Here is a 57,285-nt window from a genome sequence, read left to right as displayed (position 1 = left end):
CTCCCACGGCCACACCGCAGTACAGAGCCAAACCGCCGCCGTAGTGCTTCTGCCACGATGTGCGGACGGCGGCGGTGAGCCGTTCCACCCGCTCTCGCAGAACCGCTTTGTCCGTATCTTCCATCAGAATATAGAACAGGTCCGCCGCATCACGACAGAAAAATTCTCCCGGACGCATCTGCTCTTCAATGGCAGTCTTCAAATCCCGCAGGACCTGATCGCCGCCGGCGGAGCCGTGGAGCTCATTGATAAACTTGAACCGGTGGATATTGACGGCCACAATGCCATAAGGCAAATGCTGGGCCTTGCGGGCTTCCAGACGCTGCTCAAACCGGACGGCGTTCTCTGCGCCGGTGACCGGGTCATAATACGCCAGCTTCATCAGCGCCGCACTGTTGCGCCGGAATGCCATATAGCCCAGGTACAGGATGGCTACCGCCACCAGCACCACCAGAGACAGCGCCACCGCCGCCACCAGCAGAATATGGCCCATATACTGGGAGGTACTCATATCCGTATCGGCGCAGTAGAGATACCAGTTGTTGATGCCCACCGGTTCAATATAAAACTGATACCGGTTGCCCTCATAGACAAAGGACGAGGAGGCACTCTCCTGATTGGCAAATGCCCTTCGCGCCGCCTCCTGGGCCTCTTCCGGCATAAAGGAGTCATCAAGCAGCGTCTCCGGCTGTTCCTTAATGACGGAATACGCCGAGCGGATGAGAAACTCTCCCTGGTCATTGAGCAAATGGAGATATCGCTTACTGCCCAGTACCGTATCGCCGCTGAGTATTTCCTCAAAAATACCGATGTTGTCGCAGGCCGCCAGAACGCCTGCCACCGATCCGCCTTTATACACCGGCACACTGTACACACACAGCTTTTCATTGTTGGCTGCTGTCCTGAAGTCGGCGCTGGAAAAAAGCCGTGAAATGCTCTCCTTTCCCTCAAACGCCGATTCCACCGTGTCGATCACATCCGTCTGGCACTGCACCAGTGGGAACGATTGCGGATTATCCACATCGCTCCGCGTCATCACCCCCATACGGTCCTGGGTGAACAACGCCATGTTTACAAAATCATTGCTGCCGTTGGCCGCCTGCAATACCGTATGCAGCCGCTCCCGGTCCTCCAGATCCTCATAGGACAGAATGGAGGCCGCCGTCCGCAAACACTGGAAGTTGTAATCGATCTGCTTGAGAATTCGTTTTTTATACTCCTGCGTCTCTGCCTGCAGCTGCATCTGGGTCGACTCCTGCATAGACTGATACAGATAGTACAGCACGCCGCCCGACGCCACGCAGAGCGCCAAAACCACGATTATAACGCCCAGGGTCAGTCTGTGGAGCTTGTGCTTCATAGCTGTCTCCGTCACTGTGTCCACCTCCCGACGCCCATGGAAGTTTTATGCAATCTCTTTTACCATCATACGTTTTTTTAAGAGATTCGTCAAGCAATTATACACAGAAAGCGGACTTCTATGCACTTTTACCGAAAATGGCATACGGAATCCCTGTCCTTTCCATTTCTTTTTGCAAGTCCCTGTCTATGCTGTGCGCACAGTGTTGCCGAAAAAGCGGGCGTACCGCCGATTCCTGCGGTACGCCCGTTCCGTTATGCCATTGGTGCGTTGTTTAGGATGCCAGCGTCCGGCCCAGCGCCTGGCAGGCGGTCACGGCCTCATCGTCGGGGGCCTCGTTGCAGATGACGCCGTCGGACACCAAGTCGGCGCCGTCTGCGCGGACCTGCTCCTGCCAGTTGCGCATCCACTCGCCGTCGCCCCAGCCGTAGGAGCCGAAGAGCCCCAACCGCTTCCCCCGGATGCCGCCGCGGCAGCGTTCAAACATGGGCGCGAACTCCGTCTCCTCCAATTCCTCGGCGCCCATGGACGGGCAGCCGAAGGCGACTGCGTCGAACTGGTCCAGCGTTTCCGCCGTAAACTCCGCCGCGGTCTTCACCACGGCTTCGCCGCCGGCATCGCTGACACCCTGGGCCACCGCCGCCGCCATGGCTTCCGTATTGCCTGTTCCACTCCAATAAACCACTGCGATCTTGCTCATTTGTATTCCAACCTTTCTATCATCATATGGATGGGATGACACGTTTATGATCCGGCCACAGCCAGACGTTCAATTGATTTGCCGCCGGCCAACTGGCGGCAGTACACCTGGGTACACTTCCGGTAGCGGTCAAAAAGCTTCTCCGCCGCCCGGGCATCGCCGTAAACCTTCCAGCAGCCGACACAGGTGCAGTCGGTGCGGCCATCAAGAAATCCCCGGACGTCCTCCGGGGGATATCCCAGAAACAACCCAATTTCATGGGGGAATTCCACGCTGCCTGCCAGCCGCCGCCGGAGATGGGTCAGGCACGCTTCGGCACTGTCGCTGTCATAGCCCCGGGGCCGCAGCAGCGCCGCCGCCGCATCCCGGCACAAGTCCCGCTGGAGCCGCTCGGGCCGAAACAGATACAGGAGCGCCCGTCCGTTTCGACGGCGCAGCAGCGTCAACCGCAGTCCCTTCCCTGCCAGCCGTCGGTTCCATCGGGCCACCGTCTCCCCCATCGCCTCGCCGTCGCCGCAGACACAGGTAAAGAGACTGCCCGTTTTCAATCCCGCCAGCGTTGGCGAACAGTGCTGCACCAGCAGTTGTTCCGACATAGATGCCTCCTTTTCTAGTTAGTTTATTCTAACTACATCCCTTTAAAAATACCTCCACATTGGAGGTTAGTTGTTTCTAACCGCATAATACCATAGCCGTTCTGCTTTGTCAAGGGAGATTTTCCGTTGTGCAGTTTTTCGCACAGCGCAGTGATACATGTCTCTCAGCTGCTCCCACTCGTAGCCATCGCCGTCCAGACATCGTAATATTCAGCATAGTCGTAAATCAACTCGGATTCCATGCCCCAATCTGCTCCTGATAATATGCAATGTGGTATGGACAAAGAACCGCCGTCCTTAGCCGGACAGCGGTTCTTTCTATGGATTTTCATTCAATCCAGCAGGCTTTCTCCCCAGTAAATCCGGGTTTCCCAGCCCTGTTCGGTATTGCGGAAAAATTCCTGAGGCAGGGTGACGTTCTCCGGAAGCAGAAGCACAATCGTGGAGCCGCCGAACTGGAAATAGCCCTTTTCCTGTCCCCGTCGTACCGTCCCTGTGACCGGATGGTTCACGATGCGGCCCACCAGCAGCGCCCCAACCTCCACCATGGCCAGGTCTCCCAGCTTCTCACTGTGGAGCACCATATACTGGCGGGCATTCTCCTTATAGATGGGATACTGGTCATTGGCTACGGGCTGGACCGTATGGAATCGGCCTGGAATGGTCCCCGTCTCCCCCACCGTGCCGTCCACCGGAAAGCAATAACGGTGGTAATCGTCCACAGCCAATCGGAGAATCAGCGCCGTTCCGCCTGCAAACCGCCGGGCCAACGCTTCATCCCGCAGCAGCGTCGAAACGGTATAGACGGTATGCTTTACCGTAAAGCGGAGGTCCCCGGTGATGGGATAGGCCGAGGCGCGGCCATCGCAAGGGCTGACCAGGGCCGCATCGCTCAGGGGCCGCAGTTCCGGACGGATGCGACGGCAGAAAAATTCGTTGTAGCTGCCGTACTCCTCGGGCAGATAGTCTCCCAGTTCGATGCCGCTGCGCCGGACAAAGGGGTCGATCAGACAGCGGGAAACCCGTTGAGACAGCAGCCATCCGGCGGCCCGCGACAGGCCCGGCTGCACCAGGGGCTTCAGCAGCAGCCGCCCCACAGCGGTACCGTAGAGGAACCGCAGACTCCGGGACGGCTCAGGTGTGCTCCTGGATCTCATCGATGATCTCCTCCACCACGGGGTTGGACTCGTCGGCTGGATGGGGCAGGCGGAACCGGGTTCGGGCATAGATGATGCTTACGGTAACGGCCACCACCGCCACCAGGGCCAGGATGGTTTTCAGGCCCGGCTTTTTCAGCGGAAAGTCCAGAATGAACAGCAGGCCCACCACGCCCAGCAGCACATGAAGCAGCACGAGAAACGTCAGTTGTGACACGACAAATTGCAGCCAGAAGGTCATGGGCAGCAGAAACGCCATGGAGGTGACGGGCAGACCGTGGTACGTCTTGTTGCAGACGCCCTCGGACTGCTGCCGCTCTGTTTCCAGCACATTGAAGAAGGACAGGCGGATCACGGCGCAGAGGCAGTAAAAGCACACCAGAATCAAGCCCAAAACACCGCGGACCCCCAGCAGATAGCAGATAAACGCCGGGAACAATCCAAAGCACACCACATCGCAGAGGGAATCCAGCTGGATACCGAAGTTCTTCTCCCGATTGGTCCGGTCCTTTTTGGTCCGGGCAATGCGGCCGTCGAAGGCGTCGCAGACGCCGGAAAAGGCCAGACAGAACACGGCGGCCTTGTAATCGCCGTGGATGGCCTGGGTCATGCCGATCACCGACGACACCAGCCCCACATAGGTCAGAATGACCGTGTAATCATAGACGCCCAGAAACTTCATGGATCACGTTCCTTTCTCTTGGGGCTCCCGCAGCAGGAACGAGGCGGCCAGGGTCATGACCGCGCTGAGGAGCAGTTGGGTGTAATAGCTGATGCCCCGGCTGATGACCATGGCCGGCAGCACCAGGTCCGGCCCGAACACCGGTTCAAACAGGGTGAGAAACAGGTTTTCACTGACGCCCATGCCGCCGGGCAGGGGCAGCATATCGGCGGCCACGGAGATCATGGCCTGGAGCGTCGTCACCACCGACAGAGGCTGCTGAGACAGGGCAAAGGCCCGGTATGTAAACCATGTAACAAGGAACAGCAGGCACCGCTGCACAAAGGTGATGGCAAACACCCGAACAATGACGCCCCGGTGGGTCCGGTAAAAGGATGCCGCGCCCCGGTACTGTTCCACCATCTGGTGGAGCTGTTCCTGACGCTGTTCCAACGAGCGAAAGGGCCGGATGCGGTGGACCAGGGCCAGGGCCCGGCGGGCCAGCCCCTCCGCCGCCGTTGGATGGAACACCAGCAGCAGCAAGACGGTGATGCAGACCACATTGAGACCCATACCCAGGTAAATCACCGGTTCCGCCGGCGCCAGAAACGCCATGAACCGTGGGGGCCGCAGCAGCATGACAGCGCCGCCGAGAATCACCAGTACCAATTTATAGGTGATGGTGACAATGGCCAGAACCACCGCCGACACAGCCACAGGAATCCGGTCCTTCCGCATGGCCACAATCTGCATGGGCTGGCCGCCGGAGGCCGACGGGGTGATGCAGCTGTAAAAAAAGCCGATAAAGGAGTAAAGGCAGCAGTGGCTCGGTTTGACCGTCACACCCAGCTGGCGGAGCAGGTAGCCGATGACGAGGGATTCTCCCAGGATAAACCCCACCACACAGAGGACGCCCGCCGCCACACAGCGCCAATCGGCCCGGGCTAAATCCTGGAGCACCGCCCGTAAGTTTTGACCGTGGAAAACGCTCCAAAGGGTCAGCAGGAACACCGCCGCCAGAAAGAGCAGATTTCCGGTTTTCTTCTTCACTGCTTCCACCTCCCGGATACCGGTCTTTTATGGTTCAATGGCTACCTCCTGCCACCGCCCCCCCAGCAGCACCCGGTGGGTCCGGAACCCACAGTGGAGGGCCAACTGGGCTGCCTGATCGAAATAGGCCGTGATGGCGTCGGCGCTGTGGGCATCGCTGGAAATCACAATGGCACCGCCAAACGCTTGAATGGCCCGCAGCAGCGGTTCCGACGGATAGGGCGCTGTCCGGTATCCCCGGCTCATAGCCCCGGTGTTGATCTCAAACACACCGCCCTGACGGCACAGGTGCTCCAGGACTTCCAGGGCTGTGTCCCGGTACCGGCGGTCGCTTTCGTCAAAACACCGTCCCGCCTCATTGAATTTGGTGGGCAAGTCATAGTGACCGATGAAGTCGCAGCCGGTCACGTCCAAAATCCGTGCCATCTCTGTGAAGTAGCGGCGGGTCATGGCGTACCAGTCGCCTCCGAAGTGCTCCGCCACGCCACGCCGGAGAATTTCTTCTGTGTGGTCCACGCTGAGATATCCCCCGTCCACAGGAACCTCATGGGCCGAGCCGATGGTGTAGTCCCGGTCGAAGGTCGGCGCTTCTCCATGAAGCTCCGCCTCCACACCCAGATAAATCTCCATGCGGCCCCGGTAGTTCTCCTGCAAGGTATGGACGGCGGCCACGTACTGCCGGGTACTCTCCGGCGTCATGCAGAAGTCCAGATTGTGCTGCGCATAACAGTGTCCGGAAAAGCCGTAGGCCAGCAGCCCCGCGTTCCAGGCAGCTGCCGCCATTTCTTCCGCGGTATTTCTGCCGTCGCAGCAGGTGGTATGACTGTGATAGTTGGTTCGGATCAACGCAATCCCTCCTTATGACAGGGTGGAAAACCGCTTGGCCCCCTTGGTTCGGAGCCACCGGTACAGCAGCCCGTCGGCTGCGGCCAGCAGCAGGAGGTAGACGGTGAGGACAGACTGCACACCGCAGAAGTCCCAGAGGAAGTAGGTCAGGAAGCCCAGGCACAGAATCAGGGCCATCTCTCCGAAGCCGGCGGCCATGACGCTGCCGCTGTTTTTGATGGCGTAGGCCTCGCTCTCCCAGTCCAAACGGGGCATCAGCAGATTGAGCACCAGGCCCAGCAGGTTGTGGAACAGGCAGTAGGCCAGGCACAAAGCAAAAAGTAGGACAGCATCCCACAGGCCGGGGCTGATGGCCCAGGTCAGGACGACGCAGGCCAGGAGCACAGGGGGCATGGTAATCCAGCAGCCCATGCGCAGTTTGGCCCGGAGGCCCTGCCAGGGGGTGATGGGCAGGGACTGGGCCAGCCAGAGGGTCTTGCCGTCCAGCGAGACGGCGGAACAGGTCAGATAATCGACGGTCACCAGGAAGGCCACGGCGGCGACGCCCACGGCCACGCCCACAGGGCGCATCTGGGGCAGGTAGTCCAACAGGTCCGCCACCACGGGCTGCTGCACCGCCAGATAGATGGAGCCAGCCACCAGGAGCAGCGAGCCCAGACAGCCGTTGAGGAGATAGCTGGGGGTGTTCCACAGCCGTTTCAGCTCCCGCCGCAGCAGCGCCCGGTCGACGGAGGACACCTTGAGGGGCTTTTCCCGGTAGCGAATTTTCTTTCCGCTCCGGTGCGTGATGACGATAGATGCAAAGCTGCGGCTCAGGAGTGCGTAGACGACGGCAAAGGACGCCAGGGCACAGAGGGCAAAGAGCAGGAAGCCCAATGGGCTGCCCAAACAGCCCAGTCCCAGCTGATAGAAGGGATAAAGGGCCTTCTGGACTGTTCCTGCCACGGATTCACCGTTGGCCAGCAGCATCTGAAGCAGCTCATTGATCTGGGTATAGCCGTAGAAATAGGCGGCCATAAATGCCAGGGACAGAAGCACCGTGGCAATATTTTTCTTTGCCATGCGGGCCGTCAGCAATGCCACCAGCCATCCCAGGAGACAGGACAGCACCAGAGAGAGCAAGGGCAGCAACGGCAGGGTCAAAAGCAGGAACACCAAACCCAGCGGGGCTAGGCCGATCTGCACCTGCCAAATAACAGCGGCCGGGACCATGACCACCAGCACCAGGAACAACGCCTGGACGTAGAGCACCACCATACGGCTCAGTAAAATCCACTTGGGCGGGATGGGCATGGCCAGAAGCATTTCGTTGTCCTTGGCCTCAAAGAGCTGGCTTTTGGTGGAAAAGATGCTGCCCACTACGCCCAGCGCCACAGCGGTGATGGCCATAAGCGCAAAGTAGAGCCAGTCCAGCTCCAGCTGGTACAGGGGCATGCAGAGGGTGTCGGCCATGGAGCCGAACAACCAGCAGAAGACGCCCAGCACATAGAGCATCAGGAGGGCGTATAAGATGAGACTGCCGCCGGTCCGCTGCTTACCCTTGCGTCCGCTGCGGAGCAAGGTGCGGAACAGCTGTAAAAACCGGGCGCGGAGAAGCGCTTTAACCATGGCTCTCCCCCTCCAATTCCAGGAACACCGTCTCCAGGGAGTCATCACCCTTGACCTCCTCCATGGTGCCGGAACGCAGGAGTTTTCCCTTGTGGATGATGGCAACCTTATCACAGAGCCGCTCCGCCACATCCAGGACATGGGTAGAGAAGAAAATGGCGCCGCCCCGGCGGCAGATGTCACGCATCAGCTCTTTGACCTGGTGGGTCGCCTTGGGGTCCAGCCCCACAAAGGGTTCGTCCAGAATCACCAGCTGAGGCTCGTGGATCAGGGCCGAGATGATGGCCAATTTCTGTTTCATGCCATGGGAATACGCGCTGATGGGCTGGGCCAGATCGCCGGTGAGCTCGAAGGCGTCGGCGTAGCGGCGGACACGCTCCTGTCGCTCCTTCTGCGGCACGCCGAAAATATCGGCAATGAAATTGAGAAATTGGATACCGCTCATATAGTCGTACAGGTCCGGATTGTCGGGGATGTAGGCAATTTTCTGCTTGCAGGCCAGGGGATTTTCTTTCACGGACACGCCGTCCACATAGATTTCGCCCCGGTCAAACTGCAAAATGCCGCAGCAGGACTTGATGGTGGTGGTTTTTCCCGCGCCGTTGTGGCCGATGAAGCCGTAGATTTCGCCGCGCCGGATGTGGAGGGACAGATCATCCACGGCGGTTTTATCGCCGTAGGTTTTGGTCAGATGCTCGATTCTCAGCATGGATTCGACTCCTTTCCCCGGAGGGTTTTTCCCATGGTATCACACAACGGCTCCGTTGTAAATATTCCGTGTTATTTATTCTATTTCGGTAAATCGCTAATTGACTAAGAGCGTTTCCTGTGATATGATACCCTCACTGAACTACCCCCACCACAGTGCAAGGAGGAATCCCCATGGAATCCCTGGAATCGGCCCTGCGGCCCGACGAACGCACCAGTCTGGCGCTGCGCCGTCTCTACGGCCAGCACGGCTACCGGCAGTACAAGGTCAGCAAATTTGAAGAATACGACCTGTATGCCCGCAACAAGCGCTTTCTCGTCAGCGACTCTGTGCTGACGTTCACCGACACCGACGGACGGCTCATGGCCCTCAAGCCCGACGTGACCCTGTCCATCATCAAAAACGCCAAGGACGGCGACGCCTGCCTCCAAAAACTCTGCTACCATGAGACGGTCTACCGCCCCGGCGGCAGCGGGACCTTCCGGGAAATCCAGCAGGCCGGCCTGGAGTGTCTGGGCCGTCTGGACCTCTACACGGTCTGCGAAGTCCTGATGCTGGCGGTCCGCAGCCTGGAGACTATCTCCGACCACTGCGTCCTGAACCTGACCCACTTGGGGCTTCTGGAAACGGTGCTGGACGGTCTGACGGCGGACGAAACCACCCGGGCCGCCATTCTGCGGTGCATGGCCCGCAAGAGCCGCCATGAGCTGGCTCAGGCCTGCGCCGAGGGCGGCGTATCCGACGAGGGGACCCGCCGCCTGCTGGAGCTGACGGAGCTCCACGGCCAGTTTGAAACCGTCCTGCCCCGGCTGCGGGCCTTCCCCGGCGTGGAACCCTACGTCCGGGAGCTGGAGGCCATGGCCGACCTGCTGGCCGACTGGGGCGTGGCGGGCCGCGTGGCCCTGGACTTCTCCCTCACGGGGGACCTGGACTACTACAGCGGCGTGGTGTTCCAGGGCTATGTGGACGGGGCCCCGGGCCGGGTGCTGTCCGGCGGCCGGTACGATAAGCTCATGGAGCGGCTGGGCAAGCACAGCGGGGCCATCGGCTTTGCCGTGTATCTGGACCAGCTGGAGCGGCTGGGAAAACCCGCCGCCCGCACCGTGGACGCCCTGCTCCTCTATGACGAGGACGAGGACCCCCGGCAGGTATTGCAGGCCGTGAAGCTGCTGCGCTCCAATGGAAAGACGGTCCGGGCCCAGCGGTGCCGGGACGACGCCCTGGCCTGCGGCCAGGTGCTGCAATTGAAGAACGGGAGGTTGGAGATTCTTGCAACCGATGATTAACGTGGCCCTGCCCAAGGGCCGTTTGGGCGAAAAAGTCCTTGCCATCCTGGAGTCGGCCGGGTATCCCTGCCCCGCCATCCACGACCCGGGGCGGCGGCTGATTTTTGAGAACGAGGAATCCGGCGTCCGCTACTTCTGGGTCAAGCCCAGCGATGTGGCCATCTATGTGGAGCGGGGCGCGGCGGACGTGGGCGTCGTGGGCAAGGACATTCTGCTGGAGTACCGGCCCGACGTCTATGAACTGCTTGATTTGCACATGGGCAAGTGCCGCATGTGCGTGGCAGGCCCCAAGACCTTCCGGGACGACCCGGAGAAAACCCTGCGGGTGGCCACGAAATTCCCCCACATCGCCCGGGATTACTACGCCGGACGCAGCCGGGAAATTGATATCATCAAGCTCAACGGCTCCATTGAGCTGGCCCCGATTCTGGGCCTGTCCGACGTGATTGTGGACATTGTGGAGACGGGCGCCACCCTGCGGGAAAACGATCTGGACGCGTTGGAAACGATTGTGCCCATCAGCGCCCGGCTCATCGCCAACAAATCCAGCTACCAGTTTCAGACAGAGGCCATCCGCGCCATGGGCGACGCCGTGGCCCAGCGGGTGGCTCAGCGGGAGGAAGAACAGAAATGATGCGCATTTATGAATACGGCCAGGTCTCCAACGAGGAGATCTTCGCCCGGGTGGAGCCGGAGGTGGACGTGACCGCCGTGGTGCGGGACATTCTGGCCGACGTGCGGAACCGGGGCGACGCGGCCCTCTACGACTACTGCCGCCGCTTTGACCGGGCCGACCTCACGGCCCTGGAAGTGACGCCCGAGGAATGGGACGCGGCAATCAGCAAAGTGGACAAAAAACTGCTGGCTGTTTTGGAGCAGTCCGCCAAAAATATCGAGGCGTTCCACCGCCGCCAGGTCCGCACGGACTTTGTCCTCACGGACCGGCCCGGCATGGTCCTGGGCCAGAAGATCACGCCGCTACAGCGGGTGGGCCTCTACATCCCCGGCGGCACGGCCTGCTATCCCTCGTCGGTGCTGATGAACGCCATCCCCGCCAAGATCGCCGGGGTGCCCGAGCGCATTATGGTGACGCCTGCCAACGGCGGCAGTCTGAACCCGGCCATTCTGGCCGCGGCGAAAATCGCCGGGGTCAACCGGATTTTCAAGCTGGGCGGCGCCCAGGCCGTGGCGGCCCTGGCCTACGGCACCGAGTCGGTGCCCCGGGTCGATAAGATCGTCGGCCCCGGCAACGCCTATGTGGCCGAGGCGAAACGCCAGGTCTTCGGCCAGGTGTCCATCGACATGATCGCCGGGCCCAGCGAGATTCTGGTGGTGGCCGACGGCACCAACAACCCCGCCCACCTGGCCGCCGACCTGTTGTCCCAGGCCGAGCACGACAAGCTGGCCTCGGCGGTGCTGGTCACCGACAGCCGCCCCCTGGCCGAGGCCGTGGCGGCGGAGGTGGAGCGGCAGCTGAAGCTGCTGCCCCGGGAGGAAATCGCCCGGGCCTCCATCGAGAACAACGGCAAACTCATCGTGGCCCAGTCCCTGGACCAGGCCATCGACATCGCCAACGAGATCGCCCCGGAGCACCTGGAGCTGGCCGTGGACAACCCCTTTGACCACCTGTCTAAGGTCCGCAACGCCGGGTCCATCTTCCTGGGCAAGTACTGCCCCGAAGCCCTGGGCGACTACTGGGCCGGACCCAATCACACCCTGCCCACCATGGGCACCGCCCGGTTCTCCAGTCCCCTGTCCGTGGACTATTTCATCAAGAAATCCTCCTTTACCTACTATACCGCCGACGCCCTGGAGGCCGTGGCCGGGGACATTGCCGCCTTTGCCGAGAGCGAGGGCCTGCGGGGCCATGGCCGGTCGGTGCAGATTCGCTTTGCCGGGGAGGGATTTTAAGAGATGAGCCGGTTCCTTTCGTCCCGCTACGCGGGCCTTACCGAGTACGTCCCCGGCGAACAGCCCCAGGACAAGCAGTACATCAAACTGAACACCAACGAATCCCCCTATCCCCCCTCCCCCGCCGTCCTGGCCGCCGTCGATACGGCGGCGGTGTCCCAGTTGAATCTCTATTCCGACCCGGACGCCAAGGCGTTGACCAACGCCCTGGCCGCCCAGTACGGCGTGGGCCCGGAAAATGTGTTCCTCTCCAACGGTTCCGACGACATCTTAAACTTTGCCTTCATGGCCTTCTGCGACGGCGGTGTGAAATTCCCCGAGGTCACCTACGGGTTTTACCAGGTCTATGCCGCCCTCCACGGCGTCGCCTACGAGACGCCCGCCCTGCGGCCCGACTTCTCCATCGACCCCGGCGACTACTACAACGCCGGGTGTGCCGTGGTCCTGGCCAACCCCAACGCCCAGACCGGCATCGCCCTGCCCCTGACGGAAATCGAGCGCATCGTCCGCTCCAACCCCGACCAGGTGGTGGTCATCGACGAGGCCTATGTGGATTTCGGCGGCGAATCCGCCGTCCCCCTGACGCAAAAATACGACAATCTCCTGGTGGTGCAGACCTTCTCGAAGTCCCGCTCCATGGCGGGCGCCCGCCTGGGCTTCGCCATCGGCCCCAAAGGGCTGATTGCCGACCTGAACAAGCTGAAATACTCCACCAACCCCTATAACCTGAACCGCCTGACCCAGCTGGCCGGCGTGGCCGCCCTGTCGGAACAGTCCTACTACGACGACAACTGCCGCCGCGTCATGGACACCCGTCAATATACCCGCGACGCCCTGACGGCCCTGGGCTTCACCTGCACCGACTCCCGCGCCAATTTCCTGCTGGCCCGGACCGACGCCATGGACGGCGAAACCCTGTACCGGAAGCTGAAGGACCGTGGCATCCTGGTGCGCCACTTCTCCGACCCCCTGATTGCCGACTGGGTCCGCATCACCATCGGCTCGAAAGAGCAGATGGAAAAACTGGTGGCCGTGGTGAAAGAACTGGTGCGGTAAGAGCGTTTCGCCCGTTGCGACGGGCGACCGGGGGCGCTGCCCCCTGGACCCCTGCGATTTTTGAAAAAATCGAGTAAACTTTTATCGTTTAGATTTTTGATCGTGGTTTGGTGCGGTGCCACAGAATTTGTGCCGTAAGGCTCTGAATCCATGCTTCGCATTGTTGCGCCATGGGACCAAAGGCCCGTACATCACAAGGAGACTTAAACCATATGAGACAAGCATCTTTGGCCCGTAAGACGGGCGAAACCGATATCACTCTGACTTTGAATCTGGACGGCGTTGGCGACAGCCGCCTTCAGCTGGGCGTGGGCTTTCTGGAGCACATGCTGACGCTGTTTGCCAAGCATGGACGCTTTGATCTGGACATCGTCTGCAACGGCGACACCCAGGTGGACGACCACCACAGCGTCGAGGACATCGGCATCACTCTGGGCATGGCGTTCCGGCAGGCCCTGGGCGACCGCCGGGGCATCTACCGCTATGCCGACATCGTACTGCCCATGGACGAGGCGCTGATTCAATGCGCTGTGGACGTTTCGGGCCGGGCCATGCTCTGCTGCGAGTTGGACATTCCCGCAGAGAAGATCGGGACCTTTGACACGGAGCTGGCGGAGGAATTTCTGCTGGCCTTCGTCCGGGAAGCGGGAATCACTCTCCATGTCCGGCAGCTGGCCGGGAAAAACAGCCACCACATCGTCGAGGGCGTCTTCAAGGCGTTGGCCCGCGTATTACGGCGGGCCGTGGCCATTGACCCGGACTGCGCCGACGAAATCCCCTCCACCAAAGGAGTGTTGTAAATGATCGCCATTGTGGATTACGGCGTGGGCAATCTCTTTTCCCTGCGCAGTTCCCTGGCCGCCGTAGGGGCCGAGGCCGTCGTCACCGGCGACGGCGACCAACTGCGCCGGGCCGATAAAATCATCCTCCCCGGCGTGGGCGCTTTCGGAGATGCCGCCGCCAAGCTGCGGGCCACAGGACTGGATACCGTGGTGGTGGAGGAGGCCAAAGCCGGAAAACCGCTGCTGGGCATCTGCCTGGGGATGCAGCTTCTGCTGGAGCGGGGCTTTGAGTACGGCGAGCACTTAGGGCTGGGGCTGATTCCCGGCGACGTGGTGCCCCTGTCTCCCCCCGACGGATTGAAGGTGCCCCACATGGGTTGGAACGCCCTCCAGTTTTCCGAGCCCCGCTCCCCCATTTTCCGGGATCTTCGTCCCGGCGACTATGTGTATTTTGTCCACAGCTTCCACGCCTCCAACTGTCCCTGTGTGACGGCCACCGCCGACTACGGCGTCACAGTCACCGCCGCCGTGGGCAAGGACAACGTCTACGGCTGCCAGTTCCACCCGGAGAAAAGCGGCCCGGTGGGCCTGACCATTTTAAAATCCTTCTGCGAATTGTGAGGAAACGACTATGAATCTGTTCCCTGCCATCGACCTGTATACGGGCTGGGCCGTCCGGCTCTATCAGGGCGATTACAACCAGATGACCGTCTACGACAAGGAGCCCCTGTCCGTGGCGAAGCGGTTCCGGGACGCCGGGGCTGAATACCTCCATATGGTAGATCTGGAGGGGGCCAAGACCGGCGAGACGCCCAACCTCGACACCGTCCGCACCGTGGCGGCCCAGTCGGGCCTAAAAGTGGAGATCGGCGGCGGCATCCGCTCGGAAGACGTCATTAAAAAATACCTGGACGCCGGCGTCCTCCGGGTGATCCTCGGCACCGCCGCCATCACCCAGCCCGGCTTTGTCGGGGAGATGGTGGCCAGGTACGGCGACAAAATCGCCGTGGGCGTGGACGTCCGGGACGGCTTTGTCGCCATCAAGGGATGGACGGAGCTGTCCGACCGGACGTGCTTCGACTTCTGCCGGGACATGGAAAACCTGGGTGTCAAAACCATCATCTGCACCGACATTTCCAAGGACGGCGTCCTGGGCGGCACCAACCTGGAATTGTACAAACAGCTTTCCGAGACGCTGTCCCTGAACATTGTGGCCTCCGGCGGCGTCAGCTCTCTCGACGATATCACCGCCCTCCAGAAGATGGGCCTCTACGGGGCCATTCTGGGCAAGGCCGTCTACACCGGGGCCATCGACTTGGCCAAAGCCGTGGCCCTGACAAAGGGGGCGGCGGTGTGATTACAAAACGCATCATCCCCTGCCTGGACGTCCGGGATGGCCGGGTGGTGAAAGGCACCAATTTCCAGGGCCTCCGGGACGTGAACTCCCCGGTGGAGCTGGCCCGGTACTACTCCGACCACGGGGCCGACGAGCTGGTATTCTACGATATCACAGCCTCCGCCGAAGGCCGGGCGCTGTTCACCGACATTTTGACGGAGGTGGCCTCCACCATCTTCATCCCCCTGACCGTAGGCGGCGGCATCAACGAAGTGGCCGACTTCGAGCGGGTCTTACAGTGCGGCGCCGACAAGGTCAGCGTCAACTCCGGGGCCATCCGCAGCCCCCAGCTCATCGAGGACGCCGCCAAACGCTACGGCGACCAGTGCGTGGTGCTGTCGGTGGACGCCAAGCGGGTGGACGGCAAGTATACAGTCTTCGCCAAGGGCGGCCGGGAGTCCACGGGTATGGACGCGTTGGAGTGGATTCGCTTCGGCGTAGACCACGGGGCCGGGGAAATCGTCCTGAACTCCATCGACACCGACGGCGTCAAGGCAGGCTTTGACCTGGAGATGCTGCGGGCCGTCAGTGAGATTGTCTCGGTGCCTGTCATCGCCTCCGGCGGCGCGGGCAAGGCGGAGGATTTCATCACCCTCTTTGAAACGCTCCCCCAGGTGGACGCAGGCCTGGCCGCCTCGATTTTCCACTTTGGAGAGGTCAAAATTCCAGAATTAAAGGCCCTTTTGGCCCAACACAACATTCCTGTCAGATTGTGAGGAACTGAACATGGTAACCATCGATCAACTGAAATTCGACAAAAAGGGCTTGATTCCCGCCGTTGTCGTGGACGCCGTCACCAAGGACGTGCTGACCGTGGCCTATATGAACCGCGAGAGCCTGGAGATCTCCATGAAAGAGGGCCGCACCTGTTTCTGGAGCCGCTCCCGGCAGGAGCTGTGGCGCAAGGGCGAGACGTCGGGCAACGTCCAGCACATTGTATCCATCACCGCCGACTGCGACTATGACGCCCTGACGGTGCTGGTCAACAAGGAGGGCCCCGCCTGCCACACCGGCGCGGAATCCTGCTTCCACAACGCCCTGTATGTCAGCCCCGATCAGACGGCTTTCAGCCTGCAAGAGCTGTACGAACTGCTCCAGGGCCGGAAACGCGACCTGCCCGAGGGCTCCTACACGACGTACCTGTTCCAGAAAGGCATCGACAAGATTCTCAAGAAGGTGGGCGAGGAGTGTACGGAAGTCATCATCGCCGCCAAGGCCGACGACAAGCCGGAGACCATCTATGAGATTGCCGACCTCTGCTACCATATCATGGTGCTGATGGTGCAGATGGGCATTTCCGTGGAGGACATCCACAAGGAGCTGGCCTCCCGCCACGTCATCGACCACAAGGTCAAGCAGGAAAAAATGACTTAATTGATTGGAACTCCCCCCATGGAGCCGGACGGGTTCCATGGGGGATTGCCGTTTTTTTCGCGGATCGCCCTCCTCTATCTGGTACTTTTTCCGGACGCGTGCTATACTGAGGGTGCATTGAAACAGCAATTCCACAGCGTCATTGGAAAGGATGTGTTTTCATGAACATTCGCAAACTGCCTCTGTTGATGGCCGCGCTTCTGGCCTGTACCATCCCTGCCGCCGCCTGCCAGGTGCCCAATCAGGACCCGCAGGCGGGGCCGCTGTTCGATCAGATGAACACCGATCCCCAGGACCAGGCGGACTTTCTCCACGCCCTGGGACTGTTTCGCGGCACCGCAGAGGGCTATGCCCTGGACCGGTCCATGACCCGCAGCGAGGCCGCCGTCATGCTGGTGCGGCTCCTGGGAAAAGAGGACGAAGCCCTGGCCCAGTCCCCTTCCCATCCCTTCACCGACGTTCCCCAGTGGGCCAGTCCCTATGTGGGCTGGCTGTGGACCAACGGCCTGGCCCGGGGCGTCTCCGCCACAGCCTACGGCGCGGACCATGTCGTTACGGCGGAACAGTATTTGATTTTCCTGACCCGGGCTCTGTACGGTCCGAACGTACCGGATGACGCATGGTACACCGGCTGGGCCGTCTCTCTGCGTCCCCTCCAGCAATCCCTGGACCAGACCGGATTTTTGCGGCGGGACGCCGTCACCTTTTCCGTTCTGGCGTTGAACAATACCACCAGCAGCAACCAGACCCTGGCCTCCCGCCTGATTCAGGACAACGTCTTTACGGCGGAACAGTTCCAGACCCCCTCCCTGTCCATATTCCATTCTGTCTACACCATGGCTGAGGGCAACGCCGTGTGCCGCACCACCGCCGGTGTGACGTATACCAGTTCTGAAACCGGGCTGGAGTTTCTTTACGGCTCCGGGGATGCGCCCCACGACCATCTGTTGGCCACCCGGCAAACCGCAGGGCAGACGGAACTCTGTCCGATGGACTGTGACACGCTGGCATTGGTGGGACAACCGGTGCCGCTGCCGCTGACGGATGGACAGACGGTGGCCTATGGGGCCGGTACGGCGGACAGCGGCGACTATCTGCTGCTGCGCCGCGCCGACGGCGTACCGGAACGCCTGCTGTATTTCGACGGACAAACGGTACAGTCCGTCCTGGAGCTGGAACCCCTCTGGTCCACTCTGGAGTCTCCGTTCTATGTGTTTGCACCGACGGACGGCGGGGTGCTGCTGACCATCCAGGATCATGCCGGCGCAACCAGCCGTAGCTGGCTTTTGGAGGGCGCCGCCGTCACAGCGCTTTCCTTCCTGGACGATCAGAAGCCGTTCGATGTTCTGCCGGAATCGGTGCTCGTCCAGCAAACCGTCGGGGAGGAAACGGTACTGCAACAGATTGCCATGCCGTCGGGAACGGTCCTGGCCCGATTCGAGCTGCCCCACGCAGAGGACAGCCCATTCCCCGACCCGGTCACCGGCGGGAAACAGCTGCTGGAACGGACGGTTTTTGACGAGACAGAAGGGTTTTACTGGGGCGGCGCGGGGCTGTACCGGGTGGAGAACGGTGTCCTGCAGTGTCTCCTGGACCGGCCCGTGGACGATCTGCTGGTCCTGGACGACGGCAGCCTCTATGTGCTGACCCACACCCTGGGCTATCCGGCCACGCTGGGCGCCAGTGTGGTGATGGAGCGGCATCCGGGCAATGAGATTTTGTACCGGTCCCCCGTGGGCGTCTGGGAGACAGCCCTAAGCGCCGACACAGGCCATGACATCACCATTACACATCTGTGGGATGCAGACGAGGCGGGACTGGTGGGATTCAGCTGGACCGAATGGGACACCCGGCCCGGCGACAGTGTCCGATATGTATTGCTGCGGCAGGGCCAGCAGCCGTCCATCCGTGTAGAATCGCTGAACCAGGCCTATCCGGAAACCCAGGTACCGGCGGAGCAGATCCCTGTCTATCTGGAACAGCTGCGGCAGGCGGAGCAGCAGCGGCTCAACGATCTGGGATTGGGCATCGCCGAAACTCCATGATCTCTCCTGGAATTCCACTGAAAACCATCGCACTGCCAGTTTGCTGCAATCCGCGCTGATGGGTTCCTTTTCCCTGTTCCTGCCCTGTTGCAGATGCCTTTCCTACAGTTTCAGACCGCCCTCCACGGGGCGGTCTGTTTCTTTGGCGAATTGCCAAAATAAATTGCCTATTTTTTGGTTGAACCGATATTGCAATATCGATACAAAAGTATTAGTATGAAGTAGTACGGAATAAATCCGCGTGCCCTGTGCAACCCATGGTACGCTCGAGAAAGGTACGGTTTCCATTTTATTTTACGGAGGTAGTATATGAGCAGACTGGAATTCTACTCCACCAGCGGGTCCCAGGCCGTGGTAGAAAGTCTCTATCGGGATCTGGAACACCGCATCGTCGCCAGTCCTCCCGGGCTATGTCCCGTGGATTTGGCCGCATCCTTTTTAAAACTCTGTCACGCCCAGACCTGCGGCAAATGCGTTCCCTGCCGCGTGGGCCTGCGGCAGCTGGAATTGCTCCTGGAGGATGTGCTGCACGGCAGCACCACATTGGACACGTTGCGGTCCATTGAAAACACCGCCCAGGTCATCGCCGATTCCGCCGACTGCGCCATCGGCTATGAAGCGGCAAAAATGGTGCTCAAGGGCTTACACGGCTTCCGGGACGACTACGTTTCCCATATTACCGAGGGCCGCTGCACCTGCAATCTCGACCAGCCGGTGCCCTGTGTGGCCCAATGTCCTGCCGGTGTAGACATTCCCGGCTATGTGGCCCTGGTGGCCGCTGGCCGCTATGCCGACGCCGTCCGTCTGATCCGCAAGGACAATCCATTCCCCGGAGCCTGCGGCCGCGTCTGCGAACATCCCTGCGAGTCCCGCTGCCGCCGCAATATGATCGAAGGCGCCGTCAACATCCGCGGTCTCAAGCGCTATGCCGTGGACCACGCCGGCATTGTGCCGCCTCCCCAGTGCGGCCCCGCCACCGGAAAGCGTGTCGCCATTGTCGGCGGCGGTCCCAGCGGCCTTTCCGCCGCCTATTATCTGTCCCTTATGGGGCACAAGGTCACAGTCTTTGAGGCGCGCAAGCAGTTGGGCGGTATGCTCCGCTACGGCATCCCCAGCTACCGTCTGCCCAGAGAGGAACTGCAAAAGGACATCGACGCCATTCTGGCCACCGGTGTGGAAGTTCGCTGTAACGTGACCATCGGTGAGGATATCTCCCTGGCCCAGCTCAACCATGATTACGACGCGGTCTACATCTCCATCGGCGCTCACACCGACAAGAAGTGCGGCATCGAGGGAGAGGACGCCCGCGGCGTGGTTTCCGCCGTGGAAATGCTCCGGGCCATCGGCGATGCGGAGCTTCCCGACTTCACCGGCAAGCGTGTCGCCGTCATCGGCGGCGGCAACGTTGCCATGGACTGCTGCCGGAGCGCCGTCCGTCTGGGCGCCGACGCCGTCTATGTGGCATACCGCCGCCGTCAGCAGGACATGACGGCGCTGGCCGAAGAAGTGGAAGGCGCACTGGCGGAGGGCGTAGAGCTTTTGACCATGATGGCCCCCGTCCGCATCGAAGCCGACGAAAACGGCGATGTCGCCGCCCTGTGGGTCCAGCCCCAGCGCCCCGGCGCCATTGACCGCAACGGCCGTCCCGCCTCTGAGACGGCCCGGGAGCCGGAGCGCCGCATTCCCGTGGACATCGTCATTGTGGCCATCGGCCAGAACATCGAACTCAAAGCCTTTGAAGAAGCCGGCGTACCCATTCACCGCGGCACCATTGCCGCGCTGTCCTCCGGCGACATTGAAAACAACGAGGGCATCTTCGCCGGCGGCGACTGCGTCACCGGCCCGGCCACGGCCATCAAGGCCATTGCCGCCGGTAAGGTGGCGGCGGCCAACATCGATGAGTACCTGGGGTATTTCCACGAAATCCGCGCCGATTTCACCGAACCCATCCCCGAGCCGGTACTGGGCGAGCGGCCCTCCTGCGGCCGCAGCGAACTGCCCATGGAACCGGCCCTGGAGCGCAAGGACGACTTCCGCTGCATCGAGTGCGGCTTCACCGACGAAGTCGCCCAGCAGGAGGCGGGCCGTTGCCTGCGCTGCGATCACTTTGGCTTTGGAGTATTCAAGGGAGGGCGGATGAAGAAATGGTAACTATGGTGCAATGTACGATTGACGGTATCGCCGTCACAGTGCCGGAAGGCACTTCCATTCTGGCGGCCGCCCGCAGCGTCGGCATCGCCATCCCCTCCCTGTGCTATTGGGAAGGTCTGAACGAAATCGGCGCCTGCCGCGTCTGTGTGGTGGAGATTGAGGGCATTCAGAAGCTGGTAGCCGCCTGTAACAACCACGTCCGCGAAGGTATGGTGGTCTACACCAACTCCCCCCGGGTCCGCAATGCCCGGCGTACCAATGTGGAGCTGATTCTGTCCCAGCACAACTGCGACTGCCCCTACTGCGTCCGCAGCGGCAACTGCGAGCTGCAAAAACTGGCCAACGACCTGGGTATCTCCCATCTGGACTACCACAAGGAGCTGCCCCACAGTCGTTGGAACCGGAGCTTCCCCTTGATCCGCGACGCTTCCAAGTGCATCAAGTGTATGCGCTGTATCCAGGTGTGTGACAAAGTCCAATCCCTCAACATCTGGGATGTGTGTAATACCGGCTCCCGCACCACCGTGGACGTGTCGGGCGGCCGCACCATTGAGCAGGCCGACTGCGCCCTTTGCGGCCAGTGCATTACCCACTGTCCCGTGGGCGCCTTGATGGCCCGGGACGACACCCAGCGGGCCTTTGCCGCCCTCAACGACCCGGACAAACTCACCGTGGTCCAGGTGGCTCCCGCTGTCCGGGTGGCCTGGGGCGAGGCCATGGGCCTGGATGCCGAGGAAGCCACGGCGGGCCGCCTGGTGGCGGCACTGCGTCGGATGGGGTTTGACTACATTTTCGACACCAATTTCTCCGCTGATCTGACCATCATGGAGGAGGGCAGCGAATTCCTCCAGCGGCTTCAGCATCGCGGCGACGACCGCTCCCCCATGTTCACCTCCTGCTGCCCCGGCTGGGTGCGGTTCCTCAAATCCCAGTACCCGGATATGGTGGATCAGCTCTCTTCGGCCAAATCCCCGCAGCAGATGTTCGGCGCCGTGGCAAAGTCCTATTTTGCCGAAAAGCTGGGCGTGGACCCCAGCCGGATCTTCTGCCTGTCCATCATGCCCTGCATGGCCAAGAAGCAGGAAGCCGATCTGCCCACCATGAACGACGCGGGCGCCGGGCAGGATGTGGATTTGAGCTTGACTGTCCGGGAAATCACCCGCATGATTCGTGCTGAGCACATCGATGTGGCATCCCTTACAGACGAATCGTTCGATTCTCCCCTGGGTACCGGTTCCGGCGCAGGCGTGATCTTCGGCGCCACCGGCGGTGTCATGGAGGCTGCCCTGCGCTCGGCCTATTATCTCGTCACCGGTGAGAATCCCCAGCCCGACGCGTTCCGCAGCGTCCGTGGTCTGGACGGCTGGAAGGAAGCCGAATTCGAGATTGCCGGCAACACTCTCCGCGTGGCTGTGGTCAGTGGTCTGGGCAACACCCGCCGGCTGATTCGTGCTCTGCGGCGCGGCCAGGTACAGTACGACTTTGTGGAAGTCATGGCCTGTCCCGGCGGCTGTGCCGGCGGCGGCGGTCAACCGATCCACGCGGCCCAGGAGCTGGCCGGCGTCCGCGGTCAACGGCTCTATGGCCTCGATGCCGTCAACGACCTTCGGTTCTCCCATGAGAACCCGGAGATTCAGGCGTTGTATCGAGACTATCTGGGCGCCCCCTTGAGCGAAAAAGCCCACCATCTGCTGCACACCGACCACTACGGCTGGGAAATGCCCCCCAAGATGGCGCGGTGACGCGTTCTGAATTTCTTTGGGTTTCAGAACCGTATAACGTGTCCCCGGCGTCGGATTCTACGGAATCCGACGCCGGGGATTTCAGTTTTACACCATTTCCGGGGCTTTTTGTTTTTTGTACTTAACTTTTCCAACGTACTGTGGTATGATATAAATTACGACTGAACAACAAGGAGGCCGTTTATGTCCCGCCATCCCTTCCCTGCCCACGGGCCCCTCGTTCTGGCCCCTATGGCCGGTGTCACCGACCTGGCCTTCCGTACCATCTGTGCCCGGCTGGGCGCTTCCGTTACCGTGACGGAAATGGTGTCCTCCCGGGCTCTGGTCTACCAGGACCGGAAAAGCGTCACCCTCCTCAAACGCACGCCCGGCGACGGTCTCTGCGGTGCGCAGATTTTCGGCAACGACCCGGCCATTATGGCCCAGGCCGCCCAACTGGTCCTGACCCATGGGGAGTTTGATTTTATCGACATCAATATGGGCTGTCCTGTGCCGAAAATCGCCAACAACGGCGACGGCAGCGCCCTGATGAAAGACCCGGACCTGGCTGCCCGCATTGTGGAAGCCGTGGCCGAGGCCGTCCCCGTACCGGTTACTGTCAAGACGCGGCTGGGCTGGGACAAGGGTTCGATCCATGTGGTGGACTTCGCCAAACGTATGGAAGACGCCGGTGCAGCGGCTATTACGGTCCATGGCCGCACCAAAACCATGATGTACTCCGGCGTCGCCGATTGGGACACCATTGCCAAGGTCCGGCAGGTGCTGACCGTCCCCCTCTGTGCCAACGGCGACGTGGACAGCGCCGAGGCCGCCGTCCGATGCCAAAAGCGCACCAATGCCGATATGATTATGATTGGCCGGGCTGCCTTTGGAGACCCGTGGCTCTTCCAGCAATCTCTGGCCGCCCTCAACCGCCAACCGGTACCGGAGCGCCCGCCCCTTTCTCAGCGGGTGGACGTGGCTGTGGAGCAGTTTGAGCTGGCCCGGGCAGACAAGGGCGAACACATTGCCTGTCTGGAAGCCCGTAAGCACTTTGCGTGGTATCTGCGGGGCGTGGCCCACAGCACCTATTACAAAGAAAAGATTTCCCACATCGGCTCCATGGACGATATCTACGCCATCGCCAAGGGCATCCAGCGGGATTTGAGGTGAACACCATGGATACAGAGCTGGTCCGCAAAGCCGCCGCCGGTGACAGCGACGCCTTTGAACAGCTGGTTTTATCCTACGAAAAACCCATCTACAACCTTTGTCTGCGCATGTGCGGCAACGCCGACGACGCCATGGACCTGACACAGGAGACCTTTCTCAAAGCATGGCGCAGTCTTGGCTCTTTCCGGGCCGACGCAGCCTTTTCCACCTGGCTGTACCGTCTGTGCAGCAACCTCTGCATCGACCATCTGCGGCGGGAACAGAAGCGGAAAGTCCTTCCCCTCCATGTAGAAGACGGCGAGGGCGACGAGCGGCCCTTGGAGGTCCCGGACCCGGCCGCCGGTCCTGAGGAGCGTCTTTCCGCCCAGGAGGACCGGCAGCAGGTAGCCGACGCGCTCCAGTCCCTGGAACCGGAGTACCGGGAAGCGTTGACGCTGCGGGTAGTCCACGAGCTGAGCTACGCCGACATTGCCGCCGTTTTACAGGTCCGGGAAGGCACCGTCAAGTCCCGCATTGCCAGAGCCAGAGAAAAAATGCGGGAAGCAATGCAAAAATTGGGGAACAAATCCACTTCTCCTTCGTCTAAACTAACGAGTCATGAGAGGAGGGATGCACCGTGACCTGTGAAGAAGCACTTGTCTTATTGTCGGGCCATCTGGATAGAGCCAACACCCCGGAAGAAGAGGCTCGCCTGGAGGCCCATCTGGCCCGGTGCCCCGACTGCCGCCGCATTCTGGATGCCTACACAGCCATGGATCAGGGTATTCTGGAATTGTCCGAGGAACCGCCGGCCCAGCTCCACCTGCGTATTATGGAGGCTGTCGCCGCCGAACCCAAACCCAGCAGACGCCGCCGCGTCCGTCCCGCCGTTATGGGACTGGCTGCCGCTGCGGTGCTGTGTCTGGCCCTGGGCCTGGGATATCTGCCCCGGCAGACCGAGGAACCGGCACAGCCGCAAGTCGCCCGGGCCAGCTATACCCAGACCGACGCCCTGCCTGTCCAGGAGGATACGCCGGATGTTGCCACCCGGGAGTTGCCGGGCGATGCGGCCGCTCCGACCGCTTTCAACGTGGAGCCGGAAACCACCACTGCGGAATCTTTGTTGGTGGAGTTGGGAGACAACCCCGCCTCCCCCGCTGTGGAAACCATTCCCCAGCTGGAGGGACAGACCGTGGAGGTGGACGGCGCCTGTGGGGTCTACCATTTTACGCTGGATGCCGCCACGGTGCGGCAGATCATTGCCGATTACAGCGACCTTTACGGTTTCCGCACCCACGGCGATCTTGAAAACGCCGCGGATGATACGCCCTGTAATCTGGTCATCGTTTGTGGATGAGGATGAAACCAATGTGGACTTTAAAAGAAGCACTGGACTATTATCGTGATGCCGGCGCACCGTCGCAGCAGTCCGCCCTGGTGGAACTGCTGCGGGAGATTCAGACCGAGGAAGGTCTGATCTCCGACGCGGCGCTCCAGGCCGTCTGCACGGCCTACGGATTGCGGGTGACATTTTTAAATGCCATCATCGCCCGATATCCCTCTCTGAAAACGGAGCATGTCCGCCACCGGCTGGTGGTTTGCTGCGGCAAAAGCTGCGGCGGCCGGGGCAGCGCCAAGCTCCTGGAGCTTTTGGAACGGAACTGGGGCATTGTCTCCGGTCAGACGGTCCACGGCATTGCCTGCCGGACGGTCCCCTGTCTCAAGCACTGCGGCCATGGTCCCAACATCCAGTGGGACGGCACCGTTTATGAAGGGGCCGATGAAGCGCTGCTGCGGCAGTTGTTGGATTGAATTACGGAAAACGGACGCCTGAGCGGCGTCCGTTTTTTGCTATGACCGCTATTTGATGAATGTTTGTACTCGCATGTTTGCATCAGCTATTTTATTAGTCTATATGTTTACAACGCACTTGCAATAATATCTGATTAATCCATTCTATACTTTTTATGGAGGGCTATCTTATGGTCAAACTCAATGTCCTCTCACTTCTGGAACAGCGCGGCCATACAAAATACTGGCTGTACAAGCAGTTGGGCATGAGCTATCAGAATTTCAGCCGCATGGTCAATAATGAGACGAAATCCATCCGGTATGAAAACATCGAAACCCTGTGCCTGTTGTTGGAGTGTACCCCCAACGATCTGTTTTTGATTACCGAGGAATAAAAAAGTGCTGCCCGGCGGGCAGCACTTTTTTATCTTCTTTACTTTTGCTGATCCTCAGGGAACAGGTACCGCTCTTTGTACTCCTGATAACGACGGTTGAATTGAGCACTCTCATCCAGATTACCGGCTTTCAGGGCGCCCAGGTATTCGTGGCGGTCCATCTTACCGGCGGACATCTGCATCATTTCCACCGCCACAGAGGAACAGTGGTCTGCGATTCTCTCATAGGCCGTCAGCAGATCATCCAGAACAAAGCCATATTCCACCGTACAAATACCCTTGCGCAGTCGTTCGATATGGCGGGACTTGATCTCGCGGACCAGAGAATCGACGACCTGTTCCAGGGATTCGATCTTGGCGGCTTTCTCCAGGTCCACATCCACAAAGGCGCTGACTGTACGCTCCAGAACATCGCCCACGGCACGCTCCAGCACGGCCAGTTCTTCCTTGGCCGGAGACGAGAAGTTGACGGGCTTTTCCTTGATCTCTTGACCAGCGACGCCGATGGCCACCGCATGGTCGGCAATCCGTTCAAAGTCGCCAATGGTGTACAGCAGGGTATTGAGTCGGCGGTTGTCCTCCACCGCCAGATTTTCCTCCGACAACTTGACCAGATAAGAACCCAGGGCGTCCTCATACTGGTCGGTGCGGTCTTCGGTTTCCCGCAGCTGTTCCAGCTTCTGTTCATTGAAGTCGTGGGTCAGATTCACCGCCATGGTGAAGCAGGTACGTGCATCCTCCGCCATACGGCAGGTGATCTCCCGGGCGCGCTGCACAGCCACAGCAGGCGTGGCCAGCAGACGGGCGTCCAGCAGAGCCGTCTGCTCCGGCTCCGGAGAGTCGGGGATGGTCCGCATAGCCAGCTTTTCCAATACGCGGCCCATGGGCAGCAGCACGGCGGTGGCGCAGAGGTTGAAGGTGGTATGCACCACGGCGATGCCCATGGCATTGGCCGGGTCATCGAGGAAGGGCCAGGGATGGATGGCGTTGATGATATAAAACAGAGCCAGGAAGATTACAACACCGATGACATTGAAATAGAGATGGACAATGGCGGTACGGCGGGCGTTCTTGGTGGTACCCACAGAAGCCAGCATAGCCGTGACGCAAGTACCGATGTTCTGACCCATGATGATGGGAATGGCCGCGCCAAAGGTAACGGCGCCGGTGACGCAAAGGCCCTGCAAAATACCCACCGAAGCCGACGAGGACTGAATGATGCCCGTCAGCACGGCACCGGCAATGACGCCGAAAATGGGGTTCTGGAAGGATACAAACAGATTGGCAAACCACTGCTCATTCTTCAGGAACTCCATGGAGCCGGACATCAGCTCCATGCCGGTCATCAGCGTGGTAAAGCCCAGAAGAATGGTGCCGACACCCTTTTTCTTCTCGCTCTTGCTGGCCATGAACAGCACAATGCCGATGATGCCGCAGAGGGGCGCCAGCGTGGTGGGCTTGAAGACCTGTACCAGGAAACTCTCACCCTCCAGGCTGGACAGGGACAGAATCCAGGATGTGACCGTGGTACCCACGTTGGCACCCATGATGATGCTGATGGCCTGCCGCAGCATCATAATACCGGAGTTGACAAAGCCGACAACCATGACGGTGGTAGCCGAGGATGACTGAATGACCGCGGTGACGGCCAGACCCAGAATAAAGCCCTTGATGGGTGTGGAGCTCATCTGTGCCAGGATGGTCTGCAGCTTGCCGCCTGCCTGCCGCTCCAGCGCCTTACCCATGATATCCATGCCGAACAGGAACAAGGCCAGGCCGCCCAAAAGGGAGATGACTTGCAGGATGTAGCCGGTAGGAGTCATATGACAATACCTCTCATTTCCACAAATGTTTTTTCTTTTACACAATTTTCAACATATCTTTACATTCATATCATAACAGGGCAAGGGCCATTGTGCAAGAACCATTGCAAAAAATGTTTTGTTAAATCTCTGTAAAATCATCAATGTGTCTCAACTGTCTGCCAACTGCGGACACTTCTCCCCTGTTGGGGAAAAACGCGGCGGGGGGGGGGGGGGGGGGGGCCCCCCCCCCCCCGCCGTTCCAAGTATAACGCTGAAACGATCAACCGTAGGCTTTCTGAATGCGCTCCATGGCTTCCAAAGTCTTTTCATGGTTGCCGAAGGCCGTCAGCCGGAAATACCCCTTTCCGCAACTGCCGAAGCCCTCGCCGGGCGTACCCACCACGGCGGCCTTCTGCAACAGGTCGTCGAAAAATTCCCAGGAGCCCATGCCGTTGGGGCAGCGCATCCAGAGATACGGCGAGTTGACGCCGCCGGTGTAGGCGATGCCCAGCCGGTCGAGACCGGCGGCAATGACGCGGGCGTTTTCCTGATAATAGGCGATGGAAGCGCGGATCTGCGTCCGGGCCTCGTCTGTAAACACCGCCTCCGCCGCTCTCTGGACCACATAAGGCACGCCGTTGAACTTGGTAGTCTGGCGGCGGTTCCACATGTGGTTGAGGCTCATACCGTCAAAGACCAGCTCCTGGGGCACCACCGTATAGCCGCAGCGGGTTCCCGTAAAGCCCGCCGTCTTGGACAGAGAGCAGAATTCAATGGCGCAGGTTCTGGCGCCGGGAATCTCAAAAATGCTGCGAGGCAGGTTGGGGTCGGTGATGAAGGACTCATAGGCCGCGTCAAAGAGCAGCACTGCGCCCCAACGGTTGGCATAATCCACCCACGCCTTCAGCTGATCGCGATTGTACACCGCGCCGGTGGGATTGTTGGGCGAGCAGAGATAGACCAGATCGGCTTCAAAGTCCGGCGGCGCGGGCAGAAACCCGTTGGCCTCATTGGCCTCCAGATAGACGATTTCCCGGCCGTTCATGATGTTGGTGTCCACATAGACCGGATACACCGGGTCGGGAATCAGCACCTTGTTGTCCCGGTCAAACAGATCGGTGATATTGGCCAGATCGCTCTTGGCTCCGTCGGACACAAAAATTTCGTCGGCCTCCAGCGCCACGCCAAAGCTCTGATAATAGCGGCCAATGGCCTGCCGCAGAAAGTCATATCCCTGTTCCGGACCGTAGCCGTGGAAGGTTGTGGCTTCGCCCATCTCGTCTACTGCCTTGTGCATGGCCGCAATGACCGCAGGAGCCAGGGGGCGGGTCACATCGCCGATGCTGAGCTTGATGATCTCCTTGTCGGGATGGGCCTGGGCAAAGGCCGCCGCCCGGCGGGCCACCTCGGCAAAGAGATAGCTGGGCGTCAAATTTTGATATTGTTCATTGAGCATGATCATATTCCGTTACTTCCTTCCTCACAATACTCCATAACCCCGTCAAACACAAAAGCTGCCGGTCCGCCCATGCGGATGGTGCCGTCCGGTTCCTGACGAATGGTCAGATCGCCGCCCCGGAGCTGCACCGTAATGTCCGTGTCACAGGCACAGAAGCCCCGTTCCACCGCCGCGGCCACCGCCGCGCAGGCTCCGGTTCCACAGGCCAGCGTCTCGCCGCTGCCGCGCTCCCACACCCGCATCTGTAACCGGGTGCGGTCCAGGACCCGGACAAATTCCGTATTGATCCGCTCCGGAAACAGGGCATGGCATTCCAGGCCGGGGCCGATGCGTTCCAGGTCCAGACCGTCCACGTCACCGCAGAAGATGACGCCGTGGGGATTGCCCATGCTGACACAGGTCATTTCATATGTCACGCCGTCAGCGGTCACCGGTTGTGCCACAAACCGCGGCAGACTGGTGTCCACCGGTATGGCCGCCGGGTCCCATACGGCTTTTCCCATGTCTACGGTGACCGACTCCGTCTGTCCCTGCCCGTCTAAGTGAAGCCACAGCTCCCGGATACCGGACAGCGTTTCCACCAGAAGGTGGGTCTTGTCGGTCAAACCCCGGTCGTGGACATATTTGCCCACGCAGCGAATACCGTTGCCGCACATGCGGCCCTCGGAGCCGTCGGCATTGAATATACGCATCTGGAAGTCCGCCGTTTCACTGGGCAGAATCAGGATCAGCCCATCACCGCCGACGCCGAACCGCCGGTGACTGACCACCCGGGCCAGCCGCTGTATATCCTGCACTGGCGGCACCGTCCCCCAGACATAAACATAATCGTTGCCAATCCCCTGCATTTTTGTGAAACGCAGCTGCACGTCCCCACCTCCTGCAAAAAAATATGCACCAATTCTACCACTTACAGACCTGCATGTAAAGTGTATAAACAAGAATTTATGCAGTATTCACTATAAAAAATTCATTGTTTATACAATCTCTTTTTTGTGTAATTTTTTAACGGCCCAACAACATGGCCGCAGACCCCGACAGGTCTGCGGCCATGTTGTTGGTTTCAGCTGAGATATTCCCGTTCCAGATCGTGAACCATGCGGATGTAGTGCGCCTTGCACTCCCCTTCCCTGCCGTTGCAGAGAGCGTCGTAACAGGGCTGCAAATACCGGCGGCGAATGGCCTCATACCGTTCAGCCCGGTCGGCGCAGCCGTCAATGGCGGCCACAATCTGCGGCGCAATGCGGTAATACTCCTCCACCAGGTCGGGACCGTCCGCCGTCTCCATGAGATAGCCGTCGCGGAACGCCCGGAATGCCGTCAGCTCGGCGCAGTCGTCGGGCTTGCCCTGGGCCTCACACACGGCGGTGGTGATAAAGCAGAATTTGAATCGCTTTTTGAACCCCTCCTGAATGGCGTCATAAGAACCCACATAGAAGGGATACTTGGGATACCGCTGAACCCAAGTTTGCTGGAGCAAATTACAAAAGTCATCGCTGACCGACAGATTCAGCCGTCCCACCATAGGCACCAGGAAAATGGCAACAATCATTTTGTCCTCTTCCAGAGCCAGCGCACGGCTGCCCCGTTTGGCGGCCCAGCGCTGCTCCAGCTGGTCCAGCAGGGTATTGACGGACTGTTGCAACAGATCGCTCCGGCGATCCGGCGCCAGACGGCAGGCCAATTCCAGATCGTCAAAAATCGGGCGGCAGGACTGCTCATAGGCCGTAAAGGCCTCAGCAAAGCGGTTGCGGCTGATCTCCTTGCGCAGTCCCTCCCGGCCCTCGACACAGGACAGCAGATCCCGGGTGACCCGCTCCATCAGCTGGTCCGGATCGCCCTCCAAATGCAACGGCGTCAGCTCTTCCACCAGGTCCTTCGGCGTCAGCCGGGCTCCGCAATACATACAGGAGAAGGTTTCCAGATGGGCAGGAATGCGCAGTTCCTCGCCGCACTGGCTGCATTTTCCCGTAATAAATTCCTGTTGGCTCATGTCCCTTCACTTCCGTTTCTAAGAGTCAAATAAACAAAATTGGACAATCCCCGTAGGAATTGTCCAAACGCACAAATCGTAACAAACGCCGTCCCACCCCTGGGGAAACCGTCGGGCGACGTCCTGTAGATTATGAAAAAGCCGAAGCAAGCGGTACACAGCTTGCTCCGGCTTGGAGCGGGTGACGAGGCTCGAACTCGCTACCTCCACCTTGGCAAGGTGGCGCTCTACCAGATGAGCTACACCCGCATCGACGATGCTCATTTATTATAGCGTGGACATCGTCGTTTGTCAACCAGATTGTGTAGAATTTTCAGGATTATTTACGAACAGGCCGGATAGGCCTCCCGGTCCCAGTCGTAGCCGGTCATGGCCCCGTCCTGGAGCAGCAGCAATCCCTCGCTGCCGTCCATCAGCAGCCGGTACAGGTCCACGTGGCAGTAGACGCCGTCCACGGCCACAATATTCCATATGTAGGGCTTTCCGTCTCGGGTGCCCTCCACCGTGTGACACTCCAAATCCATCTCGTCGCAGATAATTTGGAGGCTCCGGGCCGCGCCTTCACTGGTGGCGATACCGTCGCATAGGAAGGAATACGCCGGTGTGGCCGTATCGATGGCCACATAGGAAAACCGCTCCTGCAAGTACGTATACAGCAGCTGTAATTTATCCGTGTCAGTCTCCCGGTAGCGGACATATTCCTGGGCCGCGTGGGCGCTGGTCTGAACCGCCTCCCGATACTGCCGCAGCTGCTCCGCCGTGTTGGTATACTCCATAAGTACCTCAATGATTCGGACGTAGCTGCCCTCTTCCGGGTAGACATTGACAGTCACCTGGGGCATTTCCATGGCTTCCGCCGGATGGGACCGGTAGTACTCACGGGGAATAGCAGCCACGTCCTCGTCGTTGTAGTAGGAAACCCGGGCCGTCACTTCCGTCTCATAGTCGGCCATGGCTTTTTCCAAGCGCTCCTTCAGGGCGTTCATGGAAGTGGACGGCTCAATGGCCGCGATCTGTTCCGGCGTCCGGCGGAACGCGATATCCACTCGGATTTCCTGATAGGCCACGATCAGCGACGATTCCGCCTCCATGGTCTCCACGGCATAGACGCCCAGGGGGTCCTTTTTCGTCACCTCCCGGACGGCTTCGGGCAGCTCCGCCGTCAGGTCGCCGGAGTAGTCGTACACACGGATGCTGCCCTGTTCCAGTCCGTTTTCCACAAAGTAGAGCAAGGCGTTTTTCAGACTCAGATAGTTCTCCGCCGTCTGATAAGCCTCCTCGCTCTCCTGCTTCACCGGTTCCGTGTAGGGCGACACATGGAGATATGAGGAGTTCACCAGGGCGCTGCATCCGGTCAGCAGGACCAGCAGCACCGGCAGCAGGACCAGTCGCTTCATGGTCATCCCTCCCCTACAGGCTGTTGTCGGAATAGCGGCCGAAGCCTTCGCCCAGAATCTGGTGGGCCTTCTGCACAATGAGGAACGCTTCCGGGTCCAGCTCCGTCACCAACCGTTGGAGCTGACCCACCTGGGCCTCCTTGACAGCGCAGAGAATGACGGTTTTCGGCTGATTGGTATAGGCGCCGGTGGCGGGCAGCAGCGTGGCGCCCCGGTCCAGCTTCCGGTCGATCTCGTCGGCAATCTCCCGGTATTTCTCCGAGATGATCAGGAACACGCCGGAATCGTTGCGGCCGTAAATGACGCCGTCCATGACCACAGACATGATATACAGGGCAACGGCGCTGTACAGCGCCTTGTTGACATCCTCAAAGACAATGCCGTTGAGCACCACAATAACGCAGTCAATGGCCAGCATGATCTTGCCGATGGGAAACCGGCGGGAGCGCTGGCGGGCCAGCCGGGCCAGAATGTCGATACCGCCGGTAGACGCGCCCCGCAGGAACACCAGACCCAGTCCAAAGCCGGCGATGACACCGCCGAACAAGCCGGCCAGCAGGGGTTCTGTATGCACCACCGGCAGGAATACAAACACGTCGATGAACACCGACAGCGTCACCATGCCCAGCAGGGAACCCAGGAAGAAGAATCGGCCCAACCGTTTCCAGCCGATGAGAAACAGCGGGATATTGGCGATCAGGGACATGGTACCGATGGCATTGAAGCCCGTCAGCTCCGCCACAATCATGGCAAGACCCGACAGGCCGCCGCCGGTGATATCATAGGGCCGCAGGAACAGATCAAAGCCCAGGGCGTACAGCGCCGAACCGATCGTGATCAGCAGCACGTCCAGGACGCGTTTTTTGGTGTTTGCAGCGTTCATGGCATCTCCTTATATTATTATAGTGTCGCAGTGAAGAAAGCCCCGTTCCATCGGTCCTTGGGTTCTGTTCCCATTGTTGACGGAACGAATGGCCGCTATTCGCTTTTGTACAAACTCTTCAGGAAGCCCGAAAACTATCCTTGTCCTATTTTAATACCATTTTCTGTGTTCGTTTGGGAATCCAACTTGGATTTTTTCTTTCTAATGCGGCAAAGGAAATAGATCAGCAAGTAAACGGCCGTAGGAATGTTTATCACGCCCAGCACATACAGAACAATCTCATAATCAGCTGCCAAATAGCCGAAAGCCGCAGATATTGCAAGAAATAATGCAATATTCATAGTTAACCCAAGCACCAGGCCCGGCAAAATCAACCCTACCCACCACGGATTTTTCCGTCTGCTGAGGACAAACTGCAAAATCATCGTCGCGACAGACAGCAGGATGAATATGGCACTGAATATGATACCGTAAACCCAGAAAATCAGCCCCATGATCACAACCGTTATAAATGCCATCTCTTTCTATTCCCCCCATCAGATTTCCATGGAAATCTGCGTCTCCCCTGTGTCCTCCTCCCGCAGCAGGGCGCCGGTGGCGGGCAGGGACCGGGTGCGGTACCGCGACACGTTCTGAATGGGGCACTCGGCCAGTGGCACCGCCCGGTCCAGAACGTGCTTGCGCTTGAGGGTCAGAACGGCCACACCCTGGCTGGACCGTGTGGTTTTGGGGGCCAGCTGGGCCGTGGAGAAGACCAACGCCCGGCCCTCGGTGGAATAGAGCACCAGTTCCTCCTCCTCGGCGAGCATCCGCACCGCCTTGAGGGGGCTCTTATCGCAGTACGCGCCGGTCAGACGGCGGCGGTTGGTCTTGGTGTCATAGGAGGACGCGGCAATCTTGGCCACTTTGCCATTCTCATAGACAAACAGGATGTTGCCGGAATAGTCGCCGGGCAGACACAGGGCCACCACGGTTTCCCCCTCGTCCATGCTGAGCTTGGTGGGCAGATAGTCGCCCAGGACCGACGCCTTGGAGTCCTCAAACTCGGAACACCGGGCCTTGTAGACCTGACATTTGTCGGTGAACACCAGCAATTCCGCCCGGTTGGTGGTCTCGTAGGTGGCCAGCAGACCGTCGCCCTCCTTGAACTTCTGTTCACCGGACATCCGAAGGGACTGGGGCGTGATCTTTTTGAAGTATCCCTCCCGGGACAGGAACAGATGGACCGGATAGTCCGGCGTCTCGTCCTCTTCGTCGGCGGCAGGTACGTCACTTTCGTGAATCAAAGTGGTCTTCCGGTCTGTACCAAACTTTTTGCTGACCTGCTCCAACTCCGAGACGATGATTTTGCGGATACGGGCTTCACTGTCCAGCGTCTTTTGGAGGTCTTCAATTTCCGCTTCCAGGCTGGTTGTCTCCTGGATGCGTTTGAGGATATATTCCTTGTTGATGTTGCGCAGTTTGATTTCCGCCACATACTCCGCCTGAATCTCGTCGATGCTGAAGCCGATCATCAGATTGGGTACCACATCCTGTTCCTGTTCCGTCTCCCGGATGATGGCGATGGCCTTGTCGATATCCAGAAGGATCTTGCCCAGGCCCTGCAACAGATGGAGCTTATCCATCTTCTTTTGCAGCTGGAAATAGACCCGGCGGCGGACGCACTGGCTGCGCCAGGCGGTCCACTCCTCGAGAATCTGGCCCACGCCCAGGACCTTGGGCATACCTTCAATGAGAATGTTGAAGTTGCAGGAAAAGCTGTCCATGAGCGGCGTGGAGCGGAACAGCTTCTGCATGAGCTTGTCCGGGTCCACACCCCGCTTGAGGTCGATGGTCAGCTTGAGACCGTTCAAATCGGTCTCATCGCGCATATCCGCGATTTCCCGGATTTTGCCGGCCTTGATCAGTTCGGAGACTTTGTCGATGATGGGCTCCGTGGCGGTGGTGTAGGGAATCTCGTAAATCTCAATGAGATTCCCTTCCTTGACGTAGCGCCACTTGGCCCGGACCCGGAAGGAGCCGCGGCCCGTCTCATAAATCTGCCGCATTTCCTTGGGATCGTAGAGAATTTCGCCGCCGGTGGGGAAATCGGGTGCGGGCAGCGTCTCCAGCAGGTCGCAATCGGGGTTTTTGATGCGGGCGATGGCCGTCTGGCACACCTCCCGCAGGTTGAAGCCGCAGATATTGCTGGCCATGCCCACGGCGATGCCCATGTTGGCCGACACCAGCACATTGGGGAACGTGGTGGGCAGCAGCGTCGGCTCCAGCATGGAGTTGTCATAGTTGTCGATGAAATCCACCGTGTCGGCGTCAATGTCCCGGAACAGCTCCTGACAGATGGGGTCCAGTTTGGCCTCAGTATACCGGGAGGCGGCGTAGGCCATGTCCCGGGAGTAGACCTTGCCGAAGTTGCCCTTGGAGTCCACAAAGGGGTGCAGGAGGGCTTCATAGCCCCGGGCCAGGCGGACCATGGTCTCATAGATGGCCGCGTCGCCGTGGGGATTCAACCGCATGGTCTGGCCCACGATGTTGGCCGACTTGGTGCGCCCGCCGTTCAAAAGCCCCATCTTGTACATGGTGTAGAGGAGTTTTCGATGGGAGGGCTTGAAGCCGTCGATTTCCGGAATGGCCCGGGAGACGATGACCGACATGGCGTAGGGCATGTAGTTCAGCTCCAGGGTGTCGCAGATCGGTTGTTCAAGAATCTCTGCGTGGAGGCCCTCCACGTTGGGATTCATGGTGTGTTTAGAGGATTCCGTTGATTTTTTACGGGCCATGGGTTACCGTCCTTTGGTAAAGTATAGTCAAACATCAAGTTTAAAAATATCCCACCTCTTCCAGTGCCATGGACACTGCTTCCGCCGGCGGCAGCGTCTCCACCGGCTCGTCGGTGACGCGGCGGCTTGTCGTCACCGACAATACGCCTTTGCACAGGTTTTTCAGATGGAATGTCAGCGTGGCCTGTCCACCGCTGTCGCGGCTGGAGAGGTCCAGGCCCAACACATAGTCGGCGCTTTCTACGGAGAGGGCGCCGGTGAAGTCACAGCGGCCGCCGCCCCGGTCGGTGAGTTGCAGATCAAGACCCACGGTTGGGGTTCCACTGTAATAGAACAGCGCCGCGTCGCTATAGGAACCAATTGTAACATTCTCCGCATGGAGGGTATAGGTAGAGCCGGACCGGGTAAACTGGTCGTCTCCCAGCACGGACAGCAGGAGGTTGAGTGAGGTATCCACGCCCTCGTAGCAATGAAAGGCGTAGAGATTGCCCATCTCCACATCCTGCATCTGGGACAGTAGAACCAGGTCCGTGACGGTCAGGGGCTCCGACCCATCCAGAACCGGCCAGCCCCAGTCCAACAGGTCGCCCAAAGGCTGTTCCAGCCAGGTAGTCTGGCCCATCATCAAATCGAGGAGGGGGTTCTGGATGTACAGCGTCTGTGTCTCGTTGTCATAGCGCAATTCCGCTTCCAGCCGTCCCAGCAGTCGGAGCACCGTCTCGTCCTCCGCCGACAGCGCCCCGCCCTCTGCGCCGTATTCCTCCAGCAGCAGGTCCATCAGCTCTGAAATATCCACTTCCAGCGTGGTCTGGAAGCCGTCGCCGTTGGTGAGCGTATCGGTTTTGGCGGTGGCGTTCAGGTGTTTATCCCCCTCGATGGTGTCAAACAGCGTCAGATCAAGGGCAATATCCGCCGTCTCCCGGTATGTTTCCGCCGGGTTTTGACGCAGCTGGATTTCCGACAGCAGGAGATTCAGCCGGGTCAGCCGGGAACCATACGTCTCCTCCAGGGAGACCGGGTCCAGGAGAACCACCGTCTGATAGTCGCTGTCCCACAGCACCGTCAGGCCCAACGCTTCGGCAAACAGCCGCACAGGCACAAAGGTGACACCGCCGGTCACATAGGAAGTGCTGGCCATGGAACAGAGCTTTGTCTCCCCCGCCCCGTCCGTGACGGCCACCGTATCATCGCCCACGGTATGAGTCAGGATACGGCCATCCTCCAGCGACGCCGTCATCACACCGCCGTCGTACGTCACCGCCGCGCCCATGGCTTCCAGCACCGGGCGCACAGGGGCCATAACGCTGCCGCCTTGGTTTTCCGGCCATACGGCGTCAAAGTCGATGCAGCGGTCGTTGTACTTGACGTTGATCCGCCCCGGCGCGCCGCCGGCGTCCGTCAGCTCCTGGGCCGGCCAGTCCGCGCTCCCGTTCTCCCAGTCGTCATACCCCCACAAATATCCCGCATCAAAACCTTCGGCATATCCGTCGTCGTAGCCTTCTTCCCTGGTACCGATGGGGGCAGGCTCAGCTTCTCCGGCCTCCCAGGCGGCGACGCCGTCGGCGTAGCCCGCTTCAAAGCCCTCGTTATAGCCGTCCCAGTATTCGTCTGAATATGCCGCGCCTGCGGGAATGGTGCATGTGCCTGCCAGGGTCAGTGCCAAAACAATCGCGAACCATCGTTTCTTCATGTCGATCATCCTTTCCCAATATGCAGTTTCTTCCATCTTAATACCGTTCCCCCGGAACGGGACCATTCATAGCGGCGTGGCAGACGGGATTACGAGATATCCGCCAGCTCTAAATACTTATATCCGTTTTCGGCGATGTGGTCTTTGCGGCCCGGCAGGTTGTCGCCCAACAGCAGGTCGAAGACCTGGGCCGTCTTTTCCGCGTCCTCGGGCATAACCTTGATGAGGCGGCGGGTCTCCGGGTTCATGGTGGTCATCCACATCATTTCCGGCTCGTTCTCGCCCAATCCCTTGGAGCGGTTGACCGTATATTTTTTGCCCTCCAGCTCCTTTAAAATGGCGTTCTTTTCGGCGTCAGAGTAAGCAAACCACGTTTTATCCTTGGTACTGATCTCAAAGAGAGGCGACTCGGCGATGTAGACATACCCCTCCCGAATCAAGGTGGGCACCAGCCGGTAGAGCATGGTGAGAATCAGAGTGCGAATCTGGAAGCCGTCCACATCGGCATCGGTGCAGATGACGATTTTATTCCAGCGGAGGCTGTCCAGGTCGAACTCGGCCAAATCCTTGACCCGCTTGTCCCGGACCTCCACGCCGCAGCCCATGACCCGCAGCAGGTCGGTGATGATCTCGCTCTTGAAGATACGGCCATAGTCGGCCTTGAGGCAGTTGAGAATCTTGCCGCGGACCGGCATGATGCCCTGGAACTCCGCGTCGCGGCTCAGCTTGACCGAGCCCATGGCGCTGTCGCCCTCGACGATGTAGAGTTCCCGCTTGTCCCGGTCCTTGGTGCGGCAGTCCACGAACTTCTGGACCCGGTTGGAAATATCCAGGTTGCCCGACAGCTTCTTTTTAATGGAGAGCCGGGCCTTTTCCGCCGATTCCCGGCTGCGCTTGTTGACCAGGACCTGGTCCACGATGCGGTCGGCCTCGGCCTTGTTTTCAATGAAATAGACCTGGAGGTTGGCCCGGAAGAACTCCACCATGGCCTCCTGGACAAACTTGTTGGTGATGGCCTTTTTCGTCTGGTTCTCGTAGGACGTCTGGGTGGAGAAGCAGTTGGTCACCAGCACCAGGCAGTCGGCCACATCCTGAAAGGTGATTTTCGATTCGTTCTTGGTGTACTTGCCCACGGATTTAATATAGGCGTCGATGGCATAGACGAAGGCGTTTCGGACGGCCTTGTCCGGCGCGCCGCCGTACTCCAGCCAGGAGGAGTTGTGGTAGTACTCGAGACGGCTCACCTGATTGGAGAAGCAGAAGGCAGCGGAGATTTTCACCTTGTAGTCGTTCATGTCGGCCCGGTCCCGGCCCTTGCGCTCGGCCTCCCAGAACTGGGGCATGGTCATGGCCTTGCCCTCGGTCAGCTCCGTCACATAGTCCAGGATGCCCTGCTGGTAGCAGAACTCCGTTGTCTCAAACTTGCCGTCCTTCTCGCTGCGGAACCGGAACGTGACGCCGGCGTTGACCACGGCCTGTCGTTTGAGGACGTCGAGGAAGAATTCCTCGGGGATGTCGATATCGGTGAACACCTGCAAATCCGGCAGCCAGCGGAATTTGGAGCCGGTCTTCTTTCCACTGTAGGGGGTTTTCTCCATTTCTCCGGCGATTTCGCCCTCCTCGAAATGGAGCTTGTACTCGAAGCCGTCGCGGTGGATAACGGCGTCGAACCACTTGGAGGCGTACTGGGTGGCGCAGGCGCCCAGGCCGTTGAGGCCCAGGGAGTATTCATAGTCGCCGCCGGCGTTGTTCTGGTACTTGCCGCCGGCGTAGAGCTCGCAGAACACCAGCTCCCAGTTGTACTTCTGTTCGGTCTCGTTCCAGTCCACGGGACAGCCGCGGCCAAAGTCCTCCACCTCGATGGAGTGGTCGGCGTACCGGGTGACGATGACTGTATCGCCGTGGCCCTCCCGGGCCTCGTCGATGGCGTTGGACAGGATTTCAAATACGGCGTGTTCGCAGCCCTCCAGGCCGTCGGAGCCAAAAATAACGGCCGGACGCTTGCGCACCCGGTCGGCGCCCTTCAATGCGGAGATGCTGTCGTTGCCATAGGCTTGTTTTTGATTCTTCATTGGGATTCCTCGTCATAGTCGTTGGCATTTCTTACATTTGATTATAGTAATTCCCACCGCAAAAGTCAAGAAAGCAGCAAAATCCTCGGCCTCGGCCCGTAAAATCCGTGAAAAATGCCGTGTTGCATTTTGCCGGATTTCCGGGTATGATGAAACCATATGTGAAAACTTCCACGGTGCAAAGGAGACGATACGCATGAGAAGGATCGGGTTCGACAATCAAAAATATCTGGAGCTGCAATCCAAGCGCATTCTGGAGCGGGTGGATTCCTTTGGCGGCAAGCTATATTTGGAATTCGGCGGCAAGCTCTTTGACGACTACCATGCCAGCCGGGTCCTGCCGGGCTTTGAGCCGGACAGCAAACTGAAAATGCTGTTGCAGCTGAAGGACCACGCGGAAATCGTCATCGCCATCAACGCCGCCGACATCGAGTCCAGCAAGCGCCGGGCCGACCTAGGTATCACCTACGATCAGGACGTCATGCGTCTGGTGGACGTATTCCGGGACGTGGGTCTCTATGTGGGCAGCGTTGTCATGACCCAGTACCACAGCCAGCGGGCCGCCGAGCAGTTCGCCCAGAAGCTCCAGAATCTCGGCGTCAAGGTCTACCGTCACTACAGTATACCCGATTACCCTTCCAACATTCCCCTCATCGTCTCCGACGAGGGCTTCGGCAAGAATGAGTATATTGAAACGTCCCGCCCCGTGGTGGTGGTGACGGCCCCCGGCCCCGGCAGCGGCAAAATGGCCACCTGCCTCAGCCAGCTCTACCATGAGCACAAGCGTGGCATCCAGGCAGGCTATGCCAAGTACGAGACATTCCCCATCTGGAACATCCCCCTCAAGCATCCGGTCAACCTGGCCTACGAGGCCGCCACCGCCGATCTCAGCGACGTCAATATGATCGACCCCTTCCATCTGGACGCCTACGGTGAGACGACGGTCAACTACAACCGGGACATCGAGATTTTCCCGGTGCTGGAAGCCATGTTCAAAAAAATCTACGGTACCTGCCCCTACAAGAGCCCCACGGATATGGGCGTCAACATGGCGGGCAACGCCATCATTGACGACGAAGTCTGCCGCGAGGCTTCCCGCCAGGAGATCATCCGCCGCTACTTCGCCGCCGCCTGCGGCAAGGTCCGCGGCACTTCCACCGCCGCCGAGGTCCAGAAGATCGAAATGCTCATGAGCAGCCTGGACCTGACCCCCGAGTCCCGGCCCTGCGTCGCCCCGGCCCTGGCCCGGGCCGAGCAGACCGGCGGCCCGGCCCTGGCCATCGAGCTGCCCGACGGCACCATCGTCACCGGCAAAACCTCCAAACTCCTGGGCGCCTCGTCCGCTGCCCTGCTCAATGCCCTCAAGCACCTGGGCAACATCAACGACCGGATTGAGCTGATCTCCCCGGCCATCATCGCCCCCATTCAGCATTTGAAGGTGGAGCACCTGGGCAACCGGAACCCCCGCCTCCACACCGACGAGGTGCTCATTGCCCTGAGCATGTGCGCCGTCACCAACCCCACCGCCGAGATCGCCATGGAGCAGCTCAACAACCTCAAGGGCTGCCAGGTCCATTCCTCGGTCATCCTCTCCCCTGTGGACGAGAATGTTTTTAAGAAGCTGGGCTGCAACGTCACCTGCGAGCCGGTCTACCAGTCCCACCGGCTGTATCATAAGTAAGGGTTTTTCCGGGGCGCCGCCCCGGACCCCGCCAGGGACGCTGTCCCTGGACCCTGCGATTTTTTGAAAATAATCGGGTAAAACTTTCTATGGCCATGGATTTCTCCGAAATCCATGGCCAGAATTATTCATTTGTTCACAAATGCGCTCTTGTAATTTTTCGCTCTACCCTGTAGAATGGTGGTGCAATTTTTGCGAGTTTGATAGAAACGAGGTAGTTCCCATGGGAAAAGGCGTTAAGATTTTTCTCGTCTCACTGCTGGGCTTCTGCGTCCTCATCGGCGCAGTCTGCATCATCGTGCCCCTGGCCCGCAGCGGCAAACCCAATATTCCCTCCCAGTTCAACCCGGTCACCGACGGCACCGACAACAGCACAACCGGTGATACCGCCGACACCACCACGGACACCGGCGACACGGCCACCACGGAACCGGAGCCGGAGCCCGAGTCGGAATTTGTGACCAAGGCCCGGAAGACCGTGGAAACCATGTCCCTGGAGGAACAGGTCTACCAGCTGTTTATGGTGACGCCGGAAGCTATTACCGGCGTCGATACAGCCACCGTGGCCGGCGACGCCACCAAAGCCGCCCTGGAGCAATACCCTGTCGGCGGCATCGTCTACTTCGCCAAGAATCTGGAGAGCGTAGACCAAATCAAAACCCTGCTTTCCACCACCCAGTCCTATGCAAAGACTCCCCTGCTCCTGGGCGTGGACGAGGAAGGCGGCACCGTATCCCGGCTGGGCAGCCGCGGTCTGGGCGTGACGAAGCTGGACGATATGGCCTCCTATAACGACCCCCAGCAGGTCCACGCCATGGGCAAGACGTTGGGCGATGAGCTGCTGGCCCTGGGCTTCAATCTGGACTTTGCCCCCGTGGCCGACGTGTCCACCAGCGGTTCCGCCATCGGCGACCGGTCCTTCTCCGACGACGCCGAGACGGCCGCCAGCCTGGTCGGCTCCATGGTGGCGGGCATGCAGGAGTCCGGTATCCTCTGCACCCTCAAGCACTTCCCCGGCCTGGGCGGCGTCTCCGCCGACACCCACAACGGCGCAGCCTCCACCGACGCCACCCTGGAGCAGCTGAAGGAAAAGGACTTTCTCCCCTTCCAGGCCGGTATCGACGCCGGCGCCCCCATGGTCATGGTGAGCCATCTGTCGGTACCCGCTGTCACCGGCGACGACCGCCCCGCCAGCCTGTCTGCATCCATCATCGACAATTTACTGCGCAAGGAGCTGGGCTTTAACGGCGTTGTAGTCACCGACGCCCTCAACATGGAGGCCATCACCGACCATTTCACCGCCGCCGAAGCCGCCGTCCAGGCGCTGGAGGCCGGCGCCGACCTGCTGCTGATGCCCGAGGATTTTCAGGCCGCCGTGGACGGCGTCCTTCACGCCATCGACACCGGTTCCCTGCCCCAGGACACCGTCACCGACAGCGTGGTCCGCGTTTTGGCCATGAAGTACGAGTACGGCATCGCCTGATGCGTTTGACAGCGCACAAAATTCCATCACCGATGGACTTGACACGGCATTTGGGTAATGTTATAGTTTAATAGAACAAAGCGGCGCTGCCGGAAGGCAGCGCCGTATACCGCAGCAAGTGAAGTTTGCAGGAAAAAGGTAATACGGTGACCCCACCGTGGTGTTGTCGCCATACGGCAGCTCCGCACATTTTGGCAAGAGTTCTCGGCGAGGATTTTTGTGCCGCAAAAAAGTGTAGCTTCGCAGGAATACTGGATGTATTGCAAGAAGCTGCACTGCATTTGCGGTGCAAAAGGACCGGCGAGAACCGAAGCCACAAATGGGTGGAGTTGCCGCAAACAAACCTTGCCGAAGGAGCAAAACTCTCAGGCGTTTCCCCCGGGAAATGAGGACTGCAAACGGATGTGGCTCTGGAGAAGCTCCCCCAGCGGGAGTGCCGAAGGTGCAACGCGCGGCCATGGGCCGCGGGAATCTCTCAGGCAAAAGGACAGAGTTTGGTACAAGGGTCTGCCGCACCGTTGGTGCAGGTTCGGGCCGTTGTCCATCCGGAGCCGACTGACGCCCACGCGGGCGCAGCCGGTTTTTTTATTTGATTTGGCGGAATCCAAAGAGAAAAGGAAGACCCCCCATGCACCTCATTGAAACCATCGTCGGATTTGTCAACACGGTCCTCTGGGACTACGCCCTGCTGTTCCTGCTGGTAGCCACGGGCATTTTCTTTACCGTGCGCCTGGGCTTTATCCAGATCCGCCGCTTTGGAGAAGGACTGCGGCGGCTGTTCGGCGGCTTTTCCCTGTCGGGCAAAAAGGCCGGCAAGGACGGCATGTCCTCCTTCCAGGCCCTGACCACCGCCATTGCCGCCCAGGTGGGCACCGGCAACATCACCGGCTGCGCCACCGCTCTGTTCTCCGGCGGCCCCGGCGCCATCTTCTGGATGTGGGTCAGTGCCTTTTTCGGCATGGCCACCATCTACGCCGAGGCCATTCTGGCCCAGAAGTTCAAGACCGTGGACGCCCAGGGCCATGTGACCGGCGGCCCCATCTACTACATCCGCGCCGCCTTCACCGGTAAGTTCGGCAAATTCCTGGCGGGCTTTTTCTCCGCAGCCATCATCCTGGCCCTGGGCTTCATGGGCAACATGGTCCAGTCCAACTCCATCAGCGACGCGTTCCACACGGCCTTCGGCGTCCCCAAACTCGTCATGGGTATCATCGCCGCCGTCATCGCCGGCTTTATTTTCCTGGGCGGCGTCAGCCGGATCGCCGCGTTCACCGAAAAGCTGGTGCCCATCATGGCCATCTTTTACATCCTGGGCTGCGGCGCCATTCTCGTCATCAACCACAGCGCCCTCTTGGACGCCTTCCGCTCCATCTTCGTCTGCGCGTTCCAGCCGGAAGCCATGTTCGGCGGCGCGTTGGGTCTGAGCATGAAAGAGGCCATGCGCTACGGCGTGGCCCGGGGTCTGTTCTCCAATGAGGCCGGTATGGGCTCCACCCCCCACGCCCACGCCATGGCCAAGGTGGAGCACCCCCACGACCAAGGCGTCATCGCCATGATCGGCGTCTTCCTGGATACCTTTGTGGTCCTGACCCTGACGGCCCTGGTCATTCTGACCTCCGGCCTTCTGGAGCCTGTCACCGGCTCCCTCCAGGGCACCGCCCTGGCCCAGGCCGCTTTCAATGCTGCCTTCGGCTCCTTCGGCAACGCCTTTGTGGCCGTCTGCATGCTGTTCTTCGCCTTCTCCACCATCATCGGCTGGTACTTCTTCGGCAAGACCAACGTCCAGGCCCTGTTCGGCAAACACGGCGTTGTCTTCTATACCCTGCTGGTGCTGGTCTTCATCGTCATCGGCTCCACCCAGAAGGTGGACCTCGTCTGGAGCCTGTCCGACATGTTCAACGGCCTTATGGTCCTGCCCAACCTCATCGGCCTCCTGGCCCTCAGCGGCCTGGTGGTCCGCATCAGCCGCAGCAAGGATACGCTGTAAGGGATGCGGTCAGGGATTTCGCCCGCTGCGGCGGGCGACCGGGGCTTTGCCCCTGGACCCCACGATTTTTTGAAAAAAATCGAGTAAAACTTTTATCTGGCGGCGGATTACAGAGTCTATATAGCATTGTGGCCATGGATTCCCACGGAATCCATGGCCATTGAACGTTTTTAGTCAATTTTTTTACAAAAAATTGCAGGGGTCCAGGGGACGGCGTCCCCTGGGAACTCTCATTCAATATCGGGCAGCGGGCGTCTGCCGTGGTCAACCGGTCCCCACTCCGGCAGGGGCAGCCGCTGCATGGCGCCGAAAATCCGGGCCTTCAAGTCGGGATAGGTGGCGGACAGATCGTAAATGAGCTGTTTGATCTCCTCCCGTTTGGTGTGCTTGTCGGCGGGGCAGGTGTTGTGGACCACGGGCAGGCGCATACGCTCGGCGAAATGGCTGACGGTCTTCTCACTGAGGTACAGCATGGGCCGGATTTGGGTGACGCCGGTGCGATCCAGGTACGTCACCGGCTGGAAGCAGCTGATGCGCCCCTCGAAGATCAGGGACATGACGAAGGTTTCCACGGCGTCGTCGTAGTGGTGGCCCAGGGCAATTTTGGTGATGCCCCGGTCCAGGATGGCCTCATTGAGGGCGCCCCGGCGCATTTTGGCGCACATGGAGCAGGGGTTTTTCTCCTTGCGGTGTTCAAAGATGACGGGGGCGATCTGGGTGTCGATCTTGGTATAGGGCACGTTCAGGCGGCGGCACAATTCGGCCACCTGGGAGAAGTCCATCCCCTCCAGCCCCATGTCGATGGTCAGGGCCTCCAGGGAGAACCCCGCCGGATGAAACTCCCGCAGGCCCGCCAGCAGCGTCAACAGGGTCAGGGAGTCTTTGCCGCCGGACACGCCCACGGCGATTTTGTCCCCCGGCTGAATCATTTGATAGTCGTCCACACAGCGGCGGACCAGTCCAAGTAGCTTCTGCATAGAAAAAATCCTTTTCAAATGTAATTTGCCTTTTGAGCATATAAGAGAAAATGAGAGATATTGTGAGAAAACGAGAGTTCTCTCCGCGCAAAATAAAAATGTTGCCGTTTGGCGGTTGACACAAAAGCGCCGTTGTGGTATAAAATACAGGCGCGGTTGTGCAGATTATTGTAATCGCGCCCAATGAATTTGTCAAAATTTTTATTTTGGGAAGCCAGACTTCCCGATTATGGAGGAAATACTATGTCCACTACTATGGCAAAGAAGGAGACCGTCCAGAGAAAATGGTACGTTCTCGACGCTGCCGGCAAGCCCCTGGGCCGCACGGCTGCCACCGCTGCCAAGCTGCTGCGCGGCAAGCACAAGGTTGATTTTACCCCCAACGTTGACTGCGGCGATTTCGTCATCATTGTCAACACCGACAAGGCCATTCTGACCGGCAAGAAGATGGAAGATAAGTACTATCGTCATCACACCGGCTGGATCGGCGGTCTGAAAGAAGTGAAGTACCGTCTGCTGATGGAGCAGCGCCCCGAGTTCGCCATGGAGCTGGCTGTCAAGGGCATGCTGCCCAAGAACTCCATTGGCCGCAGCGCTCTGACCCGCCTGAAGCTGTACGCAGGTCCCGAGCACAACAACGCCGCACAGAAGCCCGAAGCCTGGACTTTGGACTAATTCAGGAGGTAACAGACTATGTACGAGAGCAAGAAGCAGTATCATTACGGCACCGGCCGCCGCAAGTCCTCTGTTGCCCGTGTGCGCCTGTACGAGGGCGGCACCGGCTCCATCGTGATCAACGGCCGTGATATCGACGATTATTTTGGTCTGGAGACCCTGAAGCTGCTGGTTCGTCAGCCCATGGCCACCACCAATACCCTGGGCAACCTGGACATCATCTGCACCGTTTCCGGCGGCGGCGTGTCCGGCCAGGCCGGCGCCATTCGTCATGGCGTTGCCCGCGCCCTGCTGAAGCTGAACCCCGAGTATCGCCCTGCTCTGAAGGCCGCCGGCCTGCTGACCCGCGATCCTCGCATGAAAGAGCGTAAGAAGTACGGTCTCAAGGCAGCACGTCGTGCACCTCAGTTCAGCAAGAGATAATCTGCTGTTCAAACCGTATCAAAATGGTTCAAAAACCCCGGAAAATCAAGGTTTTCCGGGGTTTTACTGTATCTAAACGGGCTGATATGGTTTGACCAAATTTGGCAAATCAAGAGCCGTTTTCACCCAATTTTTAGTGGTTAAATATAGGACAACCGGCAAAAATGGGGGTAAAAAAAGGGGTTAGTGGTTAAATTATAGGACAACCGAGAGCCGATTTTGGGGGTGTTTTTCGTCCCTCCTTTCCCTCGTTTTGGGCTGTGGCAGTTTGACATAGTTTGACCTAATTTGAATAATTGAATATGAATTTGATATAGCACTCAGTATAAAATGACTGGGTGCTTTTTTCATTTCAGGAACTCGTATTCCGGCGATAGAAAGAGCCGTCACTTCACTTTTTATTTTGGAGTGGCGGCTTTTTCTATTTCCAGAAGCAACAGCAACAATTAGAAATGAGGTGAAGTCAATGAACACGCAAATCATTGCCATTGCCAACCAGAAGGGCGGCGTTGGCAAAACCACTACCTGTGCCAATCTTGGAATCGGTTTGGCGCAGGCTGGAAAGAAAGTCCTGCTGATCGACGGAGACCCGCAAGGTAGCCTGACGATCAGCCTGGGCAATCCTCAGCCGGACAAGCTGCCCTTTACGCTGTCGGACGCTATGGGGCGTATCTTGATGGATGAGCCGCTTCGTCCCGGCGAGGGTATCCTGCACCACCCAGAGGGTGTAGACCTGATGCCTGCGGACATCCAGTTATCCGGTATGGAGGTATCCCTGGTAAATGCCATGAGCCGTGAGACTATCTTGCGGCAATATCTGGACACGCTGAAGGGGCAATACTCCCATATTCTCATCGACTGCCAGCCCTCCCTGGGGATGCTCACAGTCAATGCGCTGGCCGCTGCGAACAGGATCATAATTCCCGTTCAGGCGGAGTATCTGTCCGCCAAAGGGCTGGAACAGCTGCTCTCCACGGTAAACAAGGTAAAGCGGCAGATCAACCCCAAGCTCCAGATAGACGGTATCCTGCTGACGATGGTTGACAGCCGAACCAACTTTGCCAAAGAGATCTCCGCACTTTTGCGAGAGACCTATGGCAGCAAGATCAAAGTATTCGGCACAGAGATTCCCCATTCTGTCCGGGCAAAGGAAATCAGCGCAGAGGGAAAAAGCATTTTTGCCCATGACCCCGGCGGCAAGGTGGCAGAGGGCTACAAAAATCTGACGAAGGAGGTGTTGAAACTTGAAAAGCAGCGCGAAAAAAATAGAGCTGGCCTCGGTAGATGATCTGTTCTCCACCGAAGAAGGCCGCCAGGATGCAAAGCTGGAAAAGATTCAGGAAATTCCGTTGTCTGAACTGCATCCGTTCAAGAACCACCCATTCAAAGTCAAGGATGACGAAGCAATGATGGAGACCGCTGACAGTATCAAGCAGTATGGCGTTCTGGTTCCGGCCATTGCCCGACCGGACCCGGAGGGTGGCTATGAGCTGGTAGCCGGACACAGGCGGCACAGAGCCAGTGAGCTGGCAGAAAAGGAGACTATGCCGGTCATTGTTCGGGATTTGGATGATGATGCCGCCACGATTATTATGGTTGACAGCAACTTGCAGCGAGAAAGCCTTCTTCCAAGCGAAAGAGCATTTGCTTATAAAATGAAGCTAGATGCCATTAAGCACCAAGGAGCCAGGACGGATTTAACTTCGGCCCAAGTTGGGCCGAAGTTGACTGCGGCAGAAAAAATCGCGGAGAACAGTCCAGATAGCAAATCACAGATTAAGAGATTTATCCGTCTGACAGAGCTGATTCCTGAATTGATGGATATGGTGGATGAAAAGAAGATCGCCCTGAACCCTGCCTATGAGCTGTCCTTTCTTAAAAAAGAGGAACAGGTAGACCTGCTGGACGCGATGGACAGCGAACAGGCTACCCCTTCCCTTTCCCAAGCCCAGCGGCTCAAGAAATACAGTCAGGAGGGGCATCTGACCCTCGATATGATGCGCGTCATCATGGGTGAGGAAAAGAAAAGCGATCTGGATCGAGTGACATTTACCTCTGACACCTTGCGGAAGTATTTCCCCAAAAGCTATACGCCCCAGCGGATGCAGGAAACCATCATCAAGCTACTGGAGGCATGGCAGAAAAAGCGTCAGAGAGACCAGGAACGATGAAAGGAGCCGCCTATGAGGGATATTTCAGCCCGTGAGCTGAAAGGACACAACATTCTCGCCGTAGGGAGGTTTTGGGATAATACCCGCTGGATGATCGAGTTTTCCGTCCTGCGTCCCAGCACTGCTTACGGCAGCCCCGGAGATGAAATGCGGTTGTTTTTGACTGAGGACGGGTATCAGGCCGCCCTGCAAAGCCAGCAGCGCCGGGAGATCAAGATCAAGCGTTACGCTCGTGTGATTGAGGGACATATCCTCGATTTCAAACCGGGAAAACGCCGCCGCTCATAAACCCATACAACGAAAGGAAAGGAATGACTATGTGTACGGTAAAGGAAATTCAAGAAGCAATCCGGGAAGATTGCAAATCTCAGCATGACATGGATTCAACGGATATTGACCGCGTGATGCAAACACTTCCTTTCGCCCAGGAGGAGCCATTTACAGAGGCGCGTCCCCAAAAGCCGCTGTTTTGGTTCTATGCAAGAAAATTTGAAAAGCGTTGAACACCGCAATTCTTTGAAATGAGGATTGCGGTTTTTTGTACCCAAAATTCGGAAGGAGTGAGGTCGATGGCCGTTTTTCGCATTGAACGGACCCGTGATTATACCGTGATGAGCAATCATCATTTACGAAATGCAAACCTGTCGTTAAAAGCCAAGGGGCTGCTTTCCATGATGCTGTCGCTGCCGGAGGATTGGAATTACACCACCCGTGGCCTTGCAAAGATCTGTAAGGAGGGCGTGGATGCCATAGGTGCTGCCCTGCGTGAACTGGAAGGAGCCGGATATATCGTGCGCCATCAGAGACGCGATAAAAGTGGGCGGATCACAGATACCGAGTATGTCATCTATGAACAGCCCCAGCCAGATATGTCCCAGCCGGATACGGCTTCACCAGATACGGAAAACCCGGATATGGTAAAACCGGATATGGTAAAACCGGATACGGAAAAGCCCGCAGAATTAAATATAGAGAAATCAAATACAGAAAAATCAATTACTTATGGATCAAGTACCGATTCCATTCCCTTCCGGGAAACAGCGGCGGCAAGACCGCCGGAACGGAAAGGAAGGGATGCGATGTCTGTCACAGAGATAGAAAATTATCGGGAGTTGATTTTGGAGAATATCGAGTATGACTGCTTGAAGCAGCGTTATCCTCTCTACCTGGATGACCTGAATGAGATCGTAGAGCTGTTGGTTGAAACGGTCTGTGCCAAACGAAAGACTACCCGGATCTCTGGGGCAGACTTCCCTCACGAGATCGTGCGTTCCCGTTTTTTGAAACTGGACAGCTCCCACATCGAGTTTGTCATGGACTGTCTGCAAAAGAATACCACCCAGGTACGCAACATGAAGCAGTACCTGCTTGCAGTGCTGTTCAATGCGCCTACCACCATGAACAATCACTTCACTTCATTGGTCAACCACGATATGCACGCAGGCGGCTGGTAAAGGCCGCCTTTTATCATGCCAAAGGAGGCACGACATGAACCAGATGGAAATTTTCAAAAACCCGGAGTTTGGCAGTATCCGGGTCATCGAAGAAAACGGCAAATACCTGTTCTGCGGAACGGATGTGGCTGGCGCTTTGGGGTACAGCAATCCCCGCGATGCAATTATCCGCCATTGTAGGTATGTCGTGAAACGCGACGCACCTCACCCACAAAGCCCTGACCGCAAAATCAGTATGACTTTTATCCCCGAAGGAGATTTGTACCGCCTAATCGTTCACAGCAAATTGCCATCGGCAGAACGGTTTGAACGGTGGGTGTTCGATGAGGTCCTGCCTACCATTCGTAAGCACGGGGCCTATCTCACAAAAGAGAAGCTGTGGGAGGTAGCTACTTCCCCGGAGGCTCTGATGAAGCTCTGCTCAGACTTGTTGGCTGAGCGTGAAGCGAATATTTCTCTGCGTAAGGAAAATGCACAGCTGGAGGGCAAAGCCGCTTTCTATGACCTGTTCATCGACTTAAAACACAGCACCAATCTCAGGACTACCGCCAAAGAGTTGGATGTTCCGGAGCGCCGGTTTGTCCGGTTTCTGATAGAACGGCGGTTTGTGTACCGCACGGCATCCGGCAATGTGCTGCCTTATGCCAATGTGAAAAATGCGGGGCTGTTTTGCGTCAAAGACTACTGCAATCACGGTCATACCGGTTCTTACACGCTGGTTACGCCCCAGGGCAAGCTCTACTTTGCCCAGCTGCGGGAGATGATCTTGCTGGTCTCATAAGAACGGAAAGGAAGTGGGTTTTATGCAGGAAAGCAAAACAATCGGTCAGCTGATGGAGGAAATGCGCCAGAAAGCCGGGGCGCAGAACTACCACGGCCATGACTACATGGATCTCCAGCGATTTGCGGAGAACACACGGCACATGATTATTTTTGATGTGCTGACGCATGATTCCCCGGTGGGCTGGAAAGGAGAACGGACCCGCCTGTTTTTGTCAGATATAGGCTATGAAAAAGCTCTGGACAGTCAGGCAAAGGGGCAGATCAAGATTCTCAGCCATGCAAAGGTCAGAAATGGAGATTTGTTTTATGACCACAAAGAACAGATACGATAGGAGGAATCTGATATGAATGAGGAAAAGAAAGTACCCTTCAAGTGGGAATATGGGGAAGAAACCATATCACTGCAACTTGGGATGTATGCGAATAATCAGCGGCTTTATATCGGCATGATTACCCATATCCCTACTCTGCCGCCTATGCGAGAGAACATGGGGAGCTGGAGCAGTACCGAACTTCCAACAATGTAAATCTCCAATGCAAGGAGTCCATTGAAGCGGCGGTGCGGGAACACTTCGACGGAATGTATCTCAGTCACGATGCGGCAAAGGGTGTGATCGAGAACTATGGCATGGAGCGTGTGGCGCTGGTCCTTGCCAACACCGTCCAGCTTCAGGACTGGGATGGGCGTTACTCCCGACGCAATAAGGAATGGGCTAAGACCATTCCCAACGATAATCCCGAAACTGTCCGTTGTGGTTATGTCCTGAACAGCCACCCTGCTGTACTGGATGGTTTTATTGATTTGGTGCGAGAAGAACAGCAGCTCAGCCGTACTCAGGGAGAAAAGATACAACCGTCCCGTCCCTCTGTACGGGATAAGCTCAAGCAGGAACTGCCTGCCCACAAGCCTGCCGCCCCGAAGAAACGGGAACCGGAGCGATAACTATGGCAAAGCGTAAGCGGGATGTTCCGGTGCTGTTTTGGGTATCCGCAGAGGAACTGGAGCTGATCCATCAAAAGATGCAGCAATACGGGACAGAAAATTTGAGTGCCTATCTGCGGAAAATGGCACTGGATGGGTATGTGGTGCAGCTGGATCTGCCGGAACTGAAGGAGCTGGTCTCCCTGATGCGCCGAAGCAGCAACAACTTGAATCAGCTGACCCGTAAAGTGCATGAGACCGGGCGGGTTTATGATGCTGATTTGGAGGATATATCCCAGCGGCAGGAACAACTGTGGGAGGGGGTGAAGGAAATCCTTACCCAGCTTTCTAAACTTTCATAACAGGGAAAGATACTCCATTTGCGGAGGGAGGAACGGCGTTTCTTCGCCGCATCTCCCTCCGCTTTTTCTTTTTGCCGGTATCCTTGTCTTTTGCCTGTCCGTACCGGATAATATGAGTAGAGCAAGAAGCGTAGCAAAGGAGTGAAAACAGATGCTGACCTTTGAAAAAGTGTTGGAGATTTTTGCGGACTATCTGGCCGCAGACGAGACCACCGAAGTTTATATCAGCCGTCATGGATGTGTAAGGGTTGAATTTGACCAAGACTTTCGCTATTGCACCGGCGAGGTGTGCCATACTCCCAAGGAACTGTTCGACCTCTTAGCTGATGATTACCGGACTTATCTGGAGATTGAACTGACCAAAGGTAAACGGGAAGTGACGGAAGATGATGAGAGAGAAGCAGATGCCCTGTGTAAACGGCATCTGGAGCGTTGGAAGGAGGAACTGGAATGAAGATTTTGAAATGCCTGTTGATGATCGTAACTGCGCCGGTTATTTTGGTGCTGACACTTTTTGTCTGGCTCTGCACGGGGCTGATCTACATATCCGGTCTGGTGCTTGGTCTGTTCAGCATGGTGATTGCTCTGCTTGGCGTGGCTGTGCTGATTACCTATTCCCCGCAGAACGGTGTGATTTTGCTGGTTATGGCATTTTTGATTAGCCCGATGGGGCTGCCGCTGGCTGCGATCTGGCTGCTGGGCAAGGTGCAGAGTTTGAAATTTGCAATTCAGGAGTTGGTTTATGGATAAAATACGCAAAACTATAAAAAATGATACACGGTGGATCTATAATTACCTTATTTACTTTCGTGCTATATTCGTGTATAATAGTAGCACGAAAGGAAGTGATGATCGTGACCAGATCAGAACGGTTTGAGCAATTAGACAGACTTCTGACCGAGCATGATGGGATGCTACAAACTGCGCAGGTAATTGCCAGCGGAATTGTAAAGCCCATTTTTTATGAATATGTTAAAGAGAAAAATCTTCAACAGGTTGCCCATGGTATTTATGTCTCCGAAGATGCCTGGGTAGATGCTATGTTCCTTTTGCATCTGCGGTGTAATCAGGCAGTGTTTTCCCATGAATCGGCCTTGTTTTTTCATGATTTGACTGACAGAGAACCCTCCAAATATTCTGTTACAGTACGGCGTGGTTATAGTCCGACTCGCTTAAAAGCAGAAGGGCTATCTGTTTACACCATGAAGCCAGAGTTATTTGATGTTGGGTTGTCCAGCGGTCAGACACCTTTTGGGCATACCGTACCGGTTTATGATATGGAGCGAACGATCTGTGATTTGCTCAGAAGCCGCAGTAGAATTGAAATTCAAACCTTTCAGGGGGCATTGAAAGCGTATGCTCGTAGAAAAGATAAGAACCTGCGAGCTTTAATGCAATATGCTGGGATGTTCAAGGTGGAAAAAATTTTACGACAGTATTTGGAGGTACTTTTATGATAAAAACAGCAAGGCAGCTTAAAGATTTAATACGAAACCTTTCCAGAGAAAAATCCGCAGATGCTCAGATTTTAATGAGGAACTACATGATGGAGCGTTTTTTGGAGCGTATTTCTCTTTCTGAGTATCGTGATAAGTTTATCTTGAAGGGTGGTATGTTGGTAGCGGCTATCGGTGCAATTCTTTGGTTTATATCACAACTAATAAGTCACACAGAACTTGATGAAATTGCTGTGTTGGCTGCGATTTCTGATTTTGCTGAGGGTGCAGCGATGGGAGCGCTGTTTGTGGGTCTCATCATTACAAGCAGATATGGTAACAGAATAAGAGCGTTTAAGCGGCGCTTGCTTAAACGCAGGTAAAAAAGTGTTTATGTTCTGTTATTCGATATTCTATTTTGGGCGACTGCCATGCGGCGGCTTTGAGCAATCAAGACCGCCGCTTTCTATTCATATAAGATTCACAAAGCTAAGCTTGTAGATCTCATGTGAATAGAGCGGGGCGGCAGCACTCCTTGCTGTCGCCCCTTGATTGCCTATCTGCAAAGGCGGTCAGAGCTTTCAACGGCGGCGCATATGCGCCATTCATCTTGACCGTTGACTGACTCGGCTAACTTTGCTATCTATTAAATGTCTTTAGCTTTCATGCGTTCCATTTCTGCCTGCTTAATTTTCTTGTATTTGTTGCGGCTTGTTCCCCAATCTCCAAAAAACAGAGTGTTTAGAATGACAAACGGGAATGATATGGCCAATTCCGCAAGAATAATAAAACAAATAAATTGCAAAGATGGTATTCTATGTTCTGGAAAGGAGGGAGCATGAATGGAAGATCAAACAGTTCTCAACATCGAGTCAGTCATCGACTTTATAGAGAACAATTTAAGCAAAAAGCTGGATTTGGAAACTGTGGCTTCCGGGGTCCATTATTCCAAATACTATGTGCATCGAATGTTTTCAGAAATGCTGGGTATGACGATTCATGATTATGTGCAGAGGAGACAATTAACTGAGGCTGCAAAATTGCTGGTATTTTCAGCTAAGCCAATTTTAGAAATTGCGTTGACTTGCGGCTACGAAAGTCAGCAAGCATTTACGACAGTTTTCAAGGCTATGTATAAAATTCCTCCAGCTGAATATCGAGAACGTCAAGAATTTTATCCACTCCAACTACGGTTTTCTTTAGAACCTAGGAAGCTGCGTAAAATATTTTCTTCTGCAGATATTCGGATGGCGGATGAGTCTGATATTCCGGGGTGGATGTGGCTTGTCCGGCTGGTGGTGGACGGGTATCCTGTTTTGAATGAAAATGATTATTTGCAAAAGCTGCGAACCTGTATTGACGAACAACGGGCATTGATTCTAAAAGACGGAAATACAACGATTGGTGTGCTGGCCTTTTCCTATAACACCGGTAGTATTGAATTTATGGGTGTTCATCCGCAATACCGAAATTACGGTCTACAGAAACTCTTTTTGGATCAGCTTATGGAAAAGTACCTTCCAGGGCAAGAAATTAGTACAACCACGTATCGAGAACACGATAAAGCAGATACCGGCTACCGCAAAGAATTGGAACTGCTTGGTTTTGCGGAGCGGGAACTATTGATAGAGTTTGGATACCCTACGCAACGTTTTGTGCTTCCACCTTCAGAATAGGAGGAAGTCAAATGCACACAACACAAGACAAGTGGAAAAGTCGGGCAATTTTGTTCCTTATCAGCCAGTCGATTACGCTGTTCGGTTCTACACTGGTTCAGATGGCGATTGTTTGGTATGTCACACTGAATACATCTTCTGGTGTATGGGTGGCCGCATTCAGTGTATGCTCCTATCTGCCAGAATTTTTGATCTCCTTTTTTGGAGGTGTTTGGGCGGACAGGTATCATAGGAAAAAACTGATCATTGGGGCAGATTTCGTCATCGCAATGGTTACGCTTGCCATGATGCTGCTTATGCCATATATAGCGGATCAGCTTCTTCTCTGGACTCTACTCCTTATGTCTGTCCTGCGATCTTTGGGCGCTGGCGTACAAACACCTGCGGTCAACGCTGTGATCCCCCAGCTCGTTCCTGGGGAGCAGCTCATGCGATTTAATGGTATCAATGCAACCATGCAATCGGTTGTTCGGTTTGCAGCTCCGGCGGCAGCAGGTGTTGTTCTGACAATCAGCACCTTACGTTCAACACTTTCCATAGACGTTCTGACAGCTGTGCTGGGAATTGGACTTTTATCCTGCGTTTTGATTCCCTATGAACGAGAGCAACTGAAAGAAACCTCTATATTGACGGATTTGAAAGCTGGTATTTCTTATGCCTTTTCTGAAAAGCTGATTGGTAGACTGCTAATCATTTATGGCTTGTTTGTATTTCTGTGTGTTCCAGCCGGATTTCTTGCGGGCCTTTTGGTGAGCAGAGTTTACGGCGATACCTATGGCTATTTGACCGTGGTGGAGCTGGTGGGATTTGCAGGCATGATGTTAGGCGGCCTTTTAATGAGTACATGGGGCGGCTTCAAAAGTCGAAAAAAAACACTGTTGTTTGGATTAGCCATATTTGGAACAATGGCCATCTTGATGGGACTATCTACGAATTTTATTTTTTATCTTGCATTGATGGCTCTGTATGGTGTGGCCTTAACAATAGTACAAACGGCAATCACGACACTATTACAGGAAAAAACAGAAACTTCCATGCAAGGCCGTGTATTTGGTCTGCTCGGCTCCATGTATTCCGGGTGTATGCCTATTGGAATGGCAATTTTTGGCCCTCTTGCCGATGTGATTCCCTTACAGTGGATTATGATTGCATCTGGCATTGCGTTAATTGTCATTGCGGTAATTTCCCGCCTTGACCGTCGGTTTTGGGGCATTTCTTATACTGAAAATTAAAAGTTTGCTTACCTGCCGGACGACGGCAAAAGAAAAAAGCCGTCGTACAGCAGCCCATTTAACACGCCCATACGACCAGCGGCGGCTTTGAGTAACACCGCCGGGGCCGGATGTCAGTGACAAGCTGAACGGCTCCGCCACCCTTGACATCCGCCACCACCGGCGTTATGTTGTTGAAAAGGCGAAACGGCGGCAGCCGG

Annotated in this window: 55 protein-coding genes, 1 tRNA gene, 3 pseudogenes and 1 riboswitch (1 of these 60 only partly in view); of the genes and pseudogenes, 38 read left to right on the top strand and 21 right to left on the bottom strand. The window is 57.6% G+C overall.

The window, feature by feature from the left end; all coding sequences use genetic code 11:
- From ACTQ33_RS09625 to ACTQ33_RS09585, 9 genes are all read right to left on the bottom strand, one after another.
- Positions 1-1,375 carry the 5' portion of a bifunctional diguanylate cyclase/phosphodiesterase gene (locus ACTQ33_RS09625; protein ID WP_441464248.1) on the bottom strand. The gene continues 872 nt to the left of window position 1, outside the view, so only the first 1,375 of its 2,247 coding nucleotides appear in the window; its start codon is at positions 1,373-1,375; its stop codon lies beyond the left edge, outside the window.
- A 259-nt stretch (positions 1,376-1,634) separates the two neighbouring features.
- Positions 1,635-2,060: a flavodoxin gene (locus ACTQ33_RS09620; RefSeq protein WP_441464247.1), complete on the bottom strand. Its 426-nt coding sequence runs from the start codon at positions 2,058-2,060 to the stop codon at positions 1,635-1,637.
- Positions 2,061-2,104: 44 nt separating this feature from the next.
- Positions 2,105-2,656: a DUF3793 family protein gene (locus ACTQ33_RS09615; RefSeq protein WP_441464246.1), complete on the bottom strand. Its 552-nt coding sequence runs from the start codon at positions 2,654-2,656 to the stop codon at positions 2,105-2,107.
- A 332-nt stretch (positions 2,657-2,988) separates the two neighbouring features.
- Complete coding sequence (locus tag ACTQ33_RS09610) at positions 2,989-3,813, bottom strand: phosphatidylserine decarboxylase (RefSeq protein ID WP_441464244.1); 825 nt, start codon at positions 3,811-3,813, stop codon at positions 2,989-2,991.
- Positions 3,791-4,495: a CDP-alcohol phosphatidyltransferase family protein gene (locus ACTQ33_RS09605; protein ID WP_441464242.1), complete on the bottom strand. Its 705-nt coding sequence runs from the start codon at positions 4,493-4,495 to the stop codon at positions 3,791-3,793. The genes ACTQ33_RS09610 and ACTQ33_RS09605 overlap by 23 nt, the downstream gene beginning before the upstream one ends.
- A gap of 3 nt (positions 4,496-4,498) precedes the next feature.
- Positions 4,499-5,524: a lysylphosphatidylglycerol synthase transmembrane domain-containing protein gene (locus ACTQ33_RS09600; protein WP_441464240.1), complete on the bottom strand. Its 1,026-nt coding sequence runs from the start codon at positions 5,522-5,524 to the stop codon at positions 4,499-4,501.
- Positions 5,525-5,551: 27 nt separating this feature from the next.
- Positions 5,552-6,370: a histidinol-phosphatase HisJ family protein gene (locus ACTQ33_RS09595; protein WP_441464239.1), complete on the bottom strand. Its 819-nt coding sequence runs from the start codon at positions 6,368-6,370 to the stop codon at positions 5,552-5,554.
- Between the two features lie 12 nt (positions 6,371-6,382).
- Complete coding sequence (locus ACTQ33_RS09590; RefSeq protein ID WP_441464237.1) at positions 6,383-7,978, bottom strand: hypothetical protein; 1,596 nt, start codon at positions 7,976-7,978, stop codon at positions 6,383-6,385.
- On the bottom strand, positions 7,971-8,687 hold the full coding sequence (locus ACTQ33_RS09585; RefSeq protein WP_441464235.1) for an ABC transporter ATP-binding protein: 717 nt from the start codon (positions 8,685-8,687) through the stop codon (positions 7,971-7,973). Before ACTQ33_RS09585 ends, ACTQ33_RS09590 begins: the two co-directional genes overlap by 8 nt.
- A gap of 173 nt (positions 8,688-8,860) precedes the next feature.
- Between ACTQ33_RS09585 and ACTQ33_RS09580 the strand changes: the two genes are divergently transcribed.
- From ACTQ33_RS09580 to ACTQ33_RS09500, 17 genes are all read left to right on the top strand, one after another.
- Positions 8,861-9,973: an ATP phosphoribosyltransferase regulatory subunit gene (locus tag ACTQ33_RS09580; RefSeq protein ID WP_441464233.1), complete on the top strand. Its 1,113-nt coding sequence runs from the start codon at positions 8,861-8,863 to the stop codon at positions 9,971-9,973.
- Positions 9,966-10,607, top strand: a complete 642-nt coding sequence (gene hisG, locus ACTQ33_RS09575; RefSeq protein ID WP_441464432.1) for an ATP phosphoribosyltransferase — start codon at positions 9,966-9,968, stop codon at positions 10,605-10,607. Before ACTQ33_RS09580 ends, hisG begins: the two co-directional genes overlap by 8 nt.
- Positions 10,604-11,884, top strand: coding sequence for a histidinol dehydrogenase (gene hisD / locus ACTQ33_RS09570; protein WP_441464231.1), 1,281 nt, complete (start codon positions 10,604-10,606; stop codon positions 11,882-11,884). The genes hisG and hisD overlap by 4 nt, the downstream gene beginning before the upstream one ends.
- A gap of 3 nt (positions 11,885-11,887) precedes the next feature.
- The gene (gene hisC, locus ACTQ33_RS09565; RefSeq protein WP_441464229.1) at positions 11,888-12,940 is read left to right on the top strand and encodes a histidinol-phosphate transaminase; all 1,053 of its coding nucleotides are present in this window, start codon (positions 11,888-11,890) and stop codon (positions 12,938-12,940) included.
- Positions 12,941-13,152: 212 nt separating this feature from the next.
- Entirely contained in the window at positions 13,153-13,740 is a 588-nt protein-coding gene (gene hisB / locus ACTQ33_RS09560) for an imidazoleglycerol-phosphate dehydratase HisB (RefSeq protein WP_441464227.1), read from the top strand.
- A complete protein-coding gene (gene hisH / locus ACTQ33_RS09555) occupies positions 13,741-14,343 on the top strand; it encodes an imidazole glycerol phosphate synthase subunit HisH (protein ID WP_441464225.1) in 603 nt (200 codons plus the stop codon).
- A 10-nt stretch (positions 14,344-14,353) separates the two neighbouring features.
- A complete protein-coding gene (hisA, locus tag ACTQ33_RS09550; protein ID WP_441464223.1) occupies positions 14,354-15,079 on the top strand; it encodes a 1-(5-phosphoribosyl)-5-[(5-phosphoribosylamino)methylideneamino]imidazole-4-carboxamide isomerase in 726 nt (241 codons plus the stop codon).
- Positions 15,076-15,834, top strand: coding sequence for an imidazole glycerol phosphate synthase subunit HisF (gene hisF / locus ACTQ33_RS09545; protein ID WP_441464221.1), 759 nt, complete (start codon positions 15,076-15,078; stop codon positions 15,832-15,834). Before hisA ends, hisF begins: the two co-directional genes overlap by 4 nt.
- 10 nt (positions 15,835-15,844) lie before the next feature.
- Entirely contained in the window at positions 15,845-16,492 is a 648-nt protein-coding gene (gene hisIE, locus ACTQ33_RS09540) for a bifunctional phosphoribosyl-AMP cyclohydrolase/phosphoribosyl-ATP diphosphatase HisIE (RefSeq protein WP_441464219.1), read from the top strand.
- Between the two features lie 161 nt (positions 16,493-16,653).
- Positions 16,654-18,537, top strand: coding sequence for a hypothetical protein (locus ACTQ33_RS09535; RefSeq protein WP_441464217.1), 1,884 nt, complete (start codon positions 16,654-16,656; stop codon positions 18,535-18,537).
- Positions 18,538-18,846: 309 nt separating this feature from the next.
- Complete coding sequence (locus ACTQ33_RS09530) at positions 18,847-20,688, top strand: NAD(P)-binding protein (RefSeq protein ID WP_441464215.1); 1,842 nt, start codon at positions 18,847-18,849, stop codon at positions 20,686-20,688.
- A gap of 2 nt (positions 20,689-20,690) precedes the next feature.
- Positions 20,691-22,430 carry an NADH-dependent [FeFe] hydrogenase, group A6 gene (locus tag ACTQ33_RS09525; protein WP_441464430.1) on the top strand — a complete coding sequence of 580 codons (1,740 nt, stop codon included), beginning with the start codon at positions 20,691-20,693 and terminating at the stop codon, positions 22,428-22,430.
- Positions 22,431-22,613: 183 nt separating this feature from the next.
- On the top strand, positions 22,614-23,582 hold the full coding sequence (gene dusB / locus ACTQ33_RS09520) for a tRNA dihydrouridine synthase DusB (protein WP_441464213.1): 969 nt from the start codon (positions 22,614-22,616) through the stop codon (positions 23,580-23,582).
- Between the two features lie 5 nt (positions 23,583-23,587).
- The gene (locus ACTQ33_RS09515) at positions 23,588-24,202 is read left to right on the top strand and encodes an RNA polymerase sigma factor (RefSeq protein ID WP_441464211.1); all 615 of its coding nucleotides are present in this window, start codon (positions 23,588-23,590) and stop codon (positions 24,200-24,202) included.
- On the top strand, positions 24,199-24,918 hold the full coding sequence (locus tag ACTQ33_RS09510) for an anti-sigma factor family protein (protein WP_441464209.1): 720 nt from the start codon (positions 24,199-24,201) through the stop codon (positions 24,916-24,918). Before ACTQ33_RS09515 ends, ACTQ33_RS09510 begins: the two co-directional genes overlap by 4 nt.
- 11 nt (positions 24,919-24,929) lie before the next feature.
- Positions 24,930-25,373 (top strand): NADH-quinone oxidoreductase subunit NuoE family protein, encoded by a 444-nt coding sequence (locus ACTQ33_RS09505; RefSeq protein ID WP_441464207.1) that lies wholly within the window; start codon positions 24,930-24,932, stop codon positions 25,371-25,373.
- 170 nt (positions 25,374-25,543) lie between these two features.
- Complete coding sequence (locus tag ACTQ33_RS09500) at positions 25,544-25,747, top strand: helix-turn-helix domain-containing protein (RefSeq protein ID WP_441464205.1); 204 nt, start codon at positions 25,544-25,546, stop codon at positions 25,745-25,747.
- A 38-nt stretch (positions 25,748-25,785) separates the two neighbouring features.
- Here the strand turns inward: ACTQ33_RS09500 and ACTQ33_RS09495 are convergent, their stop codons facing one another.
- From ACTQ33_RS09495 to ACTQ33_RS09445, 11 genes are all read right to left on the bottom strand, one after another.
- Entirely contained in the window at positions 25,786-27,570 is a 1,785-nt protein-coding gene (locus ACTQ33_RS09495; protein ID WP_441464203.1) for a Na/Pi cotransporter family protein, read from the bottom strand.
- 262 nt (positions 27,571-27,832) lie between these two features.
- A complete protein-coding gene (locus tag ACTQ33_RS09490; RefSeq protein WP_441464201.1) occupies positions 27,833-29,014 on the bottom strand; it encodes an LL-diaminopimelate aminotransferase in 1,182 nt (393 codons plus the stop codon).
- Positions 29,011-29,874: a diaminopimelate epimerase gene (gene dapF, locus ACTQ33_RS09485; protein WP_441464428.1), complete on the bottom strand. Its 864-nt coding sequence runs from the start codon at positions 29,872-29,874 to the stop codon at positions 29,011-29,013. Before dapF ends, ACTQ33_RS09490 begins: the two co-directional genes overlap by 4 nt.
- A gap of 200 nt (positions 29,875-30,074) precedes the next feature.
- Positions 30,075-31,004 (bottom strand): CFI-box-CTERM domain-containing protein, encoded by a 930-nt coding sequence (locus ACTQ33_RS09480; protein ID WP_441464199.1) that lies wholly within the window; start codon positions 31,002-31,004, stop codon positions 30,075-30,077.
- Between the two features lie 173 nt (positions 31,005-31,177).
- Positions 31,178-31,253: transfer RNA gene (locus tag ACTQ33_RS09475), tRNA-Gly, on the bottom strand.
- A gap of 74 nt (positions 31,254-31,327) precedes the next feature.
- Complete coding sequence (locus ACTQ33_RS09470) at positions 31,328-32,401, bottom strand: hypothetical protein (protein WP_441464197.1); 1,074 nt, start codon at positions 32,399-32,401, stop codon at positions 31,328-31,330.
- A 13-nt stretch (positions 32,402-32,414) separates the two neighbouring features.
- The gene (locus ACTQ33_RS09465; RefSeq protein ID WP_441464196.1) at positions 32,415-33,284 is read right to left on the bottom strand and encodes a YitT family protein; all 870 of its coding nucleotides are present in this window, start codon (positions 33,282-33,284) and stop codon (positions 32,415-32,417) included.
- 134 nt (positions 33,285-33,418) lie between these two features.
- Positions 33,419-33,802 carry a hypothetical protein gene (locus ACTQ33_RS09460; protein ID WP_441464194.1) on the bottom strand — a complete coding sequence of 128 codons (384 nt, stop codon included), beginning with the start codon at positions 33,800-33,802 and terminating at the stop codon, positions 33,419-33,421.
- An 18-nt stretch (positions 33,803-33,820) separates the two neighbouring features.
- Complete coding sequence (locus ACTQ33_RS09455) at positions 33,821-36,061, bottom strand: DNA gyrase subunit A (protein WP_441464192.1); 2,241 nt, start codon at positions 36,059-36,061, stop codon at positions 33,821-33,823.
- A gap of 40 nt (positions 36,062-36,101) precedes the next feature.
- A complete protein-coding gene (locus ACTQ33_RS09450) occupies positions 36,102-37,751 on the bottom strand; it encodes a stalk domain-containing protein (protein ID WP_441464190.1) in 1,650 nt (549 codons plus the stop codon).
- Between the two features lie 89 nt (positions 37,752-37,840).
- The gene (locus ACTQ33_RS09445; protein WP_441464188.1) at positions 37,841-39,823 is read right to left on the bottom strand and encodes a DNA gyrase/topoisomerase IV subunit B; all 1,983 of its coding nucleotides are present in this window, start codon (positions 39,821-39,823) and stop codon (positions 37,841-37,843) included.
- A gap of 196 nt (positions 39,824-40,019) precedes the next feature.
- Here ACTQ33_RS09445 and ACTQ33_RS09440 point away from each other — a divergent pair, with 196 nt between their 5' ends.
- The 3 genes from ACTQ33_RS09440 (at position 40,020) to ACTQ33_RS09430 (ending at position 44,974) form a co-directional block, all read left to right on the top strand.
- A complete protein-coding gene (locus ACTQ33_RS09440; RefSeq protein WP_441464186.1) occupies positions 40,020-41,504 on the top strand; it encodes a DUF1846 domain-containing protein in 1,485 nt (494 codons plus the stop codon).
- Between the two features lie 223 nt (positions 41,505-41,727).
- On the top strand, positions 41,728-42,987 hold the full coding sequence (locus ACTQ33_RS09435; protein WP_441464184.1) for a glycoside hydrolase family 3 N-terminal domain-containing protein: 1,260 nt from the start codon (positions 41,728-41,730) through the stop codon (positions 42,985-42,987).
- 400 nt (positions 42,988-43,387) lie between these two features.
- A riboswitch (glycine riboswitch) is annotated at positions 43,388-43,488 on the top strand.
- A 127-nt stretch (positions 43,489-43,615) separates the two neighbouring features.
- Positions 43,616-44,974 carry an alanine/glycine:cation symporter family protein gene (locus tag ACTQ33_RS09430; RefSeq protein ID WP_441464183.1) on the top strand — a complete coding sequence of 453 codons (1,359 nt, stop codon included), beginning with the start codon at positions 43,616-43,618 and terminating at the stop codon, positions 44,972-44,974.
- Positions 44,975-45,204: 230 nt separating this feature from the next.
- On the opposite strand, the gene ACTQ33_RS09425 is transcribed toward ACTQ33_RS09430, so the two are convergent.
- Positions 45,205-45,951 (bottom strand): tRNA lysidine(34) synthetase, encoded by a 747-nt coding sequence (locus ACTQ33_RS09425; protein WP_441464181.1) that lies wholly within the window; start codon positions 45,949-45,951, stop codon positions 45,205-45,207.
- A gap of 243 nt (positions 45,952-46,194) precedes the next feature.
- On the opposite strand from ACTQ33_RS09425, the gene rplM reads away from it, so the two are divergent.
- The 18 genes and pseudogenes from rplM (at position 46,195) to ACTQ33_RS09335 (ending at position 57,085) form a co-directional block, all read left to right on the top strand.
- Complete coding sequence (rplM, locus tag ACTQ33_RS09420) at positions 46,195-46,626, top strand: 50S ribosomal protein L13 (protein ID WP_441464179.1); 432 nt, start codon at positions 46,195-46,197, stop codon at positions 46,624-46,626.
- Between the two features lie 18 nt (positions 46,627-46,644).
- Entirely contained in the window at positions 46,645-47,049 is a 405-nt protein-coding gene (gene rpsI, locus ACTQ33_RS09415; RefSeq protein WP_441464177.1) for a 30S ribosomal protein S9, read from the top strand.
- 466 nt (positions 47,050-47,515) lie between these two features.
- Positions 47,516-48,337: a ParA family protein gene (locus tag ACTQ33_RS09410; protein WP_062807365.1), complete on the top strand. Its 822-nt coding sequence runs from the start codon at positions 47,516-47,518 to the stop codon at positions 48,335-48,337.
- A complete protein-coding gene (locus ACTQ33_RS09405; RefSeq protein ID WP_062807364.1) occupies positions 48,294-49,220 on the top strand; it encodes a ParB/RepB/Spo0J family partition protein in 927 nt (308 codons plus the stop codon). The genes ACTQ33_RS09410 and ACTQ33_RS09405 overlap by 44 nt, the downstream gene beginning before the upstream one ends.
- Positions 49,221-49,232: 12 nt before the next feature.
- The gene (locus tag ACTQ33_RS09400) at positions 49,233-49,508 is read left to right on the top strand and encodes a DUF5720 family protein (protein ID WP_068759160.1); all 276 of its coding nucleotides are present in this window, start codon (positions 49,233-49,235) and stop codon (positions 49,506-49,508) included.
- Between the two features lie 29 nt (positions 49,509-49,537).
- On the top strand, positions 49,538-49,723 hold the full coding sequence (locus ACTQ33_RS09395) for a hypothetical protein (protein ID WP_008982210.1): 186 nt from the start codon (positions 49,538-49,540) through the stop codon (positions 49,721-49,723).
- 66 nt (positions 49,724-49,789) lie between these two features.
- Complete coding sequence (locus ACTQ33_RS09390) at positions 49,790-50,674, top strand: DUF6017 domain-containing protein (RefSeq protein WP_262395767.1); 885 nt, start codon at positions 49,790-49,792, stop codon at positions 50,672-50,674.
- A gap of 34 nt (positions 50,675-50,708) precedes the next feature.
- The gene (locus ACTQ33_RS09385) at positions 50,709-51,455 is read left to right on the top strand and encodes a BRO family protein (RefSeq protein ID WP_062807363.1); all 747 of its coding nucleotides are present in this window, start codon (positions 50,709-50,711) and stop codon (positions 51,453-51,455) included.
- 22 nt (positions 51,456-51,477) lie between these two features.
- Positions 51,478-51,789, top strand: a complete 312-nt coding sequence (locus ACTQ33_RS09380) for a DUF5720 family protein (RefSeq protein ID WP_062807362.1) — start codon at positions 51,478-51,480, stop codon at positions 51,787-51,789.
- A 12-nt stretch (positions 51,790-51,801) separates the two neighbouring features.
- Positions 51,802-51,915 (top strand): annotated as a pseudogene (locus ACTQ33_RS09375) (DUF4313 domain-containing protein); the annotation flags it as partial.
- Positions 51,915-52,400 (top strand): annotated as a pseudogene (locus ACTQ33_RS09370) (DUF3849 domain-containing protein); the annotation flags it as partial. The pseudogenes ACTQ33_RS09375 and ACTQ33_RS09370, both read left to right, overlap by 1 nt.
- Positions 52,397-52,741 carry a plasmid mobilization protein gene (locus ACTQ33_RS09365; protein WP_441464426.1) on the top strand — a complete coding sequence of 115 codons (345 nt, stop codon included), beginning with the start codon at positions 52,397-52,399 and terminating at the stop codon, positions 52,739-52,741. The pseudogene ACTQ33_RS09370 and the gene ACTQ33_RS09365, both read left to right, overlap by 4 nt.
- 151 nt (positions 52,742-52,892) lie before the next feature.
- Positions 52,893-53,195: a hypothetical protein gene (locus ACTQ33_RS09360; RefSeq protein ID WP_062807341.1), complete on the top strand. Its 303-nt coding sequence runs from the start codon at positions 52,893-52,895 to the stop codon at positions 53,193-53,195.
- On the top strand, positions 53,192-53,491 hold the full coding sequence (locus ACTQ33_RS09355) for a CD1845 family protein (protein ID WP_062807340.1): 300 nt from the start codon (positions 53,192-53,194) through the stop codon (positions 53,489-53,491). The genes ACTQ33_RS09360 and ACTQ33_RS09355 overlap by 4 nt, the downstream gene beginning before the upstream one ends.
- Before the next feature lie 98 nt (positions 53,492-53,589).
- A complete protein-coding gene (locus ACTQ33_RS09350) occupies positions 53,590-54,198 on the top strand; it encodes a type IV toxin-antitoxin system AbiEi family antitoxin domain-containing protein (RefSeq protein ID WP_062807469.1) in 609 nt (202 codons plus the stop codon).
- Positions 54,195-54,371, top strand: a pseudogene (locus tag ACTQ33_RS09345) (nucleotidyl transferase AbiEii/AbiGii toxin family protein); the annotation flags it as partial. The gene ACTQ33_RS09350 and the pseudogene ACTQ33_RS09345, both read left to right, overlap by 4 nt.
- A 648-nt stretch (positions 54,372-55,019) precedes the next feature.
- On the top strand, positions 55,020-55,853 hold the full coding sequence (locus ACTQ33_RS09340; RefSeq protein ID WP_441464173.1) for a helix-turn-helix domain-containing protein: 834 nt from the start codon (positions 55,020-55,022) through the stop codon (positions 55,851-55,853).
- An 11-nt stretch (positions 55,854-55,864) separates the two neighbouring features.
- A complete protein-coding gene (locus ACTQ33_RS09335) occupies positions 55,865-57,085 on the top strand; it encodes an MFS transporter (RefSeq protein WP_441464171.1) in 1,221 nt (406 codons plus the stop codon).
- Positions 57,086-57,285 lie beyond the last annotated feature (200 nt).

The sequence above is a fragment of the Candidatus Avoscillospira sp. LCP25S3_F1 genome (assembly GCF_052117125.1).
GTDB lineage: Bacteria > Bacillota > Clostridia > Oscillospirales > Oscillospiraceae > Avoscillospira_A.
The sequence above is the reverse complement of the archived record's forward strand: the minus strand, read 5'-3'. Positions and strand labels throughout refer to the sequence as shown.

Coding starts and splice junctions, on each gene's coding strand:
- ACTQ33_RS09620 (WP_441464247.1), bottom strand. CDS start 2,060: ATGAGCAAGATCGCAGTGGTTTATTGGAGTGGAACAGGCAATACGGAA.
- ACTQ33_RS09615 (WP_441464246.1), bottom strand. CDS start 2,656: ATGTCGGAACAACTGCTGGTGCAGCACTGTTCGCCAACGCTGGCGGGA.
- ACTQ33_RS09610 (WP_441464244.1), bottom strand. CDS start 3,813: ATGAGATCCAGGAGCACACCTGAGCCGTCCCGGAGTCTGCGGTTCCTC.
- ACTQ33_RS09605 (WP_441464242.1), bottom strand. CDS start 4,495: ATGAAGTTTCTGGGCGTCTATGATTACACGGTCATTCTGACCTATGTG.
- ACTQ33_RS09590 (WP_441464237.1), bottom strand. CDS start 7,978: ATGGTTAAAGCGCTTCTCCGCGCCCGGTTTTTACAGCTGTTCCGCACC.
- ACTQ33_RS09585 (WP_441464235.1), bottom strand. CDS start 8,687: ATGCTGAGAATCGAGCATCTGACCAAAACCTACGGCGATAAAACCGCC.
- ACTQ33_RS09580 (WP_441464233.1), top strand. CDS start 8,861: ATGGAATCCCTGGAATCGGCCCTGCGGCCCGACGAACGCACCAGTCTG.
- hisG (WP_441464432.1), top strand. CDS start 9,966: ATGATTAACGTGGCCCTGCCCAAGGGCCGTTTGGGCGAAAAAGTCCTT.
- hisD (WP_441464231.1), top strand. CDS start 10,604: ATGATGCGCATTTATGAATACGGCCAGGTCTCCAACGAGGAGATCTTC.
- hisC (WP_441464229.1), top strand. CDS start 11,888: ATGAGCCGGTTCCTTTCGTCCCGCTACGCGGGCCTTACCGAGTACGTC.
- hisB (WP_441464227.1), top strand. CDS start 13,153: ATGAGACAAGCATCTTTGGCCCGTAAGACGGGCGAAACCGATATCACT.
- hisH (WP_441464225.1), top strand. CDS start 13,741: ATGATCGCCATTGTGGATTACGGCGTGGGCAATCTCTTTTCCCTGCGC.
- hisA (WP_441464223.1), top strand. CDS start 14,354: ATGAATCTGTTCCCTGCCATCGACCTGTATACGGGCTGGGCCGTCCGG.
- hisIE (WP_441464219.1), top strand. CDS start 15,845: ATGGTAACCATCGATCAACTGAAATTCGACAAAAAGGGCTTGATTCCC.
- ACTQ33_RS09535 (WP_441464217.1), top strand. CDS start 16,654: ATGAACATTCGCAAACTGCCTCTGTTGATGGCCGCGCTTCTGGCCTGT.
- ACTQ33_RS09530 (WP_441464215.1), top strand. CDS start 18,847: ATGAGCAGACTGGAATTCTACTCCACCAGCGGGTCCCAGGCCGTGGTA.
- ACTQ33_RS09525 (WP_441464430.1), top strand. CDS start 20,691: ATGGTGCAATGTACGATTGACGGTATCGCCGTCACAGTGCCGGAAGGC.
- dusB (WP_441464213.1), top strand. CDS start 22,614: ATGTCCCGCCATCCCTTCCCTGCCCACGGGCCCCTCGTTCTGGCCCCT.
- ACTQ33_RS09515 (WP_441464211.1), top strand. CDS start 23,588: ATGGATACAGAGCTGGTCCGCAAAGCCGCCGCCGGTGACAGCGACGCC.
- ACTQ33_RS09505 (WP_441464207.1), top strand. CDS start 24,930: ATGTGGACTTTAAAAGAAGCACTGGACTATTATCGTGATGCCGGCGCA.
- ACTQ33_RS09500 (WP_441464205.1), top strand. CDS start 25,544: ATGGTCAAACTCAATGTCCTCTCACTTCTGGAACAGCGCGGCCATACA.
- ACTQ33_RS09495 (WP_441464203.1), bottom strand. CDS start 27,570: ATGACTCCTACCGGCTACATCCTGCAAGTCATCTCCCTTTTGGGCGGC.
- ACTQ33_RS09490 (WP_441464201.1), bottom strand. CDS start 29,014: ATGATCATGCTCAATGAACAATATCAAAATTTGACGCCCAGCTATCTC.
- ACTQ33_RS09480 (WP_441464199.1), bottom strand. CDS start 31,004: ATGAGCCAACAGGAATTTATTACGGGAAAATGCAGCCAGTGCGGCGAG.
- ACTQ33_RS09470 (WP_441464197.1), bottom strand. CDS start 32,401: ATGAAGCGACTGGTCCTGCTGCCGGTGCTGCTGGTCCTGCTGACCGGA.
- ACTQ33_RS09465 (WP_441464196.1), bottom strand. CDS start 33,284: ATGAACGCTGCAAACACCAAAAAACGCGTCCTGGACGTGCTGCTGATC.
- ACTQ33_RS09460 (WP_441464194.1), bottom strand. CDS start 33,802: ATGGCATTTATAACGGTTGTGATCATGGGGCTGATTTTCTGGGTTTAC.
- ACTQ33_RS09455 (WP_441464192.1), bottom strand. CDS start 36,061: ATGGCCCGTAAAAAATCAACGGAATCCTCTAAACACACCATGAATCCC.
- ACTQ33_RS09450 (WP_441464190.1), bottom strand. CDS start 37,751: ATGAAGAAACGATGGTTCGCGATTGTTTTGGCACTGACCCTGGCAGGC.
- ACTQ33_RS09445 (WP_441464188.1), bottom strand. CDS start 39,823: ATGAAGAATCAAAAACAAGCCTATGGCAACGACAGCATCTCCGCATTG.
- ACTQ33_RS09440 (WP_441464186.1), top strand. CDS start 40,020: ATGAGAAGGATCGGGTTCGACAATCAAAAATATCTGGAGCTGCAATCC.
- ACTQ33_RS09435 (WP_441464184.1), top strand. CDS start 41,728: ATGGGAAAAGGCGTTAAGATTTTTCTCGTCTCACTGCTGGGCTTCTGC.
- ACTQ33_RS09430 (WP_441464183.1), top strand. CDS start 43,616: ATGCACCTCATTGAAACCATCGTCGGATTTGTCAACACGGTCCTCTGG.
- ACTQ33_RS09425 (WP_441464181.1), bottom strand. CDS start 45,951: ATGCAGAAGCTACTTGGACTGGTCCGCCGCTGTGTGGACGACTATCAA.
- rplM (WP_441464179.1), top strand. CDS start 46,195: ATGTCCACTACTATGGCAAAGAAGGAGACCGTCCAGAGAAAATGGTAC.
- rpsI (WP_441464177.1), top strand. CDS start 46,645: ATGTACGAGAGCAAGAAGCAGTATCATTACGGCACCGGCCGCCGCAAG.
- ACTQ33_RS09410 (WP_062807365.1), top strand. CDS start 47,516: ATGAACACGCAAATCATTGCCATTGCCAACCAGAAGGGCGGCGTTGGC.
- ACTQ33_RS09400 (WP_068759160.1), top strand. CDS start 49,233: ATGAGGGATATTTCAGCCCGTGAGCTGAAAGGACACAACATTCTCGCC.
- ACTQ33_RS09395 (WP_008982210.1), top strand. CDS start 49,538: ATGTGTACGGTAAAGGAAATTCAAGAAGCAATCCGGGAAGATTGCAAA.
- ACTQ33_RS09390 (WP_262395767.1), top strand. CDS start 49,790: ATGGCCGTTTTTCGCATTGAACGGACCCGTGATTATACCGTGATGAGC.
- ACTQ33_RS09385 (WP_062807363.1), top strand. CDS start 50,709: ATGAACCAGATGGAAATTTTCAAAAACCCGGAGTTTGGCAGTATCCGG.
- ACTQ33_RS09380 (WP_062807362.1), top strand. CDS start 51,478: ATGCAGGAAAGCAAAACAATCGGTCAGCTGATGGAGGAAATGCGCCAG.
- ACTQ33_RS09360 (WP_062807341.1), top strand. CDS start 52,893: ATGCTGACCTTTGAAAAAGTGTTGGAGATTTTTGCGGACTATCTGGCC.
- ACTQ33_RS09355 (WP_062807340.1), top strand. CDS start 53,192: ATGAAGATTTTGAAATGCCTGTTGATGATCGTAACTGCGCCGGTTATT.
- ACTQ33_RS09350 (WP_062807469.1), top strand. CDS start 53,590: ATGATCGTGACCAGATCAGAACGGTTTGAGCAATTAGACAGACTTCTG.
- ACTQ33_RS09340 (WP_441464173.1), top strand. CDS start 55,020: ATGGAAGATCAAACAGTTCTCAACATCGAGTCAGTCATCGACTTTATA.
- ACTQ33_RS09335 (WP_441464171.1), top strand. CDS start 55,865: ATGCACACAACACAAGACAAGTGGAAAAGTCGGGCAATTTTGTTCCTT.